Origin of the sequence: Bacillus cereus group sp. MYBK95-2, assembly GCF_051915225.1 — a bacterium.
Taxonomy (GTDB): domain Bacteria; phylum Bacillota; class Bacilli; order Bacillales; family Bacillaceae_G; genus Bacillus_A; species Bacillus_A cereus.
On record NZ_JBQAEH010000011.1, the window covers coordinates 57,672 to 115,342 of the forward strand.

The window sequence follows — 57,671 nt, forward strand, 5'->3', positions numbered from 1 at the left end:
CGGCCATGCTACAGAAGAAGCTGTAAAATTATTAAATCAAGAACGTGGCACAAACATTAAACGCCAACAATTCTCTCAGATTCTTCAAGATATAGATCATAAATACCATGAAGAGGCAACAACCCACTTTAATATTACAAAAGTGGAACAAGCTGAACTAATCCTAGAAGATACAGATGAAAAATATGTAAACAATACAGCCAGTGAAGCTGAAGTTTTATGTGTGTATGGTGGGGGAAGTATTACTTTTAAAGATGAATTATATAATCAATTATTAGAGTATTGTGAGCGAGTTGGAATGTACTTATTGTGGATTCCAGAGAAATACGCTGTAGATATGAATGCTAAGGGGATGCAAATTATCAAGAAAATTCTTTCTCGAAAAAAGGTGAAATAGTATGTCCGACAAAAAAAGAGAATCCTTCTTCTGGAACCTCAAGAAGATTGAGAATGAAGAATTCTTTAAATGGTTCGAGTCACAAAGCAATATAGCCGATTCTTTGTATAAACTTGTTTGCTATTTTATTGATAAACACGGATTACAAGACGTGGCTGATTATAAGATACAGCAACAAATGCAAAAAGAAATTTTACTTCAAGATAAAGACTTTTTAAATGATGTTAAGCGTATACTTTTAAATAATTCAAACCTTACTATTCAAAAAGAAAGCCAAGCAAATGAAGAAGAGGTAGCCGATTCAAATAGAATAATCTCATCTAATGAAAAAAATTCTACTTCTAAAGATACACATATAGAAAATGAATCCACAGCTGAAAAAGCGGTACTTAAAGATGAATATGAAGACCTGGATACAGCCAATTTATTTGGTAACTAACGTTATAAATCCATGATAAAAAAGAGTCCCTATTTTAGGGACTCTTTTTTATCATGGATTTAAGTTTTTCTACATCTTATCAATAATAATTTGTCTTTTATACCACTGATTTAATTTATCTTTAGCCGTGCCTGAAAGGCGTTTTGTTTTCTTATTATAAAACCTAGAAAGGGTAGGTTGTGATATACCTATTTCTTTTGAAAGTTCTCGCATTGTAATATTTTTATTCATATGGAAGAATGATATTTTTTCTCTAATTGAATTTTCATAATCATCCACATCTAAAGTGTTATTTTCTATTTTCACTGGAGACTCTTCTTGTATGATCTCTACTGTTTTTTTCTTCGCTATTTTTTCTATTGAATTCATTAATTCTTTCGGCGGTAAAATTATTATACCTAACTGAGCATAATAGTTCTTAAACCAATTCTTCTTTGTTAACATTTCCTCTTTTAAATCTTCACTGTACTCCCAATGTGATATTACCTTTTCCTTCTCTAAATCAATAAGAACATTTTCTAACTGTTCACGAATACGATTTGGCTTTTGATTTTGATTTATACCCATGACAGCCAGTAATCCCTTATCTCCTCCTATAGAGTAAGGCCTTTTTAAACTAGAGAACATTTGACGAATTCTCCATTGCCAAGTTAAATAACGAATCAATCTCTTATGATATTTATGTCTATAACTATTATATTCTAACGCTTTTTTTGATAATAGTGCCGTAGTACTACTAGAACCATATAAATAACTTGATAAGAAGCTCCCTGGCTTAATCCTGCAAGATTCTATCCCCATATATTCGTTAGTGTTAGTATCTCTCCAGAGTACCACAGAATCTAATACAAAAAGCCTCTTTATAACTTCTCGCTTTACTTCATAATGTTTACCTGCTTCAGCTCGATCATTTAATACAACTACCTCATTATCATCATTTAAATAGATAAAAATACTTGCTAAGGCAGCAATACGTTTGGCAACCTTTATTTTATCTTCTGCTCGATAATATTCTGTGTTATTAGCCTTTGCTTTAGGTATGCTACACATTTCTAATACCTGATTATATGAAAAGTCTATGAATTCATCAGGGGACTTTGCCTCATTTAACCATTGGATAGTAATTGCATCTAGACAGTCAGCAGTTAAATCATCCATATTACTCATTACACCATCAACCAATGTATTCCAACGAGCAGCTTCTTCAATATTTATTAATCTTAAATCTTCATCCTTATGTGAAGAAAGTTGTGCAACTCCACTACTATCTTTCGTTTCAATTGGATAAGATTTCAACTTTGTATTTTCATCTTCTTCAAATTGATTCTTTGCTATACCATCTCTTAATTTATAATAAACCGCAGAATTATTTACTTCATAATAATTCTCATGCTCTAAACCTGTATTAGATTCCTTTGGTTGCTGCAAGGTTTCATTGTTAGCTCTTGAAAACTCTTGCTCCACAAATAATCCTATCGCCACATCAATTTCAATTTGGTAAGCTTCTATGTTGGTGAATATTTCCAAAGAGGAGATTCCCTTTTTTTGTTGCTGTTCAAGCCACTGTACAAGCATTGAAAATGATGGGGAAAAATAGTCCGAAGTTACGATCCTACTAGTATCTTCTTTAACTTCTAAGTAATAAGCATTCCATTTATACCACAATTGTTCATTATGTTTATAGATAGGTGCTGATATTACTAATGCATCTTTAAACAATTGTAGAACATTATCCATATACATCCTTCTCCTTATTTAATTTACAATTGAGAATGATTTAAACTTAAATCTATATAGCCTTATGATGTTCCTATTCATGAAAATAAAAAAGAATACAGTAAGTTCTATCCAACCATCCCTTAGTGATAATCTAGCACGTATGCTTATAACCACCTCTTTTACTGATTATACAAGACTGTATCCATTTGGAAAAGGTAAGACGTTATATGAAAACCAATATTTTTCAAGGGATTAGCTGAAACATGAAATTCTTTTGCGATATCATGTCCCTTTTGACTAAACATGAAAAAGCTAGGTTATTCATGTTTTAACAGTTTCGCTGTATATATGGTAAAACTCATTAAATTTTGCATACAAAGTGAAAATTTATAGCGGTATCATGTCCCTTTTGATTAAAACATGAAAAAAATCCAGCCTAAAATGTTTCATGAAATTAAACTATATATTTTTTCATAATCTTTTCTATCCTTGATACAAAAGGGTTTCTTCTATATTCAAGGTATGAAACAAGAAAATTTATAGCGGTATCATGTCCCTTTCGTGTTTCATAAATCCTCTTAAATCCCTTATATACCATACATTTATACCACATCTTCTCAAATTTCAGGGGATTATAAAACATGAAAATTTATAGCGGTATCATGTCCCTTTCTATCTGAAAAGATGAATCACTCCTAGCGGTATCATGTTCCTTTTATAAATGCCAAATTTCATATAAATCCCTTTAACATCAATGTTTATTAACGATTTTCATGTGAATTGTAATAAATAGAAATATGAAAATCCACAGCCCTATCATGTCCCTTATATTTTTGTGAAAATAAGCTTCCAATCCCATTAGAACAACGTTTATTAGCAGTTTATAACTCATTTTCTTGTTTATTCGGAACATGAAAATCCATAGTGATATCATGTCCATAAAAAAAATAGAACAAAACCCGAAACCCCTTGATATGAAAGGGATTAACGTACATTTCATTTTTTCATGTTTGCTCTTAAAGGGGCCCATTTCATCGAATTTTGATTTGCTATAATTAAAATCGGTATATTTTATATTGTACGGATATGTATATTTTAATTTGTATAGGAGGTGAAAAAGATGAGCAAATCATTTGTTATTCGTAATCAACGTAGTCTAAATGGACAATCTACTAATGCGGTTATAGTTACATTAAAATCTTGGCAAGCACTTGTTGATGCATTGGAAGGAAAATACTATAGCTATAAAGATACATACCTTGAAGATATTATTAATCAAATGTCGTATGAAGAACGTATTGCGGATATCGATGGATTTGTTGCAAAAGCAAAGCCATCTTTTTCACGTCATACTATTTCAAAAACAATGGGAAGAAAACATAAATTGTACGGTATTACAAATGCAGATCTTGAAGTATTCCTTTACCTACATAAAAAATGCTATACGAATGGTATTATTCCAAACGTAACAGTACATATGCTTTGGGAAGACTATAAGCAATACAAAGAAGAATTGGCATGTATACAGCATTCTCAATTCTATATTGCACTAAAAAAATTAAGCCTACATAACATTATTACGATTGAAAATGAATTAGATAGTCGATACACAATTAAAATAACTCATTTTATGAATGAAGAAACAGAAAAAGCAAATCCTTATGTTTACATTAGTCCTGTAGTCTTTACAAAAGCTTTCTTTGAACTTTCAGTAGCATCTAAGAAGCTATTCTTAGATATTGCTATGCAACAGCATAGAGAAACTACATTAAAACGTTCTTTAGACAAACAGGATGAAAGAGGTAATAAGACTCACTTTGGTGGGATGTACCGCTTTCTACATAAGAAGTATCCACATCAAATTCGTGCAGTTATGAAAGAACTAACGACTGTATTGCCTTGTACAGGAACTCCACTATTCAAAATCTGTAAACTACAAAAAGGGGTTCAAAACAAGAAAAAATACACGACTTTATTTTTATCTATTCATCCAGACTTCTTATGTGGAAAAGAATCAGGCGAACTACAGTATCGTGATCCTTTTACTCCAAAGGTTACGTATGCCCGTAAAGCCCGATTTATTGAATCTACACTACAAGAAATGCATATTGGGGAATTTACACGAGACATGAATAAATTTATTCATGTACTTAAAAATACCTGTCATCGACAAATCCGTAGTGTAATACATAGTTTGCGTGACATGATTGATCGCACTGAAAAATATCCAAGCAAGTTAGTATATACACTGAAAAAATTACTGAATCAAACATCACAGTATCATATTCTTGATACCGCAGCTAAAGAAGGGATTTATCCTCTTATTACACAGCACGTACCCGCAAAACAAAAAGAACAAGCTATATTTGATTTCGGATTGCATTTCTCTATGTACTCTCGCCGAAGCATCAAGAAGCTGTTCCGTAAAACATTTGAGTTATTAAAGAACAAATTTGCCGTACCTGTTACAGAGGAATCTTACCATCGTAATTATCTAAGATATCAAGAAGAAACATTATTTAGAAAATACGCTTATGAACAAGGTGCAAATCTAAATGCTTATATGGCTTTAGAAATAGAAATGCGTGAACTTCTAAAAATAAAAGGACATAAAGAACGCTTTATTCCTAGTGATGTACGTGAATTGTTCATTGAAAAGATAGATAAATTACCAAAAGAAAAGCTAAGGGTAATTGAAGTACCTGGTAGTATAAATTTAATTACCTTTATACGTGCGTTGGAACAGCTGATACGTGCTGGGATTCAAGTAACATCAACTGAACAGGTATTAAAGGTAATGGAAGAAATGTAATCATTTTCAGCTCTCTATATTTGAAAAAAAATCAAAGTAGAGGGCTATTCGTGTTGGCTCTATCATTCAAAGTCTTTCTATTAGATACATTTATATACTTTTCTAAAAGATTCTATTGAAAATAGAATCTTTTTTTATGCACTTCTATACAATAAAAATTATTCATCATTCTTAATTTCCACAATAGTAACTTGAAAAGGCATCCAATACTTATATAAATAAAGATTTTACTCTACATAAAATCATAAGAAAAATTAAATTTTTAGTGGATATGTTTATAAAAAGGATTATTTGTGAATAAAAATATCATACTATTGTTGCTATATAAGGGTTCTATAAGTAAATCTACTAAAATTCATCAAGTTTTATGTGATTAAATATGAATAACTGAATTAAGTGGATTAAATAATGATCATTGTGTATAGATTGTGTACAAATGACTACAAATTGGGGACAAATATCGAGAATGTCTTCTTATTTACGAATGAATAAATATACTTATTGCCGAATTATTTTTCTTCATTTTTTATGTAGGTATAGTGGTATTATTTTATGATTTTATGTAGAAAGGATGGTACAACAAAGTCTATTTTTACACTCCCATTACATACCATTTATGATTTTTTACAGTAGGGCATGTTAAAAACATTGGCATAGCAAGCTTTATTCTATATTTTATGAACCTATAAAAGTTTTATCTTTATATTTTTAATATATATAAGATATATATTTATATAAGATTTTAAGAAAAGGGGGAATATTTTAGAGAGGATGGGGACAAACAAAATATTTTTAAATAAAAAAATAATTTATATTATATATACTAATGTTTTCAAAATTTATTAATAAAAAGTTCTAACTACTATACGCATAAAATACTACTAGATAAATTATATATAAGTGTTAAGAGTCTTCTTTAGTAGAGTTATCACAACAAAGAGATTTACATACTATAACAAATTAATAGTCCTTTACAAAGAGATGAATTACTGTTGCTTTAGGAAATTAATAGTTATAAACTTATAGGCAAAGTCGAGATCCTAGCTATAAGCTTGTAAAAATAGAGTATATATTTATTATACTTTATTTAATTTTTCATACATGAATAGGAGTGATATTTATGCAACTAAAAAATGTAACACCTATGGGATTAAATGATGAGGTATTCAAAACAATTATTAATAAAACTGAAAATACATTTCCATCATTTTTTTTCATTAATCCGTCAGGTAATGTTGTCATACCAAAATATTTAAACAAGGATATATGTATGTATGCAGTTTTCGGTGAAACAATGGTTATAATTGATAATGAAATTGAGATATTAAGGCATCAACAAATATTGTATTTTAATGCTGAGGTGTACATTGAATTGAGAAATAATACAACTGAGAATGTAATTGTATATATTGATGGTGTAAATAAGTAATTATTGATTATAATTATTATAAATATTTGTGAAATACTTCACAAAAAATACACAATAAAAAATAGTCATTTCATGTATAGTAGGAGTAGTTGAAAATTTCACATTATTATTTGTGAAATACTTCACATGATTTAAGCATTTACTTAATAGGCAAGATGAAAACAATAAGTTCCAACATTTTAAATCTATTTTTATAGTGATCTGGAGGCTTTAATATGACAAACAAGACAGATGAAAAAGAAGTACAAGCAATGGTCAACGTAGTAATTAAAGATGAAAATGAAGTACAAGAAGTTGTTAATAATTTAGTTGAAAATGGAAAAGAAGCTCTAAAAGCACTAGAATCTTATACGCAAGAGCAAGTAGATCATATTGTTCATGAAATGGCACTATCTGGATTAGATCAACATATGCCATTAGCAAAAATGGCGGTTGAGGAAACTGGTCGAGGTGTGTATGAGGATAAATGTACAAAGAACATATTTGCGACTGAATATATTTGGCATAGCATAAAAAAAGATAAGACTGTAGGAATTATTCATGAAGATCCGCATGAAGAAGTCATCGAAATTGCCGAACCAGTAGGTGTAGTTGCTGGTGTGACACCAGTAACGAATCCTACTTCAACAACTATGTTTAAAGCAATTATTGCAATGAAAACACGAAACCCAATTATTTTCGCTTTTCATCCATCTGCTCAGCAATGCTCTGTTGCAGCGGCTAAAATTTTAAGAGATGCTGCAATTAAGGCAGGGGCACCGGAGAATTGCATTCAATGGATCGAAAAACCTTCTGTTGAGGCAACAAAAAGATTAATGAACCATGAGGGGGTTGCACTTGTTCTTGCAACCGGAGGTGCTGGAATGGTGAAATCAGCATATTCTACAGGGAAACCGGCCTTAGGAGTAGGACCTGGGAATGTACCTTGTTATTTAGAGAAATCAGCACATGTAAAACGAGCTGTAAATGATTTAATTTTATCAAAAACATTTGATAATGGTATGATTTGTGCCTCTGAACAAGCAATCATTGTAGATAAAGAAATCTATAATAGTGTAAAAAAAGAAATGCAAGACAACAATTGTTATTTTGTTACCGAGGAAGAGAGAATAAAATTAGAGAAGCTTGTTATTAATGAAAATACTTGTGCAGTAAATAGTGATATCGTTGGGAAATCAGCACATTATATTGCATCATTAGTAGGCATTAAGGTACCAGAAGATACAAAAATACTTGTAGCTGAAATTAAGGGAGTGGGTGCAGAATATCCACTATCACGTGAAAAATTGAGTCCAGTATTAGCCTGTATCAAAGCAAATTCACGAGAAGAAGGATTTAAATTCTGTGAAGAAATGTTAAATTTAGGTGGCTTAGGGCATTCAGCGGTTATTCATTCTACAAATAAAGAAGTACAAAAACAATTTGGTTTAAGAATGAAAGCTTGTCGCCTTATTGTAAATTCACCGTCAGCACAAGGTGGGATTGGTGATATATATAACGCATTTATTCCATCTTTAACATTAGGTTGTGGATCATACGGTAAAAATTCTGTTTCTCAAAACGTAACAGCTACACATTTAATAAATGTAAAGCGTTTGGCGAATAGAAAAAATAATATGCAATGGTTCAAATTACCACCTAAGGTTTTTTTTGAAAAACATGCGACACAATATTTAGCTAAGATGCCAAACATTTCACGAGCATTCATTGTAACGGATCCAGGAATGGTAGAACTGGGATATGTTGATACAGTTACACATTACTTACAACAGCATTTAAATGATGTAAAAGTAGGTGTTTTCTCAGAGGTAGAACCAGATCCATCAGATGAAACAGTATTCAAGGGGGCTGAGATGATGAGAAGCTTCAAACCGGATGTAATTATTGCATTGGGCGGAGGTTCAGCAATGGATGCAGCAAAAGGAATGTGGCTATTTTATGAATATCCAGAAACAAAATTCTTTGGAATCAAACAAAAGTTTTTAGATATTAGAAAACGTACATGTAAATTTCCAACACTAGGGCAAAAAGCACAATTTGTTGCGATTCCAACAACATCAGGAACAGGGTCAGAAGTGACACCATTCGCGGTTATTACAGATAAAAAAAATAATATAAAATATCCACTTGCTGATTATGAATTAACACCAGATGTAGCGATTATTGATCCACAGTTTGTAATGACAGTGCCACCTCATGTAACAGCAGACACTGGAATGGATGTGTTAACACATGCAATTGAAGCATACGTGTCTATTATGGCAAATGACTATACAGATGGATTGGCCTTAAAAGCCATTGATCTAGTATTTAAATATTTACCGAGAGCATATAAAAATGGAAATGATGAAGAAGCACGTGAGAAAATGCATAATGCTTCTGCAATTGCAGGTATGGCTTTTGCAAATGCATTTCTTGGTATTAATCATAGTTTGGCGCATAAGCTTGGACCAGAATTTCACATTCCACATGGACGCGCTAACGCAATCTTAATGCCGCATGTAATTCGCTATAATGCTATTAAGCCGAGAAAACATGCATTGTTCCCAAAATATGAGCATTTTGTGGCAGATGAACGTTATGCATATATTGCAAGAACATTGGAGCTGCCAGCAAGTACAGTGGAAGAAGGGGTAGAATCTCTTGTGCAAGCAATTATCAGCCTTGGAAAAGAATTGAATATTAATATGAGTATTGCAGGACAAGGAGTAAAACAAGAAGCATTTGAAAATGTTGTGGATGTTTTATCGGAAAGAGCATTTGAAGATCAATGTACACCAGCAAATCCGAAACTTCCATTGATTTCAGAATTAAAAGAAGTATATAAACAAGCATATAAAGGTGTGTAATAAGTTAAGTAGGTATAACTTTTTTAGTTCATAGATTTTGTATTTGATATTTGTAAATATATTGTATATGGGTGTTAAGGGGAAATAAATATTATAAAGAGCTGTGTTCTAAATAGAGCATCTAACAAAAATGCTGCCTAGATGACCTGTATGTAGGTAAGACGGGATTGTACAAAAACTATGTCTAATTATAAGAAGTTAAATCAAGTAATTGAAAAAAAGAAGAATTAATATCGCTTGTTAAGCAGTATGGATTCACTCATGAAAAGGTAATTTGTTATAGTAGAGAATTAGATTTATTACTAAATGATTTGATGAAATCTAATAGAAATAATAAGTAAATCAAATTTATATAAAAAAGCAATAAAATATAAATATTTAAGATATATTTAAAATAAAAAGCACTCCCCTATAAATAGGAGAGTGCTTTTTTATCTTAATTTCATCTATTTTAGGAGGGATTTTTTAAATGCTAAAAACTTATGCGTGATAAATCTCACAACATAAATGCACATATAATTTTACAATATAGTATGTAAGTTGATGGGAGGCTTTCTTTTTGATAAATCGTGATTATAATAAAAACCCATTTATTGTAATATGGGAGTTAACAAGAGCATGCGAATTAAAATGTCTACATTGTCGTGCTGAAGCTCAGCATTATCGCGATCCTTTTGAGTTAACATTAGAAGAAGGAAAAAAGCTAATTGATGATATATATGAAATGGATAATCCGATGCTGGTTTTTACTGGTGGGGATCCATTAATGCGTTCGGATATATATGATATTGCTGAATACGCGGTGAAGAAAGGTATTCGGGTTTCCATGACACCCAGTGCTACTCCAAAGGTTACTAAAGAAGCGATAAAAAAAGCAAAAGATGTTGGGATTGCTAGATGGGCATTTAGTATAGATGGACCAACAGCTGAAGTACACGATCATTTTAGAGGAACAGAGGGGTCATTTAAATTAACAATGGATGCAATTCATCATTTAAATGAATTAAAAATCCCTATTCAAATTAATACAGTTGTGTCTAATTATAATTTGAGTGTACTTAAAGATATCGCAAATTTAGTAGAAGAATTAGGTTGTGTGTTGTGGAGTGTATTTTTCTTAGTCCCAACAGGACGTGGTAAAGAGAAAGATATGATTTCACCAATTCAACATGAAAGAGTGTTTCGCTGGCTATATCAGCTTAGTAAAACTGTTTCTTTTGATATAAAAACCACAGCTGCTCAGCACTATAGACGCGTTGTTCTTCAAGAAAAAATGAAGGGAATTAAAAAGATAGATCAAATTATTCAATATAGAGATGTACTGATGGAAGGGATGACGGACGGAGTTAATGAATTTGGACGCGCTCCAAAAGGAGTAAATGATGGAAATGGAGTTGTATTTATTTCTCATATTGGAGATGTATACCCAAGTGGGCTATTGCCGATTAAAACCGGGAATATTAAATCAGCACCGATAGCTGAAATTTATCGAAACTCTCCTGTTTTTCAAAGCCTTCGTAATCCAGACAATTATAAAGGCAAATGCGGTGTTTGTGAGTTTCGATATGTTTGTGGGGGATCTCGTTCTAGGGCATTTGCGATGACGGGGGATTACATGGAAAGCGAACCTTTTTGTGTATATGTTCCAAGAGCATTGCAAAAAAGTGTAAGAATTGAGCATGTCCCTCTTTTATAACCTGTTTTTATAAATTTTCTTATTGTATATTTCCAGTATTTATGAGCAGATACTTTCTGCTCATAAATATTGGATTAGTGATGACTAATAATTGAAAAAAAGCAAAGAAATTATAGTTATTTTAGGCGTATAATACGTTGATTTGAGCTTCCGCGAAATGGAAGAGTCAAATCTCTTTTTTCGATTTCAAATCTTCCATCAACTAAAACATCTCCATAATGTAACAGCTCAATCATATCTTTGTTTTGTGAGTTTTGTATCTCTTCTAATGTATAGCCAGTGTAAATCCAAAGATTTTTGTTTAAACTTTTTACAGCCTTTGCAACTTCTTTGACCTCGATAGCTTGAAAAAATGGGTCACCACCTGAAAATGTTATATCAGTTAGAGGATTTTTGGAAATTTCTTTTATAATTTCTTTCACACTCATCTCGGTACCATTATAAAGATTCCATGATTTGGGGTTATGGCAACCTAAACAATGATGCGGACAACCGGCAAAAAACACAACTGTCCGTAACCCTTCACCATCTATTACACTATCATGAATAATATTCATTACCTTCATTTATGTTTCACACGATCTGCTTCTTCACTACGCTTTGCATTGTTCCATTTTGACATGTCTCCCACAAGATATCCAGTAATACGGCGAATTCTTTCAATATGAAGGTTTTCTATATTTCCACAGCTGGGGCATTCATTTTCAATAACTCCATTATAGTCACAACATTTACAACGATCCACTGGATGATTAATTGAACCATATCCTACTTCATAATGTGCCATTGCTTGAACAATCTGTTTTAAAGCTATCAGATTATGTGCTGCCGCCCCATCTAGTTCAATATACGTAATATGACCACCGTTGCAAAGAGCATGAAACGGTCCTTCTAAACGTATTTTATTAATTGCTTGAATAGGGTAATAAACTGGAATATGAAATGAATTTGTATAATAATCATGATTGGTTACACCTGTAATAGTTCCAAACTCAGCACGATCCTTTTTGATAAACTTCCCTGATAGTCCCTCGGCAGGAGTTGCAATTAAGGTGAAATTCAAGCAATGCTCTTCTGTTGCTTGGTCCATCTTATTTCTCATAAAGGTAACAATTTCTTTTCCAAGTTGCCATGAATCTTTATCTTCCCCATGGTGTTTTCCTGTTAAGGCAACCAAGCATTCCGCAAGTCCAATAAAACCAAGGCTCAATGTTCCTTGCTTTAAAATCTCAGTAACTGAATCTTCTGGTTGTAGTTTTTCTCCATTGCGCCAAATCCCTTGTGAATATAGGAATTGAAAATCTCTTGCTTTTTTTGTGCATTGATAAGAATATCTTTCTAGCAATTGACGAATGCCAAGTTCGATATAATGGTTTAACGATTTGAAAAATCCTTCTTTTGAATCATTCATTAAAGCCAATTTTACTAGATTAATAGAGGTAAATGATAGATTTCCTCTGCCAATTGCTGTCTCCTCACCATGAATATTAGACATCACCCGAGTACGACACCCCATATAACATACTTCACTTTCTGGGTGCCCATTATAATACGCTGCATTAAATGGCGCATCTAAAAATGAAAAGTTAGGGAACAATCGTTTCGCTGTTGTTTCTAATGCAAGTTCAAATAAATCATAATTTGGATCTTTTTCTTCAAAATTTACGCCTTTTTTTAATTTGAAAATTTGAATGGGGAAAATAGGTGTTTCGCTTTTTCCTAATCCCGCTTGTGTTGCCTGTAGTAATTGTTTAATTAATAGCCTTCCTTCGTTTGATGTGTCCGTTCCGTAATTAATTGAAATAAACGGAACTTGTCCACCACCACGGCTATGCATACTATTGGAATTATGAATAAATGCCTCACATGCTTGATATGTATCGTTTTCTGTTTCTTTCCATGCAAACACTTCGATTTGTTCCTTTGTTAGCGGATAGTCTATTAACTTTTTTTTGTTTTTTTCAAATGTTTTCCTCACATAGGGTGCTAAATCTATATCAAACATGGCAAGAGATTGCCCACCATGCTGCATATTTTGATTAGCTTGAAGAATAATAGACGAGAGTGCTAATGCACTTTTAATATCTTGTGGTTGTCTCATATGGCCATGTCCAGTGTGGAACCCTTTTTTCAGTAACTGTGCTAAAGGAATTTGTGAACACGTGGTTGTTCCTGTTGCATAAAAATCTAAATCGTGTGGGTATAAAATATTTTGATTAATAGCTTCTTTTACTTGTTTAGAAAGCAAATGTTCCGTTACATAAAGTTTTGCGCTCTCTGATGCAAATGTTCCCATCATTCCCATTGGAGATCGACCATCAACATTTGCATTTTCTTGCATTAAGTCTTGATCGTTACTTTTTATAATTTTATCAAAAGTTGTCCATAAAGTATTTTTTTGCTGTTTTACATTGTCTGAGTTGTTCATCAAATTCACTCCCGATCAATATATAGTATCTAACATTGATAAATGATACTATATACAGTGCATTTCTGCAATGGTACTAATAAATGAAGTATGTAATCTTTTCTGTTTAGAAGAGACTAAATCTAGAAGTTTATCGTATTACCTTGCTCATAAAAAATGAAAAGATATAGAATGATTCAATTATTTATAGATAAAAATTATTTTGTTTTAGGTTCAAAGGGTGAGGATATCAATAGAGGGTAAAAACACACTGAACAATGTTTTATTTTACAAAATAAAAGGTATAAAAATAGAATGCAGTGATTTCACTCACAGTATTTTTTTAAAACATAGTTTATCTTATAAGAGAAGAGTGAGTATGAGAAATTCATTATATTTTACTATTTGGGATGGGTATTCCCTAAATTGGTGGAGTATGATTACCAGTGGGGGGATTCTCTCACTGGTAAAGTTTTTTATCTATAAATTTAATGATATATATGCTACTTATTATCATTTTTACGTAACATTTTGATAAAAAATTAAATGTGAGGTGTGGAAGAATGAAGTTAATTATTCCAAAGCAGCATGGAGCCTGGGGAATGCTGCTTATTCCATTTGTTTTAGGTATTTTAACTGGTAAATGGACATGGTATCATATACCTCTCTTTTTAGCGTGGTTTTTTGTGTATTTAGCTACATATCCCTTATTAATGTATGTAAAACAGCCGCGGAAGAAGTATTATTTATATTATTTTTTTCTTTACTTTGGTGAGGCTTGTATATGTACAGCTATTGCTCTTAGTTATGAATGGCGTATAGTTTACTTTTCTATTATTATGCTCCCGTTTTTTTGTATAAACATTTATTTTTCTAGCAAAAAAAATGAACGAGCCTTATTAAATGATGTATGTGCAATTCTTTTGTTTTGTATAGGGGGCATTATAAGTTATTACTTCACAATGAAAACAGTCGATAAAAATATATTGATAATAGCGACTATAACATTTTTATATTTTATCATTTTGCCAAGAAGACTCCTTCCTCAAGGAACGCGAAGTGAGTAGGTGGGAGATGAATTGGCTTCGAACAAGGGATGGCAGAAAGCCATCTTAATTGTTCGACATACATAAAGTGTTACTTCACTATACACCAAATATATGTTCGGTGTATAATAGTCATATACCGAAATGGAGGTGAATCAAATGATAATTAATAAAGCCTATAAGTTTCGTATCTATCCAAATCAAGCACAAACAATTCTAATTAACAAAACAATAGGTTGTTCTCGCTTTGTATTCAATCATTTCCTATCCCTATGGGATTACGCATACAAAGAGACTGGAAAAGGTTTAACATATGGTACATGCTCTGCCAAACTTCCTGCCATGAAGAAAGAGTTTGTTTGGCTCAAAGAAGTGGATAGTATTGCGATTCAGTCGTCTGTTCGCAACCTTGCGGATGCATATACACGATTTTTCAAAAAACAAAATAGTGCCCCGCGTTTCAAATCCAAGAAGAATAACGTACAATCTTATACCACAAAACAAACAAATGAAAATATTGCCGTTGTAGGGAACAAAATAAAGTTGCCGAAACTAGGCCTTGTTCGATTTGGCAAAAGTCGCGAAGTAGAGGGACGTATTGTAAATGCGACTGTTAGACGAAACCCTTCTGGCAGATATTTTGTGTCACTATTAGTTGAAACAGAAGTACAAGAACTTCCGAAAACACATTCTTACATTGGAATAGATGTAGGACTAAAAGATTTCGCTATTTTGTCAGATGGAAAACCCTATAAAAATCCGAAGTTTTTCCGATCATTGGAAGATAAGTTGGCGAAAGCACAGCGTGTTCTTTCTAGAAGAATGAAAGGATCTTCTCGCTGGAATAAACAACGAGTCAAGGTAGCTAGAATTCATGAATACATATCAAATGCTAGAAAAGATTACTTGGATAAAATCTCAACTGACATCATCAAAAACCACGATGTTATCGGTATTGAGGATTTGCAAGTATCAAATATGTTAAAGAATCATAAGTTAGCAAAAGCAATTAGTGAAGTATCTTGGTCGCAATTTCGATCCATGTTAGAATACAAAGCAAAATGGTATGGCAAACAAGTCATTGTCGTATCGAAAACATTTCCTTCCAGCCAATTATGTTCTTGTTGTGGATATCGAAATAAAGACGTTAAAAATTTAAACCTACGTGAATGGAACTGTCCTTCTTGCCGTACACACCATGATAGGGATATTAACGCAAGTATCAATCTAAAGAATGAAGCGATAAGGCTTCTAACCGCAAGGACTGCGGGGTTAGCCTAATCAACTAGAGTTCGATAGAACTCTTTACTTAGGAATCTCTCACTTCTAAACGAAGTGAAAGTGGGGGTAGTTCAATACAACAATAATAGTATTTAAATATTTTATCTTATATTTTTGATTTATGTGAGGACACACCTTACATACCACTCCAATGGTATAGGTGTGTCCTTTAACTTTATATAATTAAATAACGTTAGTGATTCTCGTGTAAACTAGGGATTATTATATAATAATTATATAATGAGAAATTAGTAATTTAAAGTTTATCTCAAATCTTATAGCTCTGTGTTTTTTTAAGGAATGATAGTTAGGGCTTGTCTGCCTAATTGAACCCATGCTTCTTCAAAATCCTTCTTATCAATTCTTTTATTTTTTTCCGTATCTAATGGATCATTAATATATACATATTGATCGGTGTATCCAGTTAGTAAAACACTATGTTGACGGTATGTAACCTGTCTCTCACCCATATTTGTTTTCCAAGTACGAAATTCATAATCAGGTAGTTTGCGAAAGCTCGCGTTTGTTAAAATCCAAACAGGGTGTTCTTTATCAATTGCCTTATATAAATCCTCAGGATTACTTCCGGTTAAGTCTATAATACAATTCTCTGATATGTATAATTTGGCTAACTCTAAAATTGGCTTAATATGCACACCTAAACCAGGCATATCTATGTCATACATATCTCCAACAAATCCTTCGTCCATATTTCCCATAAATCCATTGTTTTGAAAAGGTACATATTTAATATTTTCAGCTAACTCTAATTTATCAACGGATAGACCGTTAAAATTTAAAAGCATTGCTAAACTTGTAACTTCGCATCCACGTTCTAATTCTGGATTTTGTAAAATCAAAGGGACTTCTAAAGGATTATTCTCTTTAGAAGATAGTTTTTTTTCATCGATTTTAACAAGTTTATCCATCTCATATGTTGTATTTTTAACGCTATTATTTTCACCTTTATGGGCTAGAGTTATTATACATAATACCGTGCATAAAATAATTAATAGATAAATATTTTTGTGTCGTTGCATTTTAGTATGTCTCCTTAATTAAGTTAATACTTTAATTTAATACGTAACGGGGTTGCAAATGTGTCAATATTAAAGTGTTCTCTTTAATTCGTTTTCAAAGGATTAAAACTCTTCTTAAACAATTATTAAGAAGAGTTTTTTAGATAAAAGTTATAAAGAATTAGTTTTAATTAACTAAGAAATTATGCAAAAAGAGTATTTGTCTATACATTCGTTATATGCTCGGCTAATACAGTAGCTTGTGCGTGGAGGGGGGCTGGAAATCCTAATGTAATACCATTGTGTTCAGTGCATTCACCAATTGCATAAATTAATTTATCATTTGTTTGCATATACTTATTAACAACTATGCCACGTTTAACATATAAGCCAGCTTTTTTTGCTAAATGTGTATTAGGTCGCCTACCAATAGGTATTACAATTAAATCGTATTTTTTAATAGTGCCATCTTCGAATTGGATCCCCTCTGCATAGTCTGTACCTAGGATTTTAACCATGTTTTTTTCCATGAGAAATTGAATCCCTTTTGCTTTTAGCTTGTTACATAGTAATGAACAAGCCAAGATATCTTGTTTTGCCATTAAGTGTGAACTGAAATGAACTACGTGGACGTCTATTCCAAAATCAAATAATTTTTGTGCAATTTTTAGACCGAGCATGCCATTACCAATAATAATAGCTTTTTTTGCATGCTTCTTAATATTTAATAGAAATTGGATTTCTTCAGTTGTTCTAAGTTTATTTACTCCCAATAATTGCAGTCCTTTAACGGGAAAAATAAAAGCAGTAGATCCTGTTGCAATGATGAGTTTATCGTAGAAAACAATACGGCGTTTATCTGTAACAATGACCTCGTCCTCACGATCAATTTCTATTACCTTTTCGTTTGTAAAAAGCTTAATATTATGTTGTTTGTACCAATTATATTGCTTTTGTATTCTATTTTTAATATCTAATTGTAATGAAATAGTGTTTATTTGATTGTAGAGAGGATAGAGTTCATCACTGAAAATAGAAATGCTATACATATTAGGATTTTGTATTAAAATCTGTTCAATACAGCGTAAACTAGATATACTATTACCGATTATTACTAAGCGTTTTCGCTTTCTCATATCAATTTCTCCTTACGATTGTGAAGTGTTGAGCAAAGATGTTCGTTCATATTATAACAATTTTAAAAAGCAGATTGCTTGATATATAGTTTATTTTAAAATATGTCACAAATTATCTTTATTCGGGTAATGAGATACAAAAGATGATCCCATTAAACTCATAGGTTAGAGGTGAATTTTAAAAATGTTACTAAGATATTTCAGATGGAAAATGTTGAATATGTTTGCTGATAGTAGTATTTCTTCAATTTTTAAAGAATAACGCATACAAATGCACTGTAACCTTATAATTAAAGTTTTTTTATGTATAAATGCGAATAATTTCCTGATAGGTCACTATACAAGTAAGTAAAAATTAAGATGAAGTGCTTTTCCTAAACATGATAAATTAAAACTTTTTATACCAGATTAATTATTCTTTTATTCTATATTGACTAGGTATATTCGTGTATTATGCACCTTCTAGGATTTAGTGAATATAGCAGATTGCACATCATTTGAATCATTTTGTAAAGTGAGTATGTTTATTTTGTGAAATATTGAACAAAATCTTGAAAGTGAATATTGAAACATGTAGTTTATTCTTAGGATTATTTATAAAAACCATGAACTAAAGGAGTGTGTAATTTTATGTTAGAACAAGGGATAGCTGATGCTATAAAACTTGCACAAAAGAAGAAACAAATATTAGATATAAACCCAATACAATATTTTGTTCGTGCATTACTAGCCGGCATCTATATTGGATTTATTATAGTATTATGTTTTAAATTAGGGGATTTTTTTCACGTTGTAAATTCACCTGCAACTTATTTAAGTGCTTCTTTATTTTTTGGAATTGCACTTATATTAATAATATATGGTGGAGCGGAATTATTTACTGGGAATACAATGTATTTTACAATTTCGACCTTACGAAAAAAAACAACGGTCTTAGATACTTGTCGTAACTGGGGTGCTTGTTTTTTAGGTAATCTGGTAGGTGCAATATTTTTTGCATTATTATTTTATGGTACTGGTATTTTTGATCAAATTGAATATGAACATTTGATAAGTAATGTTGTTGAAGTAAAAATGAATACTCCGACAATACAGCTTTTTTTCAAAGCTATTTTATGTAATTGGCTTGTTTGCCTAGCATGTTTCCTTCCTTCTCAAGTAAAAGGGGATACAGCAAAAATAATTGTTATGATGTTATTGGTTTTTACTTTCTTTTTATCTGGATATGAACATAGCATTGCAAATTTATCGCTATTTGCAATCTCCCTGGTATCGCCACATCCTAATACAATTTCTTTTAGTGGGGCTATTTATAATTTAATTCCAGTTACAATTGGAAATATTATTGGTGGATCTGTATTTGTTGGCATGGTATATCATTATATAACCCAAAACAACCCTATCCCTGAAGAGAAGGGCGATTTAGTTGAATCTCAATGTGAGGAAAACATCCCATTACAAACACAAATAAAAATTTGAGCTACTAATATAATCTTTTTCGTATAAAAATAACATAATTATTTTGAATGTTATTTTTATATCAGTTGGCCTAATTAGCTGGAAATACCGTTTTAATAATCTTTTTAAATATATTTTTTTCTTTTATAAAATATATTATTTGTTTTTGTTAGACATATAAGGGAAGGGAAATATACAAAAAACATTCACAACTTATGTGACTTAAATTTGTTAATATAAAATGCAAGATCACATGTCGAATTTATTACAGAAAACTCTAAAAAATTAGTGGGAGGTTTATTAGAAAATGAATTTTGAAAAAGTTTGTTTGGTATAGAAGTGCTTTTAGGGGGTTATTGCTAAACTAGGTGAGATAACCTTCGATATACAAAATTAAAATTTGCGGTAATTAGATTTGAATGAAGATAATATAAGCATGAATGTCATTATGAAAAGTGATAATCCGTTAGTGAATCTTAATAAAAATGTAAGCGTTAACAATTTTGTTTAACTAGATGTATAAACTAAATTTTTCACAGAATATCAACGAATCTTTGAAATGTAGATAAACAAAAATTATCTTATCTAGTGAAGCTATACATAATATTTTTTTGAGTTAAATAAGAAATAATGTTGGAGCAATATTTGCTGGAAATACATATGAAAAGGAATTTAAGTTTAACTATTTGGTATTTAACATAAATGTATTTCGAGTTTATTACTTGCTCATTCAAAATTAATTAAATCTCTTTTTTATTAGAACAACGGAAATGTACAAAAACATAATAAACAAAAATAGTGAGGGATCTATAAATGAACAAAAATATTAATCGTGTGGTTTTAATTGGTACAGGGGCCGTAGGGTGTAGTTATGCATATTGTATGATTAATCAGGGGTTGGCAGAAGAATTCGTTCTTGTAGATGTAAATGAAGCAAGAGCAGAAGGAGAAGCAATGGATTTAAGTCACGCAATTCCTTTTTCACCATCACCAACAAAAGTTTGGAAGGGTAGCTGTGAGGACTGTAAAGATGCGCAAATAGTTGTAATTACAGCTGGATTACCACAGAGACCAGGTGAAACACGTTTAGACTTAGTTGAAAAAAATACTAAGATTTTTAAAGAGATTATACGTAATGTTATGTCAAGCGGATTCAATGGTATTTTCTTAATTGCAACAAATCCAGTGGACATTTTAACATATGTAACTTGGAAAGAATCTGGGTTGCCGAAAGAACGCGTAATTGGTTCAGGCACAACACTTGATTCTGCACGTTTCCGTTACATGTTAGGAGAATATTTTAAGATCGATCCTCATAATGTTCATGCTTATATAATTGGTGAACATGGTGATACGGAGCTTCCGGTTTGGAGTCATGTGTCAGTTGGCGTTCAAAAGCTACAAACCATTTTAGAAAATAAAAGTCAGTATAATCAAAGTGACTTAGACGAAATTTTTGTTCGTTCACGTGATGCGGCCTATCATATAATTGAACGTAAGGGAGCGACCTGTTATGGAATTGGAATGTCTTTATTACGTATAACAAAGGCAATTCTACATCATGAAAATAGTGTATTAACAGTATCTGCATACCTTGAAAATGAATATGGTCATAATGATGTATATATAGGAGTTCCTGCTGTTATTAATCGCGAAGGTATTCGAGAAATTATAGAAATTGAGTTAAATGCGGAAGAAAAGTTTAACTTTAATCATTCTGTACATACATTAAAAGATACCATGTCACCAATACTATAAGATGAATTTATCGTATAACATTATGTCGAATATATAAATACTTAGCAACAGTTTAAAGGTACCTAATCTAATATACTTTGAAAGCAAATAGTATAGAAAAAATGTTTGTTTAAATAGAAATAAAGTACTTTCATCTTGTAAAGAATCATTTTATAAACATTATTAAGAAGTTAAGATTCTGTACGAAATTAGTTTATAACATATCAAGATTGAACGTTTTTAGAAGCGACATAATTATTTATAGCTAAATATGTTATGATTTTCACAAAATGTTGATACCTTTTGTGCATAGTTTCCTTTAAGTCACTAAAGACAGATATATTTGATTAAATAAAAAGCACTTTTTTAGAAGTTTAAGGAAGTGCCTTTTTATTTGTTAATAAACATTAGAAATCTATTAAATTACATACATTTATGGAAGAGAGTGATTTCTATGTGCATCTGGCTATCGTTTGATTACATTCTTATTGGACTTTTATAAAATAACGAGCATACAGTAGGTAATGTGAAAATTAGGGGGATAATGGAGCATACAAAGTTGGTAATAAACCTTAGGGATAGGAGGGAACGAGATGAGAAATTTCTTTGAAGAAAAATATACAAATTTAGAATTTAAAAGAGAACTAATAAATATTATAAGTAAAATCAGTGAATATAAAGGAGCAATATCAGCATATCAAACTCAAAAACCAGAGATATTTAATCTTTTGGAAAAGAGTATATCACTGCAATATATTAAAACTTTTCCTAATATATATGAAAAGTTTACATTCTCAAATAAACAGTTAAAAAAATTAGTTGATTATCATGCTAGCCCTCAAACATTGGAAGAGGACGCTTTATTTTGTTATTGTAAAACATTAGAACTTGTGCAAAAAGAAAACCACAAATTACCTATTAAACCGCAAACAATTCAAGAATTGCACTTCCAATTAATGAATTATTCAACTTCTGAAAGTGGTAATTGGAGAAAAAGCGAACTTGTATTATCTTCTATTCCAAAGTTAAAAGATCACTTTAAATTACGTACAGTTGTTTTATATGATATGGTTCCGCAATATTTGTATCATTTATGCGAACAGTATAATACATTAAGGGCTAAAGGGAATTTTCATCCGCTCCTACTAATTCCTCAATTTATCTTAAATTTCCTATGTATTTATCCATTTAATAAAGGGAATGGCAAGTTAGCAAAAATATTAATTCAATGGTTATTAATTGAAAGTGGATTTACATTTGTAAAATATACATGTATAGATAAATATTTCAAAGAATATGAATCAGATTATTATGATGCTCTGTATAAATCTGCAGCTCACTGGTATCAAGGCGATCATAATGTAGTTTTCTGGATGAAAATTTTTTTAGATATTGTTTTAATTGCATATAAAGAATTATATTGTGTAATAAAAAATTGTATTAGCACTCATACTAAAAGAAAAAGAATTGAAAAATACATAGACAGACAAGATAATCCTTTTACTAAAGAAAATATTCGAAACATGTATCCAGACATAAGCGAAAGTACTATAAATAAAACATTACACGCTTTAAATTCACAGGGATACATTAAATTAGTTTCTAAAGGTAGAAATGCAACATGGATAAAGCGTAAATTAACTTAGGATAAAGAACTAGAACACTGTCAAATAATAAACAAGGAGAACCCAAAAAGGGTTCTCCTTGTTTATTATTTGTTAGACTAATGTATCTTTTAGAAGGATAAAGAAGTAAAATATACTATTTATTAATTGCAATCTAATCATAAAATTTTGTATCACATCTTTAAGAAAGACTGTTCTACTCGTTATGATTTTCTAAACCAAATTGTCCCTTTTTACGCATAGTGTAATAAATAGGGAGGCCGAGTGCAGTTAGACCTATTCCACATAAAGCTAGCAGAGGTTGAGTGAATAAGGTATTAATAACAATGAACAATCCGCCAATAATAGCAACTAATGGTATAAAAGGATACAATGGAACTTTATAAGGTCGCACAAGTTCGGGTTCCCTTTTTCGTAAGATGAATACAGCAAGGAATGTCATTGTGTAGAATATCCATATTACAAATACCAACATATCAGTAAGAGTATTGAATCCGCCGACGGCCATCATAATAATTGAAATAAATAGCATAAATAGACCAGAATTATAAGGGACACGACTATTTTTAGATAAAGTAGCAAACCATTTACTAAATGGTAATTTGTTCTCAATAGCCATGGCATAAGGAATTCGCATTCCCGTCATAATATAACCATTAATCGTTCCAAATACGGAAATTAAAATACCGATGGTAACTAGTTTTCCTCCCATAGCCCCAAAAAGGATTGTAGCTACTTGAGAGGCTGGTGTATCAGTACCTGCGAGTGATGTTGCAGACATGACCATTAGGAACGCGACATTAATTAATAAATACACAACCATTACTGTTGATAATCCTAATACGATTGCTTTAGGTAAGTCTTTTTTAGGGTTTTTCATTTCTCCAGCAATGTTCCCTACATGAATCCAGCCATCATAGGCGAACATCGTTGCGAGTAAACCAGATCCAAGTGCAGATATCATAGATTTGTTTGGCCCTGCCTCAATTGGAAAAAGCTGAAAAGTAACGTCACTTTTGTGTAGTAAACCAAAAATAATAATTAATGCTAGTGGAAGCAATTTACATATAGTTGAAGCCATTTGGATACCGCCAGCCGCTTTAGCTCCTAAAAAGTTCATAAGAGTTACAAATGTTGCTGTGATAATTGCAATTGCGATAATTAGCATTTTGTGTTCATTAACATTTAGGCCAAATAAACTAACCGTTTGTGTCCCGAAAATAATAGCAAGAGCTGCAATATTTGCAGGGAAGTATATGACAGTTTGTGCCCAGCCAAGCAAGAAAGCAGTTAAGTTTCCATAAGTCCTCTTTAAATATGCCATCATTCCCCCCGTTTCAGGAATAGCGGCAGATAGTTCAGCAGCAGTTAGTCCTGCGCAAACGGTCAAGATACCACCAATTACCCATGCAAGTAATCCTAGGCTAGCTGTTCCTGTTACTCCATATAATGCAGTGGGCTTGAAAAATACTCCGGCGCCGATAACGGTACCAATAACTGTGGTTAATGCTGCAAAGAAACCAATATCCTTTTTTAGTTGTTGTTGTGACAAAATAATCACTCCCAATTAGAAAAATATATAAATTCTCTTATGAATTCTTTATCCTGTTTGTTAAATTATTTGATAGTATATCCTGTATCCATACAAATAGCCGCCCCTCATCCTTACCAGCTAGAGAATTTGAATACATTTCAGATACTAAATAAAAAAGAAATTAAACGTATAAGTAAAGAAAGTTTAATTTCGCCTCAAATCATGTGAAAATTTTCACATGATTTGAGGCGAGTAAAATTCCATGAATTATACATTAAAAGAAATTCTTTAATTTAACCCGAAACATGAAGTTAAAAACGAAATTTCTTTTATATGAATAATAAGGATAAATGAGGTATTTTAATATTTTGATATAGTAAAGTGGTAAATCAAAATTCAAAAGAGAAGATATATTCTTGTGAAGAATATCACAAAGTATTGAGGGATTCAATCATATTTTCGATATAAAATACAGAAAATCAACTAAATAAAACATTTTGTGAAATGTTTCACAAAATTGTTGACCTCTTATTTTTACTAATGTTATCTTGTAGGTGCAATCCAATGTTATAAATTAAATTATATTTGAAAAATATTGTAAGGGTGAATATTTCGAATCTTATATTTATCTGACAATAATTAATTTAATTTATAACTCACTCTAAAAAAGGATGTGTAGATATGAAAATTGGTGTAGTGAAAGAGATAAAAAAAGGGGAAGCTCGTGTAGGGATGACTCCAGAAAATGTTCAAAAATTAGTTTCAGCTGGAAATGAAGTTTTAGTACAAAAAGATGCTGGATTAGGTTCTGGTTATACAAATGATGAATATATAAATGCAGGAGCAAGCATAGTAAATCAAGGCCAGGCATGGGATGTTGATATGGTAGTAAAGGTAAAAGAACCACTACCTGCAGAATACCATTACTTTAAAAAGGATCTAATTGTATGGGGCTTTTTACATCTGGCTGCGTCGAAAGAGTGTGTAGAAGCGATGAGAAAAGCTGGAACTACTGCGATTGCTGGTGAAACTATTAGTGAGGATGGAAATTTAGCATTATTAAAACCTATGAGTGCAATTGCTGGAAGACGTGCGGTATTTATGGGAGCATATTATTTAGAGAAACAACATCAAGGAGAAGGGATTTTATTATCAGGTATTGAGGGAATCCCAGCCGGAAAAGTTGTAATCCTAGGTGGAGGGAATGCTGCAACTAATGCCTGTGATATGGCACTTGGAATTGGATGTAGTGTTACAATCCTAGAGGTTAATCAAGAAAGAATTGCATATTTAAGAAAGCAATACGCAACAGAAGAAGTAAATATAATTGAATCTAATACTGAAAATCTAGAACGAACGATTAAAGAAGCAGATTTATTTATTTCAACAATTTTAATACCAGGATCTCGCCCTCCTAAAATTGTTAAAGAGTATATGGTTCAATCTATGAAGCCAGGAAGTGTCATTGTGGATATCGCAATAGATCAAGGTGGTACAGTAGAAACTATTGATCATTATACAACTCATGATAATCCTGTATTTATTAAACATGACGTAATTCATTATGCAGTACCAAATATGCCTGGTGCCACCCCACGTACTTCAACTATGGCGTTGGCAAATGGAAATATTGAGTATTTACTAGCAATTTCTAAAGATGGATTAGAAATTGCAATTCAAAATAAATCATCATTAGCATCTGGGATAAATGTATATAAAGGTATTATTACCTACGAAAATTTAGGTATGACGCTAGGTTTGGACTTTAAACAATTGAAAGAAGTGTTAGTATGATTACCAAAAACGTATTGTTAGATATCACTGACATTAAAAAAGCCAAAGAAATTCTTGATGTAAATGCTCGAAAAACACCTTTGGTTAAATCTTTCTATTTAACTAGTAAAACCGGTGGAGAAATTTATTTAAAGTTGGAAAACATGCAGTTAACAGGTTCATTCAAGTTTCGTGGTGCATTTAATAAAATTTCTCAACTTACAAATGAAGAAAAAGAACGTGGTGTAATCGCCTGCTCAGCTGGAAATCATGCACAAGGTGTCGCATTATCTTCTCATTTACTTGGAATCAAAAGTAAAATTGTGATGCCAACCTCTGCACCGCAAGCTAAAGTGGATGCGACTAGAGGATATGGTTCGGAAGTTATTTTATACGGTGATACGTTTGATGATGCAAAAGCGAAATGTGAAGAGATTATAAAAGAAACAGGGGAAACATACCTACATCCATATGATGATGTAGAAGTAATGGCTGGTCAAGGGACAATTGGGTTAGATATTCTGGATGATATGTGGGATGTTGATACTGTTATTGTACCTATTGGTGGAGGAGGAATTATTTCAGGAATTGCTGTAGCACTGAAATCATTTAATCCCTCCATTAATATTATTGGGGTTCAAGCTGATAATGTTCATGGAATGAAAGCTTCTTATGATGCGGGGAGAATTTTGGAACACTATCAAGCACCAACAATAGCGGATGGTTGTGCAGTAAAAATACCTGGAAATTTAACCTTTGAAATTGTAAAAAACCTAGTAGATGAAATTGTAACTGTATCGGAAGAAGAATTAGAAGTAGCAATGAAAGACTTAATGCAACGCGGAAAAGCTGTCGTAGAAGGCGCGGGAGCATTAGCCACAGCCGCTCTTCTTGCAGGAAAAGTTGATAAATATGTACAGGGTAAAAAAGTAGTAGCGGTTATTTCAGGTGGCAATGTGGATTTAAAACGTATTTCAAGTGTATGTGAGCATTTCTTTGTTGCCAATGAGGTAAAATAACGATTGAATAATCTTATAAAATAAAATTATTTACTTAAGGGGAGCTAGGAGACGATATCTTAGCTCCTTTTTAAATAAATGGAGGCGTGTGTTATGGCCAACTTATTTAGGAAAAAATCAGTAAGGAAATTGTTGCAAGATAGTGAAAGTAAGACTTTGACAAAAACATTGGGCGCATTTGACCTTACCATGCTAGGGATAGGTGCAATAATTGGTACAGGAGTACTTGTATTAACTGGATTAGTAGCCGCAAGAGATGCGGGTCCAGCAGTTATTTTTTCATTTATGATTGCCGCAATTGTTTGTGGGTTTGCAGCCCTATGTTATGCGGAAATCGCATCTGCTCTTCCAGTCTCGGGTAGTGTATACACCTATTCATATGCGACGATTGGTGAGTTTGTAGCCCACTTAATGGGATGGACTTTATTGTCTGTATATATAGTTACAACTGCCGCAGTAGCGGGTGGATGGACAGGCTATTTTCACAACTTAGTAAACGGATTTGGGATTGAGATACCAAGATCACTTTTAACAATTCCAACACAAGGTGGAATCGTTAACTTACCAGCAGTAATCATTACTTTGGTATTAACTTGGTTATTATCAAAAGGCACGAAAGAAAGTAAGCGAGTGAATAACGCAATGGTATTAATAAAAATTGGTATTGTTGTTTTATTCATTTCAGTTGGTATATTTTACGTAAAACCAGAAAACTGGATCCCGTTTGCACCTTATGGTATAAGCGGAATCTTTGCCGGAGGAGCTGCAGTATTTTTTGCCTTTTTAGGATTTGATGCGTTAGCAACGTCTGCTGAAGAAGTAAAAAATCCACAACGTGATTTACCGATTGGTATTATTGCTTCGCTAGTTATTTGTACAATTATTTATGTTATAGTTTGCCTTGTTATGACTGGTATGGTTTCTTATAAGGAATTAGATGTACCAGAAGCAATGGCCTACGTATTAGAAGTTGTAGGACAAGATAAAGTAGCGGGTATAATCGCAGTTGGAGCTGTAATTGGTATTATGGCTGTAATTTTCGCTTACATTTATGCAACAACACGTGTATTCTTTGCGATGAGTCGTGACGGTTTATTACCAAAATCGTTTGCGAAAATTAATAAGAAGACAGAAGCACCCGTATTCTCAACTTGGTTAACAGGTATTGGTAGTGCTTTAATTGCTGGATTTATCGATTTAAAAGAACTATCGAATTTAGCAAATATTGGAGCGTTATTAACATTTGCGATGGTTGGTGTGTCAGTTATTATTCTTCGTAAAACACATCCAAATTTAAAACGTGGTTTCATGGTACCACTGGTACCAATCTTACCGATTATTTCAATAACATTTTGCTTATTTTTAATGGTAAATCTTCCTTTAAAAACTTGGGTTTATTTCGGTATTTGGTTATTTATAGGGGTAATAGTATATTTTATGTATTCTAAAAGACATAGTCAATTAAACAAACTATAAATGAGATATATCAGAGACAAAGGGTACCATACCCTACATGTTTGGACAAGTAGGATTCTTCTCATTTGGGATGTACCTTTTCTTTTTATAAAAAATTTAATCAAAAGAACTTGAAAGTTTATGTTATACGTAAAAAAACGAATCTATTTTTAAAATAGATTCGTTTTTTTAGGGACATTCCATATTTAAGAGATGTGTGGTTAATATCCGCTTATATTTTTTCCTTTGGAATAGTGAAAATTCTTAAATCTATGAGCAAGAAATCTATCTAAACGCTATCAAGGTGATATTTTGAAATAACAAATAGATATAAAGTACCAAGCATGTACATAATAAGAACAAATAACCCTTTGTATACAAATACACATCAGGAAGCAAAAATATATTTATCTTAAAAATAATAACTCACGTTTTATTTTTTTGTATGGTTAGTTACTAAAAACGAATGGAGAGTATGTGTTTATGAAAATAAACCAGTCAAATCATAAAGGGGTATGGAAAAAAAGAATATTAATATTTCTTTTGATTGTTTTCGGATTGATTATTGCAGGAGTTAGTTATTGGAACCTTTCACCTACTCCAAAAGCGTTTCTCATAAAAAAAGCATTTGAAGGTGGAATGTTTGTTCAATCGGATAATTATCAAAACGCTTTAAAAGAAACACAAATTGTTAAGGACATCAATTATAATTCTAAATTTCCCGATGGTATGTTAGACATTATTTATCCGAAAAACCATACTGATAATACACCTGTTATTTTTTGGGTGCATGGGGGTGGATTTGTAGGTGGGGATAAATCCGATATCACTGGTTATGCAGTAGAATTGGCTGCTAAGGGGTATGCAGTGATAAATATAAATTATGCTCTTGCACCTAAGATGAAATATCCTACACCAGTATTCCAACTTGGTGAGGCTTATGAATATATAAAAGAAAATGCAAAGAAATATAATTTAAAACTTGAACAGGTTTATTTTGCAGGAGATTCTGCTGGAGCACAAATATCTGGACAATTCGTTAATATTCAAACATCTGTCAATTATACAAGGTTAACTAAAATTGATCCTGTTGTTGAGCCTGCTACAATTAAAGGTACTTTACTATTTTGTGGTCCATATAATATGCCTGCATTAGCTAAAATGGAAACAACTAAAGAAGTACAAGATTTTATGCGTACCACTGGTTGGGCTTACTTTGGGAAAAAGGATTTTGAAACATTACCTGAAATAGAAATTGCTTCTATCATTAAACACGTTACAAAAGATTATCCACCAACATTTATTACAGATGGAAATACTGCATCATTCGAAGATCAAGCCAAAGCATTAGCGTCTGAGTTAGAAAGTAAAGGAGTACCTATAGAAAAACTCTTCTTTGATAAAAATATTTCTGGTGAGTTGGCTCATGAATTTCAATTTAAAATGAATACACCAGCAGGTCGAGAAACTTTCAATAAAGTTCTTGAATTTTTAAATACAAACAAATAATATTTCTAACATTGAATACAAAAGTTCCTCTATTATTCTAAAAATAGTAGGGGGTTGATAAAGTATAAAAACTACGCTATCTTTTCTACGGAATCCTAGGAAAAGATAGCGTTTTTATTTCCTAATAACTTACAAACACAAACTGTAAGAGAAAAGGAATGAAGTATGCTGATGGTAGTAAATGACTTAGCAGTGTCCATGTATATATGAATCCTATAGATATTTCCTTTATTTCATTTTACATAATATTAATTTTTTGTGAATTATTAGTCTGTAATTAATTAAATTTAAAGTAATATTCACACTAAATGACTACCTTTATATAATTTATTTGATTTATAAGATAGTTAAGAATACCAAATCAAAACATAAAAGCTCATTATTGATTGATATTTTATAAAGTTGTATTAATATGTGTCATAAAATAATATCAAAATATAATTATAAATAGAATAAGGGAGGACTATGTAAAAAAGTAATAAATACAAGTTCATGAACTGTTTTTGCACGTCAGTACATGCTAAAGAAACCAAAACTATTAAATTTATTAAGGAAATGAGAGGGAGATACTATGGGGAATAAATCAAAGCATAAAACTAAAAGAATACTTGTAGCTACTGCAACATTAACTATAATTGCTTCTGGAATGGCTTCTTCATCAGATGTCTTTGCAGAGGAAACGCAACAGCAAAAAAGTTTATTGACATCACTGCAAAGTGAAAAGTCAGTTAAATCAGAAAATAGAACATTTACAGTCCCAGGAAAAGGGGATGTTGAGGTACTGAAACAACAGGAGAGAAAAAGTATGGCATTTAGTCCATATGAACCAACGGGTTTATATGCAAAGCCAAATGAACAAATAACGATTAATGTAGAAGGTAATCAAGATATTCAAGCATACATTGGAACGTATTCGTATGATGCTTCTTGGAGAGAAGATTCTAAGATAAAATCATTTACATTAAAACCTGGTGTAAACACAATCCAATCTCCAAATGGGGGGCTGATTTATTTTTATAATAAACAGCAAGGAGGTAGCATTCGAACGACAATTACAACAGGTGGAACGACTACGCCTTTCTTTGAACTAGGAAAGCATACGAAACAAGATTTAATAAACATGCTGGACCAATATCCTAATGCACATGCAGTGGAGTTAAAAGGCGAACGTGTATTAATTACGGCCAGCCCTGCACGTGTTAAGAAATATTTGTTGGGTTCTAATACAGATCCTGTACAACTCTTAAAAAAGATGGATGAAGCTACTCGAATTCAGGACAAAGTAGCTGGGTTATCCGAGGAACAAGTAGATAAGCACTATATTCATTACGTAGAAGAAAATCATTCTCCCGATTATTATATGTATGCATATCCTTATCGAACCGCTTATGTAGGAGATGCCATTCAATATGTATTAGATATCAATAAATTTACTACGGATGGATGGGGACCTTGGCATGAAGCTGGACATTTGAGACAACAGATTCCTTGGAGATTCTATAATATGGGCGAAGTTCAAAATAATATTTACAGTCTCGCTGTAGAAAAAGCATTTAATCAACCATCAAATTTGGAAAAAAGCGGAACTTATACGAAAGCCTTTCAATATCTAGAACAAACGGATAAAAATTATGACGAAATTAGTGATGTTTTTGTTAAACTTGTTATGCTTTGGCAACTACAGTTAGCGTATGGAGAGGATTTCTATCCTAAATTGCATCAATTGTATAGAGACATGCCTTCAAATGAGATTCCACAAACTGATGAAACGAAAAAACAATTATTTATGATTTCAGCATCAAAGGCAGCAAAACAAAATTTGATTCCTTTCTTTGAGAAGTGGGGATTACGTCCAAATAACGATACGATTCAAAAAGTGGCTGCATTAGGGTATCCAATTTTAACTGCAGAGATTTGGAAGGGTACGGATTCTAATCCAATTAAACCAGATATGCCTAATGTAAACAATATTTTAGAAGGAAACCAGTTTGAATGGTCACTAAAAGGAATTGGTGATTTCGAGTTTGCTAAAATTAATTTCAATAAATCAACAGAAGAAATGCAAGTGGACTTAAAAGCAGGCGTACCACATCATTATTTTAATGAAACATATTCGAGTATTAAAGTACAAAATGCATCAGGAAAAGTAGTATACAATAAAGACATTTATGGAAATAAACAACAAAATGCTGAATCGCAAAAAGTTTCAGTCAAAGTAGGAGATTATATTGAGTTAACACATCTAGAAGGTGTGCATAGAGCTACTCTCACAAATTTAGATAATAGTAAACAAGAGAGCTTTGGAAAAAAAGCCATTTACGAAGTTACAAAGGATGGACTGAAGAAAGTAAATCAAATTGTTAATCCGAAACCGGACACAGAAGCTCCAACACAGCCACAAGGATTATATGCAAGTAACCTTACTTCTAACAGTGTAGAGCTAAAATGGAACCCTTCTACAGATAATGTAGGTGTAAAAGAATATCAGGTATTACGCGATGGACAATTGATTCAAACTGTACAAGGAACGACATTTATTGATCAAAACTTAACAGCTAATAAGGAATATAAATATGCAGTGAAGGCTGTAGATGCAGCTGGAAATACATCAATCCAAAGTGAAATTCTTCTTGTAAAAACCAAAGATCAAAATGTATCTTATGAAAAATGGGATCCAAAGAAGGCATATACAAAGGGCGATAAAGTAGAACATCAAGGGACAGTGTATGAAGCTGTTCAAAGTCATCAAGGAAATGGTGACCTGAATTGGATATTTGCACTATCGTTATGGAAACCCATTACAATCAATTAATATGTAAGAATCAGATGTGAAGATAGAACAACATCCAGTAATTTAAAGAATTACTGGATGTTATTTGAATTTTGATAGATTTCTCTACTAAGTTATTATTCAATAATAAAAATTAGAAAAGGATGTAGATTAGTGATTAGTCAGAAAACGAAGAAAAGATTTAATAAAGTTATTATAATGACCGCAGCATGTAGCATGATTTCTATGTTTGGAACGTCTATTTTACACACTAAAGCTGCAACACATTCAGCTGCTCCAGCAGTTTATGTGAGTCCCCAAAATATACCTGCCTCAGATATTATTAGTATAGACTGGTCACCAGTTCAGACACCACCTTATACGTACTGGGCTGTACACAACTGGAATGCAGGTGGTGAAGCTGGAGGATATGCTGGTTTTCAACAACAAAGTGGGTTTGATGAAAATGGAAAACGTACCTTACATTTTGCCTTATGGGATCCAATTTCCTCTAAAGAAGCAATAAAGGCCGAATACTTATCTCCGAATTCCCAAGCTGGACCCTTTGGAGGAGAAGGAACAGGAATGAAGGTTCAAACAACTTATGGTTGGAAAGACTACAATTGGTACACAATGACAATGCGTTCATGGCAAGAAAATGGTCATACTAAATTTGGACAATGGATGAAAGATGTAACAAAGAATAAATGGCATCAAATTGCAATTATGGACTTTCCGGTTGCTAATGTTGCATTTAATCATGGATTAGGAATGTTTCAAGAGGACTGGGCTGATAGTGGACAGAATGTTCGAGAAGCGCGCCTGAAAAATGGTTATAGCCGAAAGTTAGTTGATAAACAATGGAGTTCTTGGAATAATCAAAGTATTTCTGGAACGCATGATAACACTTATCAATATGATGGGGGATCTACTTCAGAATATGTATGGGTCAAAGCAGGAGGTAATACGCAGTCTACTATTGGGTCAGGAAAAACATTCACGTTAAATCAACCTAGCCAACCTGAAATAGGAAAACTAGATTATGATATAAAGTCTATGTATTATGAAAATGAAAAATTAAATATATCTTGGCAACTAAAAGATAGTAGTACACCTCAATTTAAGGGGAAAATTGAAATTTATGATAATGAAAATATGACGGGCCAACCGATTAACGTAATTAATGATATTAAATCTTATCAAAATGGAATCAGTCAATCTATATCATTACCAACAAATACTTATGCAAAAATTGTATTAACGGATATATTTGATCAAACTGTGGAAAAAAAGGTGCAAATCAAAAATGAATCTCTAAACATTTTAGAAGGGGATACATTTGCATGGTCACTGAAGGGTATAGGAGATTTTGAATTTGCGAAAGTAAATTTAAATAAATCAACAGAAGAAATGCAAATTGATCTAAAAGCAGGTGTACCACATGACTACTTTGATAGTACATATGCAAGTATTAAAGTGCAAAACACATCAGGTAAAGTGGTCTATAACAAAGAGATTTATGGAAACAAACCGCAAAATGCTGAATCGCAAAAAGTTCCAGTTAAAGTAGGCGATTATATAGAGTTAACACATCTAGAAGGTGTACATAGAGCTACTCTTACAAATGTGGATAATAGTAAACAAGAGAGCTTTGGAAAAAAAGCCATATACGAAGTTACAAAGGAAGGCCTGAAGAAAGTAGAAAAAATGCCAGAAGCAACAATTTTAGAAGGAAACAAGTTTGCATGGTCATTAAAAGGATATAGTGATAGAGAAATTGCAAAAGTAGATTATGATAAAACGGTAGAAGAGATGAAGGTAAAACTAGAAGCAGGTGTACCACATTCCTATTTTGCTAGTACGTATGCGAGTATTAAGGTCCAGAATTCTTCTGGTAACGTTCTGTACAATAAAGAGATCGTAGGAAATAAACAACAAAATGCTGAAAGCCAAACTGTGCCCGTCAAGGTAGGGGATTACATTGAATTTACCCATATAGAAGGAGAAGCAACAAAGGAAAAAACGCGAGCAACTTTAACTAACATTGAAAATAACAAAAATGAAACCATTGGAAAAACGGCAAGATATCAAGTTACAAAAGAAGGCCTGAAGAAAGTAGAAAAAATGCCAGAAACAACAGTTTTAGATGGAAATCAATTTACTTGGTCTCTAAAAGGATATAGTGATAGAGAAATTGCAAAAGTAGACTATAACAAAACAACAGAAAAAATGCAGATTAAATTAGAAGTGGGTATACCACATTCCTATTTTACCGATACGTATGCAAGCATTAAAGTCCAGAATTCATCCGGTAATATTTTGTACAATAAAGAAATTATAGGAAATAGACAACAAGCTGCTGAGAGCCAAACTGTACCCGTCAAAGTAGGGGATTGTATTGAGTTTACTCATATAGAGGGAGAAACACAAAAGGAAAAGACACGCGCCACACTTACTAATCTTGAGAATAGTAAGCAGGAATATATAGGGAAGAAAAAAATATATCAGGTTACCTCTATGGGATTAGTAATAAAGTCATAGATTTCATTACAAAACTTAAATTATTAATTTATATATTATATAAAAATCTTAACTATTATACGTATTAAAAAATTTTCAACAGAAAATAGATTGGCGGGTATAGTATGAACATATTCAAAGGGTTTCTAATTTCATCAATTGCAATGACCACATTTGTAGGAACAGATCTAATCCTAAAAAATGATAATATTCATAATAAAGTTTACGCTGAATCTTATAATGTCACATACAAAGAAAGAGATTCACAGGAAGAAAGATTAATTGTAAAGTTTAAAAATCAAATTGACTTACCTTATGAAGATGGTATTGAGAAACGAATAAAAAATGGAGATTATGATAACAATTTAAAGAAGTTATTTTCCGAAAATACAGAACTTACTTTGAATCGTCTGTTCTCATCTGTAAATCCAATAGAGATTGAAAAGTTATCAGTACAATCTAAATCAGTTGCTAATGAATCAGCTAATAATTTATTAAATTATTATATTGTACAAGCTCCTAATAACATAGAAATAGAATTATTACTGAAAAAATTTGAAACATCTCCTCTCGTAGAGGAGGCTTATATACAAGAAAAACAAATTTTGACACCCCCTGAAATACAGTTACCAAATTTATCTGTTAATCCGTACGATGATCCTAGATTTAAAAATCAAGGATATCTTGAAGCGGCACCAAAGGGAATTAATGCCTCGCATGCTTGGAGCATTAAAGGTGGTGACGGGAAGGATACAACTTTTGTGGATATGGAATATGGATGGTTATTGAACCATGAGGATTTAGTTAATAAAAATATTAAGCTTATGTCGGGACAAAATATAAGCCAGCATAGAGCTCATGGGACTTCTGTATTAGGAATTGTTTCATCTGAAGATAATCAAATTGGAAATATTGGAATTGCACCAAAAGCAAATGTAAAAGTAATATCCCAGATCAGGGATAATGGAATTTATAATACAGCGGATGCTATTTTAAGTGCTGTACATAATTTACAAGCGGGAGATATTCTTTTATTAGAGGCACAAGCTTCGTATGATGGGTATGGGGATAAATATTTACCTGTAGAAGTACATCCAGATATTTTTGATGCAATTCGTGTTGGTGCAGATAAAGGGATTATTATTATAGAAGCTGGCGCAAATGGTTCAAACGACTTAGATAATTTTAAAGATCGTAATGGAAAAAAGATTTTAAATCGAAATAGTCCAGACTTCAAGGATTCAGGTGCTATTATGGTTGGGGCGGGATCATCAACTGTTCCACATAAACGTTTATGGTTTTCAAATTATGGAAGTCGATTAGATGTATATGGATGGGGAGAGAATGTTGATACAACATCAGCAAATCCAAGTCAAAATACTACAAATTTATATACATCAACATTTAGTGGAACATCAAGTGCTTCACCAATTATTGCTGGAGCAGCAACTTCGATTCAAGGTATTGCTAAAGAACATCGAGGTTCTCCTTATACACCAGCCGAATTAAGAAATATCTTAAGTAATCCAAATACAGGAACAAAATCTCAAGATCCGTGGAATGATAGAATAGGTGTTTTACCTGATCTAAAATCTATATTAGATAACTTAGGTTTTAATTCAGATATACCGAACTCTTCTAGTATTTTAGAAGGAAAGCAGTTTGCATGGTCGCTGAAAGGGATTGGAGATTTTGAATTTGCAAAAGTAAATTTAAATAAATCTACAGAAGAAATGCAAATTGATTTAAAAGCAGGTGTACCACATAACTACTTTGATCGTACATATGCAAGTATTAAAGTGCAAAACACATCAGGTAAAGTGGTCTATAACAAAGAGATTTATGGAAACAAACAACAAAATGCTGAATCGCAAAAAGTTTCGGTTAAGGTAGGAGACTATATAGAGTTAACACATCTAGAAGGTGTGCATAGAGCTACTCTCACAAATGTAGATAATAGTAAACAAGAGAGCTTTGGAAAAAAAGCCATATACGAAGTTACAAAAGAAGGCCTGAAGAAAGTAGAAAAAATGCCAGAAGCAACAATTCTAGATGGAAATCAATTTGCATGGTCGCTAAAAGGAATCAGTGATTTTGAGTTTGCTAAAATCAATTTCAATAAGTCGACAGAAGAAATGCAAGTTGATTTAAAATCAGGCATACCACATCATTATTTTAATGAAACATATGCGAGTATTAAAGTACAAAATGCATCAGGGAAAGTAGTATACAATAAGGATATTTACGGAAACAAACAACAAAATGCTGAATCGCAAAAAGTTTCGGTTAAGGTAGGAGACTATATAGAGTTAACACATCTAGAAGGTGTGCATAGAGCTACTCTCACAAATGTAGATAATAGTAAACAAGAGAGTTTTGGAAAAAAAGCCATGTACGAAGTTACAAAAGAAGGCCTGAAGAAAGTAGAGAAAATGCCAGAAACAACAGTTTTAGATGGAAATCAATTTGCGTGGTCTTTAAAAGGATATAATGATCGAGAAATCGCAAAAGTAGAGTATAACAAAGCAACAGAAAAAATGCAGATTAAATTAGAAGCGGGTATACCCCATTCCTATTTTACTAGTACGTATGCAAGCATTAAAGTTCAAAACTCGTCGGGCAATATTTTGTATAATAAAGAAATTGTAGGAAATAGACAACAAGCTGCTGAAAACCAAACCGTTCCCGTCAAAGTAGGAGATTATATTGAGTTTACTCATATAGAGGGAGAAGCACAAAAGGAAAAGACACGTGCCACACTTACAAATATTGAGAATAGTAAACAGGAATTTGTGGGTAAGAAAAAAACATATCAAGTTACTCCTACGGGATTATTAATAAAATAGATTAAAAGGATGTCTAAAAAAATAGAATTTTTTTGGACATCTTTTTTATTATTAAAAAAGCATTAATTATTGATAGTGATGTATGATGAATTCTATAGGCCCATTAAATATTATATATATCTATACATAATCAAAAAATTAAGTTATAACTAATGTTCCAAGGATCGACACATCTATTTTTGTTTAATCATGTTATACTTTTCACAAGTGAAACGCTACAATATCAAATCCTAGTTTTATGACATCCTTCTGTTGCCACAGTCTATAAAAGGTCAATTCCATTGGGGTTGACTTTTTATAGTTGTAGCAGAAAGCTATAAACGTCCATATTTTTTTATAGGATAAATGTTGTAATTTCACGTACCGTATTTATGAAAATATAAATAATTACAACAAACATTAGTCTATATGTAGCTTTTATAGTATATAACTTTTGAATAGATAATATTTGATATTCTCGTGATATTTTAAATTATGGTTAAAAGAAAAGACAGTAAAAGTAGCTTGTTAATATATAAAGGTATTAGTAATATTTGGTGGAAAATCGAAGTGTTTTTAAAAGCATGAATAGAATTAATACACCAAAATTGAAGAAGGAGGTTATAGATAATGAAAAGAATTATAACACTGAGCACTTGTAAACTGCAAGATACTATAAAACATGGTGGATGTGGTGCATGTCAGACATCTTGTCAATCCGCTTGTAAAACTTCATGTGGAGTTGCAAATCAAAAGTGTGAAAATACAATAAATAGATAGGAAACAAGTAGTATTGTACGCAGTTATATTTTATATGGGCGGGCAATCTTTATGAAAAAGGAGTTTGATTATCCAGTATGATTCATCAATATAAATTAAATGGATACAATATCGTATTAGATACTTATAGCGGTTCGGTACATGTTGTTGACGATCTTGCTTATGAAATAATTATGCTATATGAGAATACTCCTATGGAAGAAATCCTGTCAATGATGCAGGAAAAGTATAAATATGATTTCCACGTTTCCGAGAAGGAAATTCGAGAAACAATTACGGATATTGAAGAACTAAAAAGAGATGGGAAGCTTTTTACCGATGATGATTATAAGGACCTTTCAATTGATTTGATAAATCGTCCCACTTATGTGAAGGCTCTTTGTCTTAATGTCGCGCATACATGTAATCTGTCGTGTGAATACTGCTTTGCTAGCCAAGGAAAATACAATGGAAAAAGAGCCATCATGAGTTATGAAGTTGGAAAAAGAGCCATCGATTTTCTATTAGAAAACTCAGGTAATCATCGAAATCTCGATGTTGATTTTTTTGGTGGGGAGCCACTCATGGCGTGGAAGACTGTCAAACAGATTGTCGCCTATGCAAGAAATAAAGAAAAAGAGTACAAAAAAACTTTTCGTTTTACCTTTACTACAAATGGTATGCTGCTTAATAATGAAATTACTGACTTCTTGAATCAGGAAATGCACAATGTTGTATTAAGCCTTGATGGAAGAAAAAAAGTTCATGATTATCTACGTAAAACTGTCAATGGGAAGGGTAGCTACAATCATATTGTTCCAAAGTTTCAGGAATTTGTTGAGAAGCGTGGAGATAAAGAATATTATGTACGTGGAACCTATACCCATAATAATGTCGATTTTACCAATGATATTTATCACATCGCTGATCTAGGTTTTAATAAGATATCAATGGAACCAGTTATCTGTAATCCAAGAGAACCACATGCGCTCGGTGAAGAAGATCTTTTGGAAATTTACAATCAATATGAAATTCTCTCGAAGGAAATGCTAAACCGTGAGGAAAAAGGAAGCGGTTTTACTTTCTATCATTACATGCTTGACCTTTCAGAAGGTCCATGTATTCAAAAGAGAATTTCTGGTTGCGGTTCTGGGACTGAATACCTTGCTATTACCCCATGGGGGGAGATATTTCCTTGTCATCAGTTTGTTGGGGAAGAAGAATATAGTATGGGGAATATCTGGGATGGCATTACAAAAACAGAGATACAGTCTCAATTTAAGAAGAGTAATTGCTATTCAAAACCGGAATGTCAGGAATGTTGGGCACAGTTTTACTGTAGCGGCGGTTGCCCAGCTAATACAATACATGCAACGGGTTCCCTTAAGGGAACACATGGGTTCAGCTGTAAAATCTTCCGCAAGAGGATAGAATGTTCTATGATGGTTAAAGTAGCTCAATCCATTAGAGCTATGAAGAAGGAAGAACAAGCCATAGTTCAGTAAATACAAAAGTGCACAAGCGTTGTTATAGCATAAATTTATAAAGATAGTTACAAACAAAAATTCTTTAGTCCAATTTAGAATAAATGAGTTTAAAAGAAGATAGCCATTTGTAATGGCTATCTTCTTTTGTAAAAAATATATAATTTATTCAATTATTTTTTCGATAACAGGCATAACAGCGATTGGTGGAATAGAGTGAGTCCATCCTACGGAAAATATATTTAGTTTTTCACCTACGCTATAGTTATCTTTGCTAGTAATAGGAACACGTAAAATTTTATTCTGAGAAGCTAATTCCCACCAATTATTTTGATAAGAAAGTGCCTCCTCTTTTGTATTAGTGTCAGCTACAACCAAATAATTATCATCTGCTGAAATAACATATCCAGTGAAAGGTATCTGTATTCTGACTTGTTCTTCCTTAATAGGAGTAGGGTTACTTATAGAATCTGCCGAAGTAGGAGTTAATCCGAAAGCTAATCCACATCCTAGCGTCAGAGTGGTAACCACTGTTACTAATTTTTGCTTTTTTGAAAACATAATATAAATCCCCCTTATATTTTATCCGTACACCATCACCTTTCTATTTTTTATATAGAAAGCCTTTTTATATCCCTAAATTTAACAATTATGTCACAAATAATCCATTGTTTTTTTTAATGGGTATTATTTAAAGATAATATATGTTATAATTCACCAAATTAACTATTAATTGTACCTTTATCTTCTAGTGAATATATATTTTTGAAAAGAATGATAGCGTTATCTTTTGTAAATGTTCCTATTTGCATGATTACCTAATTTTTATGTACAATAAAGAAAAGAGAGTTTCTTAGACAGGAAGAGGAAAGTCATGACCAAGTCATTAGTAAATTTACGAATTGATTTTGCTTTTAAGCAATTATTTGGGACAAGTGGTAGTGAGGATATTCTTATCACATTTTTAAATGCCATGTTAAAGAATTCATTAGAATCACCTATTATGTCACTACAATTAGAGGATCCACATTTACATCGAGAACACGAGGATGATAAATTATCAATTTTAGATGTCTCAGCCACATTAGACACAGGTACTAAAGTAAACGTAGAAATTCAGCTGAATAATAATCACGACATGATTAAACGAAGTTTGTATTACTGGGGTAAATTATATACTTCACAGTTACAAAAAGGGATGCCTTACAGCTCTCTTAGTAAAACAATTACCATTAATTTGTTAAACTTCGTACTTTTTCCCGAATATGAGGAATTTCATACAACGGGAAAGCTATGGAATGTACAACAGCAAAAGCAGTTTAGTGATGATATAGAGATTCATGTTATAGAGCTTCCTAAACTAATGGAACAATGGCGGGAAGAGAAAGTTAATCCGTGGGAAGATTCATTTGTTCGTTGGCTGTTATTACTTCCGGCAAATGAAGATGAACACTTAACTCAAACATTGGAGGACATTGCGATGAATCAAGATCCGATTTTACAAAAAGCAATGAATAAGTGGGAGCGAATGAGTCAAGATTCGACATTCCGACAAGCCTATGAAGCGAGGGAAAAAACCCTAATGGATGAAGCTGCAAAGTTTGCTCACGCAGAGGAGCAAGGAATCAAAAAAGGTATTGAAAAGGGTATTGAAGAAGGCAAAAAAGCCGAACGTATACAATTGGTATGTGGTATGTATAAAAACGGAATGTCTGTAGAGGATATTGCGAAATTTACGAAGTTACCTATAGAAGAAATAAGAGAAATTATCCAATTATAAATTAAAAAGAACACCTACAGCATTTGTAGGTGTTCTTTTTTATGACCAATAATGTCCGGAGTATAATTATTAGTTGATGTATCGTCAGGAAAATAAGAACTTACAACATTAAATAATTTTTAAAGAACTATACATGGATTCTACCTTAAATACATGCTCTATATTCCATCATAATATTGTTAATAATTGTTTGGACGGGCAAAATCTCTTTGACTTCATTTACTCGTGCACCTGCGAAAACAAGACCATTTTCACAATCACCATCCATAGAGGTTATCAAAGAATCTAGCGTGCAGAAACGATAAGAACAGTTTTTTAAGCAATTTATACACTTTTTTATTTTTATCTTTTTATTATTATCAGCTATTAATGTAGTAAAGTTATTTTTAACCGCACGACCTTGGAGACCGACAGTTGTTTTGACTAATATAGTATCTTCTAATCGAGCATTTATATATTTTTCCTTAAAGGATAGTGGTGCATCACACTCATTACTTGCAACGAATCTTGTGCCCATTTGCACACCAGATGCACCCATTTTTAAGGCATGCGCAATATCTTTTCCAGTCATAATTCCTCCAGCAGCAATTACGGGAATTTCGACTGCTGCAACTACTTCCGGTAATATATCGAATAAAGGTCGATCGGTACCCAGATGTCCTCCTGCTTCATGACCCTCTACTACAACAGCGGCCGCACCCAAGCGTTCAGATAATCTAGCGAGTTTGGCTGAGGATACTATTGAAATAACTGGTATGTCGGCATTTTTTCCCCAAGTATACATATCTCGTGAAATGCCAGCACCAGATATGATGAAATCAACTTTTTCCTCAATAGCTGCTTTCATTTTTTCAGCAAAATCATTCATAGCAAAAAGGACATTTACTCCAATATAACCAGTATTCCGGATCTTTTCTTTCGCCTTCCTAATATGCATTCTCATTTCATCTATGGAAATACCAGTTCCTGATATAATCCCAATTCCTCCAGCATTAGCAACTGCAGATGCAAGTTTACTTAATGAAATGCCTACGCCCATTCCTCCCTGCATAATTGGGACCTGTGGCATCATATGACCGATTTTTAATTGTGGAAAGTTCAAGTAAATACCCCATTTCATTAATGTTATTAGAGTAGATCTGTTAAACCCTCTCAGTTTAACACAGTGATTGGAACAAACACTAGGAAATTAATACCTACTACTAGTAGTTTGTGATGTTTTTTGTTGATTTTCACAAAATGTTCGAATAGTGCGCTATAAACTTTAGAATAATATCAAATGTGTATTTAGGCTTCTGGATAAAAAAACAATGAATTTTAGATTTTCCAATAAAAAATGTCTTAAAGAATTGATTTGTCAAAAATGGAGTGGGATGTAATCATTAATTATTTTGAGTGGGGATATGAACAGAGCTAAATAGAAATTTATATTCTTTTTAATAAAAGGACTTTTTGTATTATAAGTGTTAAATAATCATTAGTTATAAAGGGAAAAATCTATTTTTTTAGTAATCTACATAATTGGATTAGAGACAATTAGATGTGTAGTACATTTTAGAGGTATTAAATATCAATATTCCAAAAATCTTGATAATCAATATGCTTATCAAATTTTTTTAGTATTCTAATGATTTTAGTTGCAGATGTTAAAGTGGGAATACGATCCTTTTTATTTGCTAAATCACTTATCAGAGATTTACTTAATCCAGTTCTTTGTACAAGCCATTGTTGTTTGATTCCTCTGTGATCTAAATACTCCCCAAATGGAGTTCTTTTTTTTCCTAGACCAAACATAAAGAATCCCTCCTAATTAAAAATAGCGTATAAATAGCTTGTACAAAATTCCATAAATTTAAACTTTTGTCCATAAATATGGAATTATAAGTTAGAACAAGGCAAACAGCTTGTGAAAATAGACAAATGGTTTCTCTCCACAAAAACATGTAGCAGTTGTGGAAATGTGAAAAATATGTCATTGTCTGAGCGAGTCTATTCTTGTATATGCGGTGTAAATCTCGATAGAGATTATAACGCAGCTATCAATATCAAAAATGAAGCAATACGCCTATTGGCGTTAGCATAGATAGCAATAAAATAACCCTTGGAACAAGGGAGTTAGCTCGGCTGTCTTAGGATGAATTCGTTAGCTACCAAAAGTAACGACTAACCGAGAAGCCCCAACTTCAAACAGTCCGTTAGGACGTTAGGTTGCGGGTAGTTCACTGTAATTTAAACAACTTTAATATCTCTGTACCCTATATTATGTTTGGATTGCCATACCCAACATAATATGAAAAATCTCAATCTCATTTTTATAGGATGAAATGAGATTGAGACTCTTTTGTTGTTTATTTGCTAGATAATGGAATGGTAACTAAAAATTCTACGCCTTGTTTGGTATTATTTATAGAATACGTGATAAAAAGGGATTCAAAAATTTGTTTTACAATATATAACCCTAAGCCACTCCCTCCTGTATTTCGATTTCTTGACTTTTCGATTCGATAAAATGGTTTGAAAATATGTTGTATATCTTCTTCTTTTATTTTGACACCTGTATTGATAACTCGCATTTGGATGTTGTTTTGTTTAGAATCCTTTGTTAACTTTATATAGACTTTTTCGTTATACGGTGAATACATAATCGCATTATGAATGATGTTTTTACAAGCTTTTTCTAAAAGAACATAATCCGTATAAACAAAAATGTCAGAATCTACTTCCTTTATTATTTGAATGCTTTTTTGAGAAGCAAAAAATTCGAGTTTTTTTGTGATTGTATCTATTGATTTCGAAAGATTTACTTCTTCCACTTGAAGTTTAAAGGTATGTTGTTCTAATTTAGACATGCTTAAAATTTCGCGAACCAGTTGTTCCAGACTTTCAATTATCTGATAATTTTTCTTTAAATACTGGTCACGATTTTGATAAGGGCCGATATTATATATCATGCCTTCTAGGTATCCTTTCATAACAGTAAGAGGGGTTTTTAATTCATGTGCTACAATAGCAAAGAATTCCCTTCGCTTAGTTTCTAATTCTCTTTCTTTTTCAATATCACTTTTTAATTGCTGATTCGCTTTTTGTAAATCAAAAATCGCCTGTTGTAAATTTATGGACATATCATTCAAGCTACTGGACAATTCCCCTAATTCATCCATAGAACGAACCTCAATTTTTTCGGAGAAATCCAAGTTTGCCATCTTTTGTGCACCTTTATTAATATAAATAAGTGGTTTAGTAATAAACCTTGAATAGAGATAAGCACTTCCTAAACCAATAACCAGTACAATGATACTAATATAAGGTAGAAAACGTACCAAGACCTGTGAAGCTTCATCGATTGGTTGAAATGTTGCGAACACCACAAGCGTTAAGTTAACATCTTGGAATTGTATTGGCTTGGTAGCCTCATATGAATTACGAGATTGAGCCAAACCCTTTATTGGTACTGAAGTAACAAAACCTTTTGCTGGAGTCCCCCCCTGAACAGTCCCCTCAAAAACAGTACCCTCTTGAATAGTACTTTGAAGAAAAGGATAATAAATAATCCTTCCCTGATTATCTTGAAGATATATCACTGCATTATTTTTTTGTGCGTATTCATCAACAAGTGATGTTGCATTTTGAAGCGTAAGATCTTTAGATTTATCAATTATTTCTTCGATTCCCGTTTGAAGCTGATCTGTTTTGTATTTCTCATAAAATTTAGGGAGAAAGAAGTATAAAATTACATAAATTAAGGTTGCAAAGGCTAACAAAATGAGTGATGTAGTCATAAAGAGTTTATAGGTAATTCTCTTCATCTTCATGATCTTTACAATTTTATTCATCGATTTTATAACCAATGCCCTTTACTGTTTTAATATAGGATATATCTAATTTTTTTCGTATGTTTTTCATATGTGTATCAATCATTCGTGTGTCTCCGGCATACTCATATCCCCAAATTTTTTCTACGATATTTTCTCTTGTGAGTACCTTTTTTTCATTTTGGATTAGTAGTTGCAAAATTTCAAATTCTTTTGTCGTTAGGGGAACCTCGACTTTATTTACATATACTTTATATGCATTGCCATCGACATGTAGTTCTCTAAATACAAAATGATTATCCGTACTTTGATTATTACTTCTTCTCAGTACCGCTTCGACTCGTCTCATCAAAACATGAAAAGAAAAAGGTTTTGTAATATAATCATCGATTCCAAGATCAAATCCTTTCATTTGATCTTGTTCTTCTTCTAACGCAGTTAGCATAATAATTGGTATATTTGACTGACTTCGAATCATTTTTGCAACTTCAAATCCATTCAGGTTTGGCATCATCACATCGAGAAGAATTAAATCGAAGGACTGCTTATTAAATTGTTTCATGCCCTCTAATCCGTCTGATGCAACTATAACTTTATACTGTTGTGTCATTAAAAATTGTTTGATTAATTCTTGTATTTCTTGATCATCTTCTACCACCAGAATGTGATAGTTCTTCATAATATCACCTCTTATAGTCATTATAACCTTCTAATCTGGAGTTGATGTGGAGACGTATTGGAAACACTATAAAAACTTCACAAGAAAACTACATGTATTTCAAATTAGCTCCAGATGCATGAGATAGGTTATATACATAACAAGACAGAGGGAGGTAATTAAGATGTCACTAGAAGCAAACATCATTCTTTCTATATTAGATGTACAACTGTGGATAGCTTCTCATTTGAATAATAGACGCATAAAAGAGAAAAAACAAAAATTGAAACCAGCATCTTGCTTAAACAAATACAAAAGTGTAAATAAAAGAAAGCTATATAAGTCTAGTGAATAAAAATAGGGAGGATCAAATTGATTCTCTCTATTTTTGTATTCCATAATTAGGTACTGAAAGTCTTTACTATAACTCTAGATTAACTCCATATAGAATACAGATTAAGTTTGTATGATACATGTACCAAATAGAAAGGAATGATACATGATGTTGACGATTTACACAATCTATCAAATTTTATCCCTTCCTTCTTATTTACACACAAACCTATTACCATCTATTCTCACGAGAATGCTAGGATCTAAGTTTATAACAAAAGACTAAATAAGCTAATGGATGTTTATTGTCTCTTGTCTCTATTTTTGCAAATCATCTGTATAAACACGTATCCTATTTTGTACATTGATACTCTATTTGTTGAGAGCCGAATAGGCTCTTTTTTTAGAGACAAGCTCGAAGTGGGTTTGAATATCGTCATACATATATTCATAGGAAATTTCAAATATAATGTTACCCCTACGAAAAAACAGTTGATTTATGTTTAAACCATGCCTAAAGGTAAAATTTTTTTTGAAATGGTGATTCTTAAATATTATATTCATACATCGTATTTCAAATATTAAGATGAAAAAATTCAATTGTAAATTAAAGGAGAAAGGGATGTTCACAATGGGACACTATGATACAAATCAAACAGAAAGCAATAGGAATAAAGTCTATAAAAAAACAGGATATTTTTTCACAGGAATAATTGGTGCAGTGATTGGTGTAATTACCATTGGATTGACCACTCCTTATATAAATGAAATCAAAGGAAGTGTAGGTCAATCTCCTAAGCATAACGAAGTAAATCAGGCTACGCCAATCTCTTACAAATCAGAAGATGTAAGCAATCCTCAAAATATGATTGAATCTGCAAAAGAAGTTGTTGTAGGTGTCATTAACTATAAACAAAATGTAGATCCATTTAATACGCAAGATCAATCAGAAGAAGCTGGTTCGGGATCAGGGGTCATATATAAAAAAAACGGCAATAAGGCTTTTATTGTTACAAATAATCATGTGATAGACGGTGCGAATAAAGTAGAAGTGAAATTGAATAATGGTAAAAAGGTTCCCGCTAAAGTAGTAGGGACAGATCCATTATTAGATTTAGCGGTATTAGAAATTGAAGGGACAGATGTAAAAAGAGTCGCAACACTTGGAGACTCAGAAAAAATTCGTACAGGGGAAACGGTAATAGCTATTGGGAATCCATTGGGGTTAGAAGGTAGTGTAACAAAGGGGATTATTAGTAGTAAGGAACGAGAAATACCTGTTAGTACCCTTGGAAATCAACAAGTTGATTGGCAAGCGCAGGTAATTCAAACAGATGCAGCTATTAATCCTGGGAATAGTGGAGGAGCTTTGTTTAATGAACAGGGTGAAGTCATTGGAATTAATTCGAGTAAAATTGCACAACAAGCTGTTGAAGGAATTGGATTTGCAATTCCGATTCATATAGCCAAAACGATCTTAGAGTCTCTTGAGAAAGATGGAACAGTTAAACGTCCGATGATGGGTGTACAGTTATTAGATGTGGAGAAAATGACAGATTCTGCACGTAATCAATTAAAATTACCAAAAGAGATAACAAGTGGTGCCATGTTGGGGAATATTTCAAGTCAATCACCAGCAGAAAACGGCGGATTACAACAGTATGATGTTGTGATTGCATTGGATGAACAAAAAATAGAAAATGTCGTTCAATTCCGTAAATATTTATATGAAAAGAAAAAATTGGGGGATACAATTAAAGTAACCGTTTATCGAAATGGTGAAAAACTAACAAAAAACGTGAAATTAACGGATCAAACACGTGCCGCTTAAAAATATAGCCACCTTTCGGTGGTTTTTTTATATGTGCTTTTTGTGTGGGTACTAGATATATCAGAGGTGGTAAATGTCATGAAGCAAAAAGAATGCCCACATTGTGATTCCAAGCAGGAGGCTAATTTTTCTAGCGATAGCATCTCATCTTGTACTGTATGAGTCATAAATAAAGGGAGTTATCCCGTGTTTGTATCCCTTCCTCAAGTTAATTGGTTGGTGACTAATATTTCATACCTATTATTATTCCATTTGTCCTCATTCTACATTAAATGGACTGACTCTTTACCAATGTTCAAAATCGATTACATATTTTAATTCGTGTTCCAGCTTTTCTTGACTATATTAACGAATCACTACATATGCACTCCAGATAAGCCCTAATATCTTTAGATAATCTACTGAATATCTTCATATAAACTCCAGATAGTGTATTTAGAATAACAACTATCAAGGAGGTTAGGAATAATGAATTTTATAAAACGCGCAATTCTCAGTATGAAAAAAAGAATAGGAACATCATTAATTTTGATGGCGGTCTTTCTGATTGTTACAAATTTAGTGTTGGCAGGATTCACAATTCAAAATGCATCAAAAAAAGCTGCGGATGCTGCGAGAAAAAAACTTGGTGCAGATGTTACTTTAGGTCTTGATTTCGACAAATTAGGTCAAAAAGCTAAGGAAACTGGAGAAATGCCAAATCCGCCGCAGCTAGATACAAAAGAAACAGATCAATTAGCGAAATCCAAGTATGTAAAAGACTATAATTACATAGCTAGCACTTTCGGTCTTTCTGATGGTCTTAAACTAGTAGGAGCTTCAGAAGGGGAAGAAGAAGGAAAAGGTAAAGTCGGAATGGCAGCTGTGCGAGGCGGTTCAAGCTCTGGTACAGAAATAGATATAAATGCTTCTTTTATGATTGAGGGGGTCCGCAAGACTACATTACAAGAAAGCTTTAAAAACGGAAAAAGTAAAATCATTGATGGAAAACCAATTACAGAGCAAATGAAGGATCAGAATGTAGCTTTAATGGAAAAACGATTAGCGGAATTAAACAATTTGAAAGTAGGAGACAAAGTTAAAGTGCAATCAGGGGATAAGAAGGAAACCCTTGAGGTTGAAATTATCGGTATTTACGAAACAAATGAGCAAGCAATGGTTCAACAGGCTCCTCCTATAATGGATCCAGCTAATAAACTATATATGCCGCATTCAACTATGAAAAAATTAGAAGTAGACCAAGGTATAAGTAGTGTTCAAGTCGTGTATTTCTTGAATGACCCACAATATATTGATGCATTTAAAAAAGAAGCAAAAAAATCTAACATTGATTTTAATTATTATAAATTAGATGCGCATGATTCATTGTACAAACAAATGATTGGTCCTATCGAAAATATTGCTTCTACTTCTCAAATGATTATCTATATGGTATCGATTGCAGGTGCAATTATTTTAGGATTAATCATTATGTTATCGATTAAAGCACGTCGTAAGGAAATGGGGATTTTATTGTCCATTGGAGAGAAAAAATGGAAACTGATGGCGCAGTTTGTAGTAGAAGTAGTATGTATTGCTATTTTAGCATTTGGATTATCCATAACAACAGGGGCTAAAGTATCTCAATTCGTAGGGGATAACTTACTTTCGAGTGAAATTGCTACAGCAAGCGAAGAAACAGATACCTCGCAACATGGTACTGTAATGATGTCTGGACCTGGTGGTACGCTACAAGACCAAAAAGAAGAGCCAATTGATAAAATTGATGTAAGTGTAACAGGAGAAGATGTAGGGAAAATGGGGGGGATTGGACTAGCTATTGCTATATTAGCAACGCTTCTTCCGGCATTATCTATTCTACGCTTAAATCCAAAACAAATTCTTTTAAAAGATGAATAAGGAGGATCGATATGGAGACAATTTTACAATTTAAAAACTTAGATTATTATTATGAAAGTAACGGAAAAAAAGTAACGATACTAGATAATGTTAATTTTTCTTTTCAAAAAGGGCATTTCTACACGATTTTAGGACCATCTGGATCTGGTAAAACTACAACTCTTAGCTTAGGTTGTGGGCTGGATATACCTAAAAATGGTTATGTACTGTATAATGGCAAGGATATTCGAAAAATTGGTTTGGATCGATACCGTAATCAAAATGTATCTGTAATTTTCCAATCTTATAATTTGATTACCTATATGACTGCTCTTCAGAATGTATTAACGGCAATGGAAATTACAGGTGTGAAGGTAAAAAATAAAAAAGCAAGGGCATTAGAATTATTAGAGAAGGTAGGACTCACAGAAATAGAAGCGAAACGAAATGTCTTGCAACTAAGCGGCGGGCAACAACAACGTGTAGCAATTGCTCGAGCACTATCTTGTAATGTTGATTTACTAATTGCGGATGAGCCGACAGGAAACCTTGATGAAGAAACAGCAAATGATATTATTGATTTATTTCAGGAGCTCGCTCATCAAGAGAATAAATGTGTAATTGTTGTGACGCATTCACAAGAAGTTGCAAAAAAATCAGATCGAGCTGTTTATTTAAATAAGAAAAAATTAGCCGTAAAAGATGCATCTAGCATCTAAAAAACAAATTCTATGATTAGAAGAGTTTGCAGGGTATGGAAATCGTGAAAATGATAAAAAACTAGTTAATTATTTTCCGAAAAAATATATGATTAATCTAAAAAGGAATGGAGATTTTTATCTCCATTCCTTTTTAGATAGATAATTTAATCCTTATTTAACAGCCTCTTTTAAAGCTTTCCCAGCTTTAAATGCAGGTACTTTTCCTCCTGGGATATGCATTTCTTCGCCCGTTTGGGGATTGCGCCCAGTACGTGCAGAACGCTCACGTACTTCAAATGTACCAAATCCAATTAACTGTACGGATTCCTCTTTTTGAAGAGATTGTGTAATTTGATCTAGGATAGCTTGTACAGATGCGGTAGCATCTTTTTTAGTAAGAGATGTTTTCTCAGATACTTGGTTAATTAGTTCTGCTTTATTCATTATGAACCCCCATTAAATAATATTTGTTAATTTAATTTTATAGTATAGTATGTTTTCAAGAAAGGGTAAAATTTATATAAATATAATATTAAAAGGTTGAAGATACTCTTACAGTTTTGTATAGGGGGATTAGGTATGTTTACTTTTAAATCTATACTATATAAATAGTTAAATAAGGGGAATTGTATTGTAGAGAAGATACAGGCTACCCATTTGCATAATTTTAAACTAGAAATAAAAATTAATTAATTGAAGTAGTATCACTTAACTATAAATTTAAGAGCAAATAGACCCAAACAAAAAAATTCACACCTTTTAATTAAAAGTGTGTGAATTTCTTGTTTTGGGTGCTTAATAATTTTTAAGTCAATGATTAAAAGTCGGAAATTAAGTTATATATTAGAATTCTCAGCAATATTAAAAATATATGGCGTAAAGATTAAAAAGAAACCCAATATCACCATCAAAGAATTTAATGAAAATAAAGAAGAATCGTTAATCAAAGATGATCCAAAAATAATTACAAAAGTCATACCAGTTCCACGCAAAATAGATTTAAAAGAAACAGAATTTGTCATCATTTCAAATGATTTCAATTGCAAATTTTGAATTGATTTAGCTACTTTGGTTTTCATGTTCAATCCTTCTTTCTAAAAAATAAGGTATATACTATATTCATTGTATTCCTGGGTGTTTTGAAATTCAAATTTTTATCATTTTAGCCAAGAAGACTCCTTCCTCAAGGAGCGTGAAGGGTCACAGTCCAGTGAGTAGGTGGGAGATGAATTGGCTTCGAACAAGGGATGGCAGGAAGCCATCTTAATTGTTCAATTTACAGAAAGTTTTACTCCACCACCTATCGAATGTACGTTTGGTATATAATAGTCATATACCGAAATGGAGGTGAATCAAATGATAATTAATAAAGCTTATAAGTTTCGTATCTATCCAAATCAAGCACAAGCAATTTTAATTAACAAAACGATAGGTTGTTCTCGCTTTGTATTCAATCATTTCCTATCCCTATGGGATCACGCATACAAAGAGACTGGAAAAGGTTTAACATATGGTACATGCTCTGCCAAACTTCCTACCATGAAGAAAGAGTTCGTTTGGCTCAAAGAAGTGGATAGTATTGCGATTCAGTCGTCTGTTCGCAACCTTGCGGACGCATATACACGATTTTTCAAAAAATAAAATAGTGCCCCGCGTTTCAAATCCAAGAAGAATAACGTACAATCTTATACCACAAAACAAACAAATGAAAATATTGCCGTTGTAGGGAACAAAATAAAGTTGCCCAAACTAGGCCTTGTTCGATTTGCCAAAAGTCTTGAAGTAGAGGGACGTATTGTAAATGCGACTGTTAGACGAAACCCTTCTGGTAGATATTTTGTGTCACTATTAGTTGAAACAGAAGTACAAGAACTTCCGAAAACACATTCTTACATTGGGATAGATGTAGGACTAAAAGATTTCGCCATTTTGTCAGATGGAACACCCTATGAAAATCCGAAGTTTTTCCGATCATTAGAAGATAAGTTGGCGAAAGCACAGCGTGTTCTTTCTAGAAGAATGAAAGGATCTTCTCGCTGGAATAAACAACGAGTAAAAGTAGCTAGAATTCATGAATACATATCAAATGCTAGAAAAGATTACTTAGACAAAATCTCAACTGAAATCATCAAAAGCCACGATGTTATCGGTATAGAGGATTTGCAAGTATCAAATATGTTAAAGAATCATAAGTTAGCAAAAGCAATTAGTGAAGTATCTTGGTCGCAATTTCGATTCATGTTAGAATACAAAGCAAAATGGTATGGCAAACAAGTCATTGTCGTATCGAAAACATTTGCTTCCAGCCAATTATGTTCTTGTTGTGGATATCAAAATAAAGACGTTAAAAATCTAAACCTACGTGAATGGGACTGTCCTTCTTGTCGTACACACCATGATAGGGATATTAACGCAAGTATCAATCTAAAGAATGAAGCGATAAGGCTTCTAACCGCAAGGACTGCGGGGTTAGCCTAATCAATTAGAGTTCGATAGAACTCTTTACTTAGGAATCCCCCACTTCTAAACGAAGTGAAAGTGGGGGTAGTTCAAAATCCTAAAGATATGTCACATGAAATTTTTTTAAGTTCGCTGGATTCTTTATTTCCTTTAATATAGCATACCTGGAGAGAATACTCTTTTGATATATAAGGTAATTGAACTTCTTCAGCCTACGGAGGGATAAAGGAATCCTTCAAAAAAATTAATTGGTGATAGCATATATTTTTACTGTAAATTGTTGATTTGCACCATTTGGATTTGCGATATAGTATTTCGAATTCGTATTTGCTGCAGTCCTGGACTCATTTGAAATATTGCTCCAACTAACACGATCTAGCCCCAGAGAAACATCGACCATAATATTGAAAGAGATACTGTCAGAAGCCTCTCCCTGGGTAGGTTCAATAATCCATTTTAAACCCAGTGTCCCTGGGGGTAAATTATTTATACTAAAGTTTTGGCTGGATCGGTTCTTTTCTCCAGGCAATGGCTTAGAGTCAGAAGAAATTTGGGAAATTAATATTTCTTTTTCATTAACGTTTATTCCATTTAATTTAATGATACTATCTATTAAACCTGGACCTGGAAAATCAGCTGCAATGATACCAGAATGTCTAATCCCACCTTGTAGTATGAAATCTGTCCCCATTGTATTCATCCCACCATAAAATACTTGACCATTTGTATCACGAGGGAAGTCTTTCCATTCATTTGTTGTATTTTTTTGAATTAACTGTGGGTTACTACCAGTATCTCGATTTTCCTTTCCACTTGCAACAAACCAAGGATAATAATTATTCCATAATGCTGTAGCGCCACCTGTACCGCTAAAATGGTTGAGATAGATATGATTCTTGTTAGAATCTTTATTTGCCTTTAGAAGCTGGTTTTTTACTGCATTCCATTTCTCATACATTCCATCCGGTCCAGCGCTAACTTCAAAATTATCTTGGATATCTAATGATTCATAATTAATTCCGTATTCTTCAACTGCTGAGAAGTTTTGTAGTATTACAATTTTTCCACGGATATCTCCTAACTTAGGGTTATTTCTTTCTGAAAATGGCACAGAATTAGGTTCCCAAAAATAGGACACATTACGGTCTTTATAACTTTTAAATATCTCCTCGAATGACTGTGAGCCGTTCTCTGGATCAGTTTCCTCTTTTAAACGCATTAAAATTGTTTCTTGAGGGTTTTCTCTTAAAAATTGGATTGTTTCTTTTAATACATCTTCAAACATTGCTTTTTGATTCACGATACCATGCTGCATGGCAAAAGAATTTTTCACACGTTTAACACGCATGTCTACATACCGTATTCCTGCATTGAACTGCTGAGGTAGGGGCATTGTTTGATTTCTTGTCAAATTCTCATCAATAAAACTCGCTCCATGTAAAGCCATAGAACCATGAGTACCTGGAATAGATAATTCGCTTATTCTTTTTGTATCTTCCAATTTTGACATCCAGTTTGGATTTCGATAACCTAAATCGGAGTCATATGAATAACCTGAATGTCTATCAGCAAATACTATTGAAGTTGTACATAAACTCGCTAGTGTAAAACAAGTAAGAATCCCGAATTTTAAGTGTTTTATAATCTTTATTTTCTTCATTATATCTCTCCTGATTTTAAACAGATTAGTCTTATATAATAATTTAGGTGCTTTTACCATATGCATAAAGTCCAGCATGAGAATAATAGACTGTATTAATTTGAAAATTTAGTTTTTATAAATAGTGCCAAATTTATAATAGGCACCAAAAGGTTTGTAAAGTTAAAAAGAAAGTAAGTCAAATAAGATAATATGTTAGCTACCATCAGATTTACTATTTTCATTTGCCTTAAAATATTGTGTTAGCTTTAAAATTTAGAGTGGGATATTCTCATTTCGATTTGCTCAAAAGCCATCGTGCACTGGGAACATAAGTTTAGAAATGTAATCATAAAAGGGTGGAAAGGCCAAAATAATCATGTGCAAGTTTAGTGAAATGATGAAAAAGTATATTATCATACTTCATGTACTTTATAAGGCATACAATTCAAATCTAATATTATACAAAGAAAACAGAAGTCTTAAACTAGACGTCTGTTTTCCGAAGTACAATGAATTATTAAAATCGGTAATATTTACATAATTCTTAATGTAAATTAATGTAGATATTATAAGACAAAATTATATGAATTCCATATCTGAGATCAAAAGACTTTTGGGGAGAGTCTCTCTCTTATTACTGCATTAAAGTTAGAAATGGATTTGTTACATATAATCTCATTTTAGAAAAATTTACGAATAATACTTCTCTGTAATCCTAAATAATGCCTATAAGCTTATTTCTCATTAAAGCTTAAACTAACTGCAGTAGCAATAGATTGTCCTGCATGTTCCCAACTACCATCGATAACTTTTCCAAGTTGTTGACCGAGTGAATTTAAATCATTTGGATTAACAGGAATTCCGTTATATGCAGCAAGAAGTGATAAGAGTGGAGCTACAATTGGTGTCCAGCCGCCTCTATCAATATGGAATTCGAATCCCGTTACCTCACCATCTTTTTTTGTGAATTTATAGTAAAGTTGATCATCTGGACGGAAGCTTAAGTGATGAGAGATTTGTCCGTATACATCTTTACCGGCTGCACCTCGATCCACAACTTCAATTTCTTTTACATTAAATTCATGCTCAAATACTTTTATTTTTTTTACTTCGGGACCATTTAATGCAGCTTGAACAGCCGTTTCTAGATTACTTTGTGCAAACGGTTGAATACTAACTTGTGATTCCTGTTGTTGGATAGGAGCAACTGTCTCAGCAGCAAATACTGATGTTGTAGGTAATGCCCCTGTAGCTAATGTTGCAGCCAGAGCAGTTGCTGTAATAATTTTCTTCTTCATAATTTTACTTCCTCCTTTTTAATGTATGATAATAAACTATAAATTACTGACAGATAAATTATTTCTATACATATATAGAAAAACGTTATTGTGGGTAATGGAAGTGAGACTGACAGATAATTTATAGCATAATAGTATCAATATGCACTTAATTTCTCAATTTTCAGTAAATGTATTCAATATTAACCAATTTTAAGTAAGTTTTAGAAGGTAAATCTTTAATAGTAATCTACAAACATGGCAATATTAGAATGAAAATGAAATGATAATCATAAAATATTCAATTGATCTCAAAAAAAATATAAAAAAATTCACATATATTTTTATTTTTGGGTTATTTTATTTTAATTATAAATGTTTATGGAAATTAAAAATGGAGAATATTGAAGTGATTATTAAAATTAACGAAATGTTCAAGGTTTCAATCTTAAAATATGAATATTAGTTATATAATCATTTTAAGGGAATAATTCACCCCTTCCTCTAATGTTGTTGTTTACAAGTTTATAGTTCCAATGTGTTGAAGCTACGATAAAAAGAACTTGTAATTATATATTACAAGTTCTTTTTGTTTCGATTT

At 32.3% G+C, this 57,671-nt stretch carries 39 protein-coding genes and 4 pseudogenes (1 of these 43 only partly in view); 28 read left to right on the forward strand and 15 right to left on the reverse strand.

From position 1 onward, the window contains the following. A protein-coding gene (locus ACTFN4_RS26150) for a ParM/StbA family protein (protein WP_439963003.1) crosses the window boundary here: on the forward strand, window positions 1-397 show its 3' end. It extends 791 nt beyond the left edge of the window; the window shows 397 of its 1,188 coding nt (coding positions 792-1,188); its start codon lies beyond the left edge, outside the window; the stop codon is at window positions 395-397. 1 nt (window position 398) lies between these two features. Continuing rightward, window positions 399-836 carry a hypothetical protein gene (locus tag ACTFN4_RS26155; RefSeq protein ID WP_061660634.1) on the forward strand — a complete coding sequence of 146 codons (438 nt, stop codon included), beginning with the start codon at window positions 399-401 and terminating at the stop codon, window positions 834-836. A gap of 69 nt (window positions 837-905) precedes the next feature. On the opposite strand, the gene ACTFN4_RS26160 is transcribed toward ACTFN4_RS26155, so the two are convergent. Further along, complete coding sequence (locus ACTFN4_RS26160; protein ID WP_061660635.1) at window positions 906-2,573, reverse strand: helix-turn-helix domain-containing protein; 1,668 nt, start codon at window positions 2,571-2,573, stop codon at window positions 906-908. 1,102 nt (window positions 2,574-3,675) lie between these two features. Here ACTFN4_RS26160 and ACTFN4_RS26165 point away from each other — a divergent pair. The 5 genes and pseudogenes from ACTFN4_RS26165 (at window position 3,676) to ACTFN4_RS26185 (ending at window position 11,341) form a co-directional block, all read left to right on the forward strand. Next, entirely contained in the window at window positions 3,676-5,367 is a 1,692-nt protein-coding gene (locus tag ACTFN4_RS26165; protein ID WP_439963004.1) for a hypothetical protein, read from the forward strand. Window positions 5,368-6,487: 1,120 nt separating this feature from the next. Further along, on the forward strand, window positions 6,488-6,796 hold the full coding sequence (locus ACTFN4_RS26170) for a hypothetical protein (protein WP_001176240.1): 309 nt from the start codon (window positions 6,488-6,490) through the stop codon (window positions 6,794-6,796). Window positions 6,797-7,047: 251 nt separating this feature from the next. Further along, window positions 7,048-9,645 (forward strand): bifunctional acetaldehyde-CoA/alcohol dehydrogenase, encoded by a 2,598-nt coding sequence (adhE, locus tag ACTFN4_RS26175; protein WP_439963069.1) that lies wholly within the window; start codon window positions 7,048-7,050, stop codon window positions 9,643-9,645. 180 nt (window positions 9,646-9,825) lie between these two features. Further along, window positions 9,826-9,986, forward strand: a pseudogene (locus tag ACTFN4_RS26180) (Spo0E family sporulation regulatory protein-aspartic acid phosphatase). A gap of 218 nt (window positions 9,987-10,204) precedes the next feature. Continuing rightward, complete coding sequence (locus tag ACTFN4_RS26185; protein WP_439963005.1) at window positions 10,205-11,341, forward strand: TIGR04053 family radical SAM/SPASM domain-containing protein; 1,137 nt, start codon at window positions 10,205-10,207, stop codon at window positions 11,339-11,341. A gap of 116 nt (window positions 11,342-11,457) precedes the next feature. Here the strand turns inward: ACTFN4_RS26185 and nrdG are convergent, their stop codons facing one another. Next, window positions 11,458-11,907, reverse strand: coding sequence for an anaerobic ribonucleoside-triphosphate reductase activating protein (gene nrdG, locus ACTFN4_RS26190; RefSeq protein ID WP_439963006.1), 450 nt, complete (start codon window positions 11,905-11,907; stop codon window positions 11,458-11,460). Beyond that, window positions 11,904-13,769: an anaerobic ribonucleoside triphosphate reductase gene (locus tag ACTFN4_RS26195; RefSeq protein ID WP_439963007.1), complete on the reverse strand. Its 1,866-nt coding sequence runs from the start codon at window positions 13,767-13,769 to the stop codon at window positions 11,904-11,906. Before ACTFN4_RS26195 ends, nrdG begins: the two co-directional genes overlap by 4 nt. Before the next feature lie 542 nt (window positions 13,770-14,311). On the opposite strand from ACTFN4_RS26195, the pseudogene ACTFN4_RS26200 reads away from it, so the two are divergent. Together ACTFN4_RS26200 and tnpB (ACTFN4_RS26205) are read left to right on the forward strand one after the other, a co-directional pair. Beyond that, window positions 14,312-14,770: pseudogene (locus tag ACTFN4_RS26200) on the forward strand (YwiC-like family protein); the annotation flags it as partial. Window positions 14,771-14,953: 183 nt separating this feature from the next. After that, window positions 14,954-16,075, forward strand: coding sequence for an IS200/IS605 family element RNA-guided endonuclease TnpB (gene tnpB / locus ACTFN4_RS26205; protein ID WP_439963008.1), 1,122 nt, complete (start codon window positions 14,954-14,956; stop codon window positions 16,073-16,075). 293 nt (window positions 16,076-16,368) lie between these two features. On the opposite strand, the gene ACTFN4_RS26210 is transcribed toward tnpB (ACTFN4_RS26205), so the two are convergent. Then, window positions 16,369-17,115, reverse strand: a complete 747-nt coding sequence (locus tag ACTFN4_RS26210; protein WP_439963009.1) for a C39 family peptidase — start codon at window positions 17,113-17,115, stop codon at window positions 16,369-16,371. A gap of 203 nt (window positions 17,116-17,318) precedes the next feature. Continuing rightward, window positions 17,319-18,230 (reverse strand): FAD-dependent oxidoreductase, encoded by a 912-nt coding sequence (locus ACTFN4_RS26215; RefSeq protein WP_377827148.1) that lies wholly within the window; start codon window positions 18,228-18,230, stop codon window positions 17,319-17,321. Window positions 18,231-18,860: 630 nt separating this feature from the next. On the opposite strand from ACTFN4_RS26215, the gene ACTFN4_RS26220 reads away from it, so the two are divergent. The 3 genes from ACTFN4_RS26220 (at window position 18,861) to ACTFN4_RS26230 (ending at window position 23,071) form a co-directional block, all read left to right on the forward strand. Then, a complete protein-coding gene (locus ACTFN4_RS26220; RefSeq protein WP_377827149.1) occupies window positions 18,861-19,709 on the forward strand; it encodes a formate/nitrite transporter family protein in 849 nt (282 codons plus the stop codon). 792 nt (window positions 19,710-20,501) lie between these two features. Next, window positions 20,502-21,446: an L-lactate dehydrogenase gene (locus tag ACTFN4_RS26225; RefSeq protein WP_439963010.1), complete on the forward strand. Its 945-nt coding sequence runs from the start codon at window positions 20,502-20,504 to the stop codon at window positions 21,444-21,446. A 572-nt stretch (window positions 21,447-22,018) separates the two neighbouring features. Beyond that, window positions 22,019-23,071 (forward strand): Fic family protein, encoded by a 1,053-nt coding sequence (locus ACTFN4_RS26230; RefSeq protein ID WP_439963011.1) that lies wholly within the window; start codon window positions 22,019-22,021, stop codon window positions 23,069-23,071. 175 nt (window positions 23,072-23,246) lie between these two features. Here ACTFN4_RS26230 and ACTFN4_RS26235 read toward each other — a convergent pair whose 3' ends face one another. Continuing rightward, on the reverse strand, window positions 23,247-24,602 hold the full coding sequence (locus ACTFN4_RS26235) for an APC family permease (protein WP_087964769.1): 1,356 nt from the start codon (window positions 24,600-24,602) through the stop codon (window positions 23,247-23,249). A 663-nt stretch (window positions 24,603-25,265) separates the two neighbouring features. On the opposite strand from ACTFN4_RS26235, the gene ald reads away from it, so the two are divergent. The 9 genes from ald (at window position 25,266) to scfB (ending at window position 40,719) form a co-directional block, all read left to right on the forward strand. Continuing rightward, window positions 25,266-26,378, forward strand: a complete 1,113-nt coding sequence (gene ald / locus ACTFN4_RS26240; protein ID WP_439963012.1) for an alanine dehydrogenase — start codon at window positions 25,266-25,268, stop codon at window positions 26,376-26,378. Beyond that, a complete protein-coding gene (tdcB, locus tag ACTFN4_RS26245; protein ID WP_439963013.1) occupies window positions 26,375-27,376 on the forward strand; it encodes a bifunctional threonine ammonia-lyase/L-serine ammonia-lyase TdcB in 1,002 nt (333 codons plus the stop codon). Before ald ends, tdcB begins: the two co-directional genes overlap by 4 nt. 93 nt (window positions 27,377-27,469) lie before the next feature. After that, entirely contained in the window at window positions 27,470-28,852 is a 1,383-nt protein-coding gene (locus ACTFN4_RS26250; protein ID WP_439963014.1) for an amino acid permease, read from the forward strand. A gap of 462 nt (window positions 28,853-29,314) precedes the next feature. Further along, window positions 29,315-30,340, forward strand: a complete 1,026-nt coding sequence (locus tag ACTFN4_RS26255; protein ID WP_439963015.1) for an alpha/beta hydrolase — start codon at window positions 29,315-29,317, stop codon at window positions 30,338-30,340. Between the two features lie 571 nt (window positions 30,341-30,911). Further along, window positions 30,912-33,152, forward strand: a complete 2,241-nt coding sequence (locus ACTFN4_RS26260; protein ID WP_439963016.1) for a M60 family metallopeptidase — start codon at window positions 30,912-30,914, stop codon at window positions 33,150-33,152. A 132-nt stretch (window positions 33,153-33,284) separates the two neighbouring features. After that, window positions 33,285-35,651 carry a putative mucin/carbohydrate-binding domain-containing protein gene (locus tag ACTFN4_RS26265; protein ID WP_439963017.1) on the forward strand — a complete coding sequence of 789 codons (2,367 nt, stop codon included), beginning with the start codon at window positions 33,285-33,287 and terminating at the stop codon, window positions 35,649-35,651. 104 nt (window positions 35,652-35,755) lie between these two features. Further along, window positions 35,756-38,476, forward strand: coding sequence for a putative mucin/carbohydrate-binding domain-containing protein (locus ACTFN4_RS26270; RefSeq protein ID WP_439963018.1), 2,721 nt, complete (start codon window positions 35,756-35,758; stop codon window positions 38,474-38,476). 609 nt (window positions 38,477-39,085) lie between these two features. Further along, the gene (gene scfA, locus ACTFN4_RS26275) at window positions 39,086-39,235 is read left to right on the forward strand and encodes a six-cysteine ranthipeptide SCIFF (RefSeq protein WP_000821352.1); all 150 of its coding nucleotides are present in this window, start codon (window positions 39,086-39,088) and stop codon (window positions 39,233-39,235) included. Window positions 39,236-39,312: 77 nt separating this feature from the next. Then, complete coding sequence (gene scfB / locus ACTFN4_RS26280; protein WP_439963019.1) at window positions 39,313-40,719, forward strand: thioether cross-link-forming SCIFF peptide maturase; 1,407 nt, start codon at window positions 39,313-39,315, stop codon at window positions 40,717-40,719. Window positions 40,720-40,863: 144 nt separating this feature from the next. On the opposite strand, the gene ACTFN4_RS26285 is transcribed toward scfB, so the two are convergent. Continuing rightward, window positions 40,864-41,259, reverse strand: coding sequence for a DUF3221 domain-containing protein (locus tag ACTFN4_RS26285; protein ID WP_000491772.1), 396 nt, complete (start codon window positions 41,257-41,259; stop codon window positions 40,864-40,866). 313 nt (window positions 41,260-41,572) lie between these two features. On the opposite strand from ACTFN4_RS26285, the gene ACTFN4_RS26290 reads away from it, so the two are divergent. After that, window positions 41,573-42,478 carry an Rpn family recombination-promoting nuclease/putative transposase gene (locus ACTFN4_RS26290; RefSeq protein WP_000167466.1) on the forward strand — a complete coding sequence of 302 codons (906 nt, stop codon included), beginning with the start codon at window positions 41,573-41,575 and terminating at the stop codon, window positions 42,476-42,478. 145 nt (window positions 42,479-42,623) lie between these two features. Here ACTFN4_RS26290 and ACTFN4_RS26295 read toward each other — a convergent pair whose 3' ends face one another. Together ACTFN4_RS26295 and ACTFN4_RS26300 are read right to left on the reverse strand one after the other, a co-directional pair. Beyond that, window positions 42,624-43,598, reverse strand: a complete 975-nt coding sequence (locus tag ACTFN4_RS26295) for an NAD(P)H-dependent flavin oxidoreductase (protein WP_439963020.1) — start codon at window positions 43,596-43,598, stop codon at window positions 42,624-42,626. A 443-nt stretch (window positions 43,599-44,041) separates the two neighbouring features. Next, a complete protein-coding gene (locus ACTFN4_RS26300) occupies window positions 44,042-44,272 on the reverse strand; it encodes a helix-turn-helix domain-containing protein (protein WP_000467334.1) in 231 nt (76 codons plus the stop codon). An 85-nt stretch (window positions 44,273-44,357) separates the two neighbouring features. On the opposite strand from ACTFN4_RS26300, the pseudogene ACTFN4_RS26305 reads away from it, so the two are divergent. Next, a pseudogene (locus ACTFN4_RS26305) lies at window positions 44,358-44,561 on the forward strand (zinc ribbon domain-containing protein); the annotation flags it as partial. Between the two features lie 265 nt (window positions 44,562-44,826). Here the strand turns inward: ACTFN4_RS26305 and ACTFN4_RS26310 are convergent. Both ACTFN4_RS26310 and ACTFN4_RS26315 read right to left on the reverse strand, forming a co-directional pair. After that, a complete protein-coding gene (locus ACTFN4_RS26310; protein ID WP_439963070.1) occupies window positions 44,827-46,290 on the reverse strand; it encodes an ATP-binding protein in 1,464 nt (487 codons plus the stop codon). Between the two features lie 13 nt (window positions 46,291-46,303). Then, window positions 46,304-46,969: a response regulator transcription factor gene (locus ACTFN4_RS26315; protein ID WP_439963021.1), complete on the reverse strand. Its 666-nt coding sequence runs from the start codon at window positions 46,967-46,969 to the stop codon at window positions 46,304-46,306. 163 nt (window positions 46,970-47,132) lie between these two features. On the opposite strand from ACTFN4_RS26315, the gene ACTFN4_RS26320 reads away from it, so the two are divergent. The 4 genes from ACTFN4_RS26320 (at window position 47,133) to ACTFN4_RS26335 (ending at window position 51,709) form a co-directional block, all read left to right on the forward strand. Further along, complete coding sequence (locus ACTFN4_RS26320; protein WP_439963022.1) at window positions 47,133-47,303, forward strand: hypothetical protein; 171 nt, start codon at window positions 47,133-47,135, stop codon at window positions 47,301-47,303. 600 nt (window positions 47,304-47,903) lie between these two features. Further along, entirely contained in the window at window positions 47,904-49,112 is a 1,209-nt protein-coding gene (locus ACTFN4_RS26325) for a S1C family serine protease (RefSeq protein ID WP_439963023.1), read from the forward strand. A gap of 468 nt (window positions 49,113-49,580) precedes the next feature. Next, complete coding sequence (locus ACTFN4_RS26330; RefSeq protein ID WP_439963024.1) at window positions 49,581-51,011, forward strand: ABC transporter permease; 1,431 nt, start codon at window positions 49,581-49,583, stop codon at window positions 51,009-51,011. Between the two features lie 11 nt (window positions 51,012-51,022). Continuing rightward, window positions 51,023-51,709: an ABC transporter ATP-binding protein gene (locus tag ACTFN4_RS26335; protein ID WP_439963025.1), complete on the forward strand. Its 687-nt coding sequence runs from the start codon at window positions 51,023-51,025 to the stop codon at window positions 51,707-51,709. Between the two features lie 153 nt (window positions 51,710-51,862). Here ACTFN4_RS26335 and ACTFN4_RS26340 read toward each other — a convergent pair whose 3' ends face one another. Together ACTFN4_RS26340 and ACTFN4_RS26345 are read right to left on the reverse strand one after the other, a co-directional pair. After that, a complete protein-coding gene (locus ACTFN4_RS26340) occupies window positions 51,863-52,135 on the reverse strand; it encodes an HU family DNA-binding protein (RefSeq protein ID WP_098212870.1) in 273 nt (90 codons plus the stop codon). A 392-nt stretch (window positions 52,136-52,527) separates the two neighbouring features. Then, window positions 52,528-52,770, reverse strand: coding sequence for a hypothetical protein (locus ACTFN4_RS26345; protein ID WP_086401845.1), 243 nt, complete (start codon window positions 52,768-52,770; stop codon window positions 52,528-52,530). A gap of 277 nt (window positions 52,771-53,047) precedes the next feature. Here ACTFN4_RS26345 and tnpB (ACTFN4_RS26350) point away from each other — a divergent pair. After that, window positions 53,048-54,169 (forward strand): annotated as a pseudogene (gene tnpB / locus ACTFN4_RS26350) (IS200/IS605 family element RNA-guided endonuclease TnpB). Window positions 54,170-54,395: 226 nt separating this feature from the next. On the opposite strand, the gene ACTFN4_RS26355 reads toward tnpB (ACTFN4_RS26350), so the two are convergent. Then, window positions 54,396-55,811, reverse strand: coding sequence for a phosphatidylinositol-specific phospholipase C (locus ACTFN4_RS26355; protein WP_439963026.1), 1,416 nt, complete (start codon window positions 55,809-55,811; stop codon window positions 54,396-54,398). Between the two features lie 716 nt (window positions 55,812-56,527). Next, window positions 56,528-57,091 (reverse strand): methyltransferase, encoded by a 564-nt coding sequence (locus ACTFN4_RS26360; RefSeq protein WP_086422650.1) that lies wholly within the window; start codon window positions 57,089-57,091, stop codon window positions 56,528-56,530. Window positions 57,092-57,671: the final 580 nt, after the last annotated feature.

Bases quoted from the DNA above. Each gene is read 5' to 3' on its own strand.
- ACTFN4_RS26155 (WP_061660634.1), top strand. From the start codon at position 399: ATGTCCGACAAAAAAAGAGAATCCTTCTTCTGGAACCTCAAGAAGATT.
- ACTFN4_RS26160 (WP_061660635.1), bottom strand. From the start codon at position 2,573: ATGGATAATGTTCTACAATTGTTTAAAGATGCATTAGTAATATCAGCA.
- ACTFN4_RS26165 (WP_439963004.1), top strand. From the start codon at position 3,676: ATGAGCAAATCATTTGTTATTCGTAATCAACGTAGTCTAAATGGACAA.
- ACTFN4_RS26170 (WP_001176240.1), top strand. From the start codon at position 6,488: ATGCAACTAAAAAATGTAACACCTATGGGATTAAATGATGAGGTATTC.
- adhE (WP_439963069.1), top strand. From the start codon at position 7,048: ATGGTCAACGTAGTAATTAAAGATGAAAATGAAGTACAAGAAGTTGTT.
- nrdG (WP_439963006.1), bottom strand. From the start codon at position 11,907: ATGAAGGTAATGAATATTATTCATGATAGTGTAATAGATGGTGAAGGG.
- ACTFN4_RS26195 (WP_439963007.1), bottom strand. From the start codon at position 13,769: ATGAACAACTCAGACAATGTAAAACAGCAAAAAAATACTTTATGGACA.
- tnpB (WP_439963008.1), top strand. From the start codon at position 14,954: ATGATAATTAATAAAGCCTATAAGTTTCGTATCTATCCAAATCAAGCA.
- ACTFN4_RS26210 (WP_439963009.1), bottom strand. From the start codon at position 17,115: ATGCAACGACACAAAAATATTTATCTATTAATTATTTTATGCACGGTA.
- ACTFN4_RS26215 (WP_377827148.1), bottom strand. From the start codon at position 18,230: ATGAGAAAGCGAAAACGCTTAGTAATAATCGGTAATAGTATATCTAGT.
- ACTFN4_RS26220 (WP_377827149.1), top strand. From the start codon at position 18,861: ATGTTAGAACAAGGGATAGCTGATGCTATAAAACTTGCACAAAAGAAG.
- ACTFN4_RS26225 (WP_439963010.1), top strand. From the start codon at position 20,502: ATGAACAAAAATATTAATCGTGTGGTTTTAATTGGTACAGGGGCCGTA.
- ACTFN4_RS26230 (WP_439963011.1), top strand. From the start codon at position 22,019: ATGAGAAATTTCTTTGAAGAAAAATATACAAATTTAGAATTTAAAAGA.
- ald (WP_439963012.1), top strand. From the start codon at position 25,266: ATGAAAATTGGTGTAGTGAAAGAGATAAAAAAAGGGGAAGCTCGTGTA.
- tdcB (WP_439963013.1), top strand. From the start codon at position 26,375: ATGATTACCAAAAACGTATTGTTAGATATCACTGACATTAAAAAAGCC.
- ACTFN4_RS26250 (WP_439963014.1), top strand. From the start codon at position 27,470: ATGGCCAACTTATTTAGGAAAAAATCAGTAAGGAAATTGTTGCAAGAT.
- ACTFN4_RS26255 (WP_439963015.1), top strand. From the start codon at position 29,315: ATGAAAATAAACCAGTCAAATCATAAAGGGGTATGGAAAAAAAGAATA.
- ACTFN4_RS26260 (WP_439963016.1), top strand. From the start codon at position 30,912: ATGGGGAATAAATCAAAGCATAAAACTAAAAGAATACTTGTAGCTACT.
- ACTFN4_RS26270 (WP_439963018.1), top strand. From the start codon at position 35,756: ATGAACATATTCAAAGGGTTTCTAATTTCATCAATTGCAATGACCACA.
- scfA (WP_000821352.1), top strand. From the start codon at position 39,086: ATGAAAAGAATTATAACACTGAGCACTTGTAAACTGCAAGATACTATA.
- scfB (WP_439963019.1), top strand. From the start codon at position 39,313: ATGATTCATCAATATAAATTAAATGGATACAATATCGTATTAGATACT.
- ACTFN4_RS26285 (WP_000491772.1), bottom strand. From the start codon at position 41,259: ATGTTTTCAAAAAAGCAAAAATTAGTAACAGTGGTTACCACTCTGACG.
- ACTFN4_RS26290 (WP_000167466.1), top strand. From the start codon at position 41,573: ATGACCAAGTCATTAGTAAATTTACGAATTGATTTTGCTTTTAAGCAA.
- ACTFN4_RS26295 (WP_439963020.1), bottom strand. From the start codon at position 43,598: ATGAAATGGGGTATTTACTTGAACTTTCCACAATTAAAAATCGGTCAT.
- ACTFN4_RS26300 (WP_000467334.1), bottom strand. From the start codon at position 44,272: ATGTTTGGTCTAGGAAAAAAAAGAACTCCATTTGGGGAGTATTTAGAT.
- ACTFN4_RS26310 (WP_439963070.1), bottom strand. From the start codon at position 46,290: ATGAAGATGAAGAGAATTACCTATAAACTCTTTATGACTACATCACTC.
- ACTFN4_RS26315 (WP_439963021.1), bottom strand. From the start codon at position 46,969: ATGAAGAACTATCACATTCTGGTGGTAGAAGATGATCAAGAAATACAA.
- ACTFN4_RS26320 (WP_439963022.1), top strand. From the start codon at position 47,133: ATGTCACTAGAAGCAAACATCATTCTTTCTATATTAGATGTACAACTG.
- ACTFN4_RS26325 (WP_439963023.1), top strand. From the start codon at position 47,904: ATGTTCACAATGGGACACTATGATACAAATCAAACAGAAAGCAATAGG.
- ACTFN4_RS26330 (WP_439963024.1), top strand. From the start codon at position 49,581: ATGAATTTTATAAAACGCGCAATTCTCAGTATGAAAAAAAGAATAGGA.
- ACTFN4_RS26335 (WP_439963025.1), top strand. From the start codon at position 51,023: ATGGAGACAATTTTACAATTTAAAAACTTAGATTATTATTATGAAAGT.
- ACTFN4_RS26340 (WP_098212870.1), bottom strand. From the start codon at position 52,135: ATGAATAAAGCAGAACTAATTAACCAAGTATCTGAGAAAACATCTCTT.
- ACTFN4_RS26345 (WP_086401845.1), bottom strand. From the start codon at position 52,770: ATGAAAACCAAAGTAGCTAAATCAATTCAAAATTTGCAATTGAAATCA.
- ACTFN4_RS26355 (WP_439963026.1), bottom strand. From the start codon at position 55,811: ATGAAGAAAATAAAGATTATAAAACACTTAAAATTCGGGATTCTTACT.
- ACTFN4_RS26360 (WP_086422650.1), bottom strand. From the start codon at position 57,091: ATGAAGAAGAAAATTATTACAGCAACTGCTCTGGCTGCAACATTAGCT.